The organism is Vibrio sp. 1F253, from assembly GCF_041439295.1.
GTDB classification, from domain to species: Bacteria; Pseudomonadota; Gammaproteobacteria; order Enterobacterales; family Vibrionaceae; genus Vibrio; species Vibrio tasmaniensis_A.
This window is the reverse complement of sequence record NZ_JBGONU010000020.1, coordinates 1-57,671: the sequence shown is the minus strand read 5'-3', so window position 1 is coordinate 57,671 and position 57,671 is coordinate 1. Positions and strand designations below refer to the sequence as shown.

The window sequence follows — 57,671 nt, the reverse complement described above, 5'->3', positions numbered from 1 at the left end:
GAATTATCGAATAGCTCAGGCGTAAAAGCTGAACGTGTCGATCAACTGGTTGCGTTAAGCGGTTTTATTGACGTAACAACGACGGTTGGTATCAGCCACGCACCACTCGTATTGGATCAGTGCGAAAGTGAATACATCCCCGATCCTCAACAAGATTGTGAAGACCAATCATTTACACATGCGCTAGAGCAGATCATAAACACACTGCCACCTAAATTGCAGAAGGTTCTTATTCACCGTTTTGGTTTCTTCGATAACAAGGTGAAAACACTGTCAGAGGTTGGACAAATGTTGGATGTGAATGTGTCTAATGAGCGAGTTAGACAAATGCAGAAAGAAGCGGTCGAGAGAATTCAAAAACGACTGAAATTTGATGGCTGGGTCTAAGTCGCACCTGTATAGAATTAGGTGAAAATAACGGTCAGTAAAAACTGTAACGTTAAGTAAAGAAAGAACCTTAAGGGTGAGCCTCAAAGCTTGCCCTTTTTGTTTGCCTACTTTCTTAGCAAACTTGAGTCATCATAAGTGCTCAAAACAAGCTATCATAGTCAGCGAACCCAGGCTGCGTTTAATCACCTTAACGAAGTGGCTCTTTCGCTGCGTAGAATGAGGTAATTAACATAGGTGGTTTCAAGGCAATCTTGTTCCCACAAAGATAGGATACGCTTAGTGGCAAAGTAATAGTCTTTGTTCCTCAATAACATGCCAACAGTGCGGCTAAGTTTCTCAAATCGAACTTGGTCGCTTGCCGCAATGTAATCGTCATCACTTTGAATAATGGGAGCCAAACCATCGGCAAACCAATTATTTAGAATTTCTCGCATCTCCAATTCAGACTCAGGAACATCGACACTCGACAATTCACGATGTTGAGGTGGTGGCACGATGTATCTCGACGCTTGCGGTGAACTGACATAACGATACATGTCGTCCCTCCTTTTAATTAACTCTTCTAATAATTAAGGACATTTTTATCTGTTCTCAAGTTTATTTAGCGAGACAAAAGCAAATAAAAAAGCCACGCAAAGGCGAGTCTGCATGGCTTTAACGAGGGCAACATTACGCTGCCCTATCTGCTTGTTGGTTTAGACTAAATGTCGGTTCAGACTAAAACTAAGCCCTCTCGATTAAATCGAGCTTTGGTCGAAGTCGTTGCCTTGATCAGTTCCAGTTTGAGAATCTGAATCGAAGCTTCCAGAGTCATCCGTGAAGTCAACACCTTGATCTTGACCACCTGAACTTGTCCAGTCGCTGCCTCCAGATTCCATACCGGCCATGTCCGGTTGCTGCTCTTGAGTAGAACCTTGCATGGTGTATTGATCATCGACCTCAACTTCAACAGAACCGCTCGCACCGTCTATTGAGCCACCCAATTCGTCGTAACCTTGGAATTGGATTTCACTAGTACCTTCGTAGCCCTCCGGAAGTTCAACCGATACAGACTGATCTAAGTTGCCGCTGATTGTGAAGCTACCATCACCGTTATCCAGTGCATTACTCACAGTAGATCCCTCAGGTAAGCCAGACATTTCAGCATAATCAACCGATTCGTTACCACTCACCTCATCTGGAATCGAGATAGAGATGGTATCGCCCGGTGCCGCGGTTACATCGGCTGTACTGTCTTCAGTTTCAGCATCTTGAGCTTGTTCATCAGCTTGTTGAGTCACTTCCACTTGTTGCTCTTCTGTTGCTTGAGCAGCTTGGACTTGTGGTTCATCACTTTGCACTGATTCATCGGCTACTTGGATACTTACACTGTGGCTTGATACTTCACCGCCGTCGTTAACTTCAACATTCATCGCTAAGTTGCCGTCAAAGTCTTCATTTGGCCAGTAAGTCCACTCACCTTCGCCAGATTCAGCAAAGAAGCCTGCATCGTTGGCGTCTGCAACATCAACAACTTGTGCAGAATCACTCACGCCTAACTCATCCACCAGCTGTAACTCGGTGATAGTTAATGAACCATCATCAGCTAAGGCATAACCTTCACTCGCCGCTGCTTCATCACCACCTTGGATATCCACATTGAAGAAGCTTTCGATGCGATTTTCGCCATCGGTCGCTATAAACCCAACTTGAACATCTCCGGTGTAGTCTTCAGCAGGTGTGAATTGATAGTTACCTTGGTTATCGCTCTCTATTACGCCCTGACCTTCCATCAAGCTTACTGACTCAATGCTCAAGCTGTCGCCTTCCGCATCGCTCAGGTTCGCCAGCATGTCTTCATCAGTGAACGACAAGGTAGCATCCGCTGCGATTTCCGTCGTCGTGATGCTGTTAACTTCTGGTGCTGCATTCTCTTGTAAGTCGCCTTCTTTCACGACTACGCCAGTTTGCTCATCATGAAGCACGCCATCTTTATCAACTACGTACGCAATGTCTGCTTCGCCCGTGAAGCCTGGTGCTGGTGTGAACGTCCAAGTGCCATCGCCATTATCGACAATCTCACCTTGGCTGCGGTCTGCTAGATGAACCAGTTTCACTTCATCATCGCTATCAGCATCCACATTCTCAGCTAAACCTATTAGGTCATCAGCGGTTAGGATGATGGAATCACCCGCTACGGTCTCGAAATCACCAGAATCGATGCCATCTTCAAACGCTTCTGGCTCATCTCCGTAATCAACCGTCGTTGCGCTTACTGTTACGAAGAACTCACCATGGAAGTCTTCAGGCGGCGTCATTTGAATGTTTGAGATATCCCAGTCGAACAGGTCGATGTATTGACCCGGCTCAGTGATCATCACGGTATTCACACCATCGGTTACCTCGAATCCAACAGGGAAACCTGTCATCACTAGGTTACTTAGCGTTTCTGAATCATCGACTAGACCAACATTCAATCCTAAGTGACCGGTTTCATCTTCACCGAACACTAATGGACCGTCATGGTCAGTTGAAATAACCGCGCCATCTGCGACAGGACGTACGTACACAGGAACATCGAGAACGGTTTCAAACTCACCGTCACTCACGACAACTTGTAGGTCAGAAACACCCGCAAAGTCGCCTGTTGGTGTGAATGTCCACGTACCATCACCGTTGTCTGTTACTTCTCCGCCATCTTCACCGTCTGCGGTGATAATGCGAGAGATAACAAGGTCAGCGGTATCAATGTCACCGAACAAGTTCATCAAGTCGCCAGCATCGAAGGTGAACGCGCCATCTTCGTCTGTGGTCATCATTGCGTTGCCGACATTGAATGGTGCGTCGTTAACCGGAATGACATCCACATTCAGCGAGCCATCAACCACTTCTTCGCCGTCAGTCGCTTGATAACCCAGTTCTACCAAGCCATTGAAGTCTTGCGTAGTCACTAAGTGATACATGCCGTCTGGTTGCTGAGTTAAGGTCGCATTCGCTGGAGCTCGAACTGTGATGCTTTCAATGCTGATTTCGTCGCCATCAAGGTCTGTTACTTGATCCGCGATGTAAGCTGGGTCAATCACCATGACCACATCTTCTTCGCCTTGCATCTCAATCATTGGTGCTTCAGGTACATCGTTCACTGGCGTGACATCGATGTTACCGTCGACTGAAATTGTCTCTTGGCCATCACTAACGTTAAACGTCATTGGCACATCGCCATTGAAGTTTTCGTTTGGTGTAAATGACCAAGTACCATCTTCGTTGTCTAGCAACTCACCCAAGCTAGGGTCGATTTGTAGACCCGAAGCTGACAGCTCATCTGCGGTGTTATCGATGTCGGTAGCTTGAGCTAACAACATGTCTTGTGTGATTAGAATGGTGCTGTCTTCGGCTGTGGTTAGTTCCACTTCCTCAGACTCTGGTCCATCGTTCACAGCCAGAACTTCGATACCTGCCGTTGTTGTTGCAGTTGCACCGTCATCATCGGTCACGACCACATCTAGGCTGATATCACCGTTAAAGTTCTCGTTTGGCGTGAAGGTCACAGACCCATTATCGTTTTGAACCAAGGTGCCGTCAGAGCCTGAGTAAGTCACGCTTTCAAGCGACACTTCACCATCAACGTCAGAGCTATTAGCAATCAACTGTTCAGGGCTAATGTTAATCGTGCCATCTTCGTTCATTTGGTAAGACGTAGAACCCACTACCGGCGCATCATTAACATCCGTTACCGTTACATCAATATTGGCATCGACTGTCTCAGTGCCATCAGACACTGTGAAGCCAAGGTTTACATCGCCATTGAAGTTCTCGTTTGGAGCAAAGCTGTAAGTGCCATCACCGTTGTCAGTGAACACACCCTCTGCGCCCGTGTAAGACACATCCGTGATAGACAAGTCATCGCCGTCAATATCCGCAGCGCCTGCTAGTAGATCTGCATCCGTGAAGATTAGCGTTCCATCTTCCTCAACAGTGAAGCTTTGGTCAGCGGCTGTTGGTAAGTCATTAACAGGGTTAACCATTAGGTCGACGCCTGCTTGGACTGTCTCGGTACCGTCTGAAACATCGAAGCTTAGGTCTATGTCGCCGTTGAAGTCAGCATCCGGAATGATTGTAAATGAACCATCATCGTTCGCTGTTACGGTCGCATTGTCACCTGCAGATAGGTTGCTTGCGGTCAGTGCATCACCATCAACATCGGATGCGTTAGCCAGCAACTGCTCTTGAGATAGCGTAATTGAACCATCTTCATCAACCGAGTACGCCACGTTTCCGGCCACTGGTGCGTCGTTAACTGCAATAACTTCAATACCAGCGGTGGTTTGAGCCGTTGCACCGTCGTCATCAATAACCGTCACGTCAAGGTTGATGTCGCCGTTAAAGTTTTCGTTTGGTGCGAACGTTACCGAACCATCTTCATTTTGAACCAAGATACCGTCTGCACCTGAGTAGCTCACGCTATCAAGCGACACTTCCCCGTCCACATCAGAGCTATTAGCAATCAACTGCTCAGGGCTCAATGTGATGGTGCCATCTTCGTTCATTTGGTAAGACGTTGCGCCTGCCACTGGTGCATCGTTAACGTCTGTTACCGTTACGTCGATATTTGCATCAACCGTCTCTGTACCGTCAGATACTGAGAAGTCCAAACTTACGTCACCATTGAAGTTCTCGTTCGGTGCAAAGGTGTAAGTGCCATCGCCATTGTCGGTGAACACACCCTCTACGCCAGTGTAAGACACATCGGCAACTGACAGCTCATCACCATCAATATCAGAAGCACCCGCTAGCAGTTGCTCGTCTGTAAAGGTAAGCGAACCATCTTCTTCAATGGTGTAAGCGACATCTTCTACAACCGCGATGTCATTCACTGGATTCACAGTAAGGTCGGCCGTTGCAACAACTGTTTCAGTACCATCAGAAAGGTCGAAGCTTAGATCAATGTCGCCATTAAAGTCGGCATCCGGGGTAATGGTAAATGAACCATCATCGTTTGCCGTAACGGTAGCGTTATCACCTGCGGTTAGGTTGGCAGCGGTAAGATCATCGCCGTCCACATCCGATGCTTGAGCAAGCAGCTGCTCTTGGCTTAGTGTGATTGAACCATCTTCATCCACTGAGTAAGCCAAGTCACCTGACACTGGCGCGTCGTTAACCGCGATAACTTCAATACCCGCAGTGGTTTCAGCCGTTGCACCCTCTTCATCAGCAACGGTGACATCTAGGCTGACATTGCCGTTAAAGTTTTCATTTGGTGCGAAGCTGTAAGTACCATCACCATTGTCAGTAAAGATACCGTCTGCGCCTGAGTAGGAAACGTCGCTAACGGATACATCACCTTCAATGTCTGAGCTGTTCGCAAGAAGCTGTGCTTCAGAGACGGTAATCACGTTATCTTCGTCAACGCTGTAGGTCGTTGAACCTGCAACTGGCAAGTCATTAACAGCAATGACGTCGATACCTGCGGTTGTTTCAGCGGTTGCGCCATCTTCATCCATAACAGAGACATCAAGACTGATGTCACCGTTAAAGTTTTCGTTTGGAGCAAAGGTGTAAGTACCATCACCATTATCAGTGAATACACCATCAGTGCCGCTGTAGCTTACATCGCTGACAAACACTTCCCCTTCAACATCCGAGCTATTCGCCAGAAGTTGTGCATCGCTTAGCGTAATACTGCCGTCTTCTCCAACGCTGTAAGTTGTAGAACCTGCTACCGGTACGTCGTTGATTGGAACCACTTGAACATCAATATTCGCCGATACAACATCTGTACCATCACTCACATCGTAAGTTAGGTCGACATTACCATTGAAGTTCTCGTTTGGAGCAAAGGTATAAGTACCGTCGCCGTTATCCGTAAACACACCTTCGGTGCCTTCGTAGTTAACAGATTCAACAGAAAGGTCGTCGCCATCGATATCCGTTGCACCAGCGAGTAACTGCTCATCAGTGAAGGTCAGTGAGCCATCTTCATTGATGGTATAGTCGTGGTCATAAATAACCGAAAGGTCATTAACTGCTGTTACGGTCACGTCAAGTTCCGCAGGCGTAACCCCACCGTTTCCATCGTCCACGTTATAGCTAATGGAGAATTCACCGTTGAAGTTCTCTTCCGGTGTAATGGTGTAAGTACCATCACCATTGTCAGTGATAAGAGCGTTCTCAATTGAAACATCTCCAACACTTGGTTCGTTACCACCCGTTTCACCAGAATCATCACCTTCCTCGCCGGTTAGCAATTCAGAGATATCAATGCCGTTTTCATTCGCGAGCGCTTCTTCTGCCGTTGGCAAGTCAAATGCATTTTGAGTGCCTACATCTTGGCTTGGAACAATAACGCCGTTCACGATATCGAATACATGCCAGTGGTCACCCGATGGGCTTTCAGATAAATCAGGGCTAAAGGTTTCAACCAATGTATCGCCAACAAATACCTGAACCTGTACATCTTCAACACCATCCACATCCCAACTTCTGCTGGTGTAGTTGTGTACTGAATAGTGCATATCAGCATCTTGATAATTTGGAATAGTGATGGTTTCAGGACCACCACCATTCGTGTCATCTACATCTTGCTGAACGACATTACCTTCACCCAAATCATGGCTCATGTCGCGATAGTAAATATGGTCTAGCTCGTTGCCATTTTCTGTATCGTAGAGCCATAGATGGTTGTCCATATCACGTGGGCTTTCACCCCATGTGACCACGATACGCATATCTGTTTCTTCAAGTACTTCAGATATTGCAGTTACGCCACCGTTGGTATCTTCACCAGCTGGAACTAGGAAACTGCTGGTAATAGAGCCGTCTTGTTCAATAGTAACGGTACCTTGGTCAACAACAGGACCGCTCACAGAGTAGTTACCTGATTGATCGGTCACCGCTGTGTAAGAGTGACCCGCATTGTCGGTTAACGTCACATCCGCACCTGCGATTGGATTACCAGTTTCAGCATCCAACACAGTACCGGTGACGGTCGTTTCATCGCCTTGCTCTCCGATAATTGCGGTCATGTCATCGTCTTCGATGTCAGTCGCGAATTGTAGGAGCTCTTCTTGAGTAATGGTGTATGAACCATCTTCTTCAATGGTTATCGCCACATCAGCAGAAACAATTGGCGCGTCGTTAACTGGGTCAACGGTCAAGCCTAAGTTAGCGGCAATTGGTGTGTCGCCATCGCTGATGCTGTAGGCAACATCGATGTTGCCATTGAAGTTTTCGCTTGGAGTGATTGAGAACGTGCCATCGCCATTGTCGACAATCGTTGCATCGTCACCCACTAAGGTTAAGTCGGAAGCGACAAGGTCATCACCCTCAATATCAGCGGCATTCGCAAGTAGCTGCTCCTGCGTGATAGTGATGACATTATCTTCATCAACGTTCGCGTAAACATCAGATGTCGTTGGCAAGTCATTGACTGGGTTTACCGTCAGATCGGCGTTCGCCACAATCGACTCGGTGCCGTCCGAAATATCAAAGCTTAGGTCGATATCGCCATTGAAGTTCGCATCTGGCGTTACCGTAAAGGTGCCATCGCCATTATCAACAACGGTTGCATTATCGCCTGCGCTTAAGTTGCTTGCGGTCAGATCATCGCCATCCACATCAGATGCTTGAGACAGCAACTGCTCTTGAGTCAGAGTAATGGAACCATCTTCATCAATGCTGTATGCCAAGTCACCCGATACTGGTGGATCGTTAATTGGAAGAACATCAATACTTGCGCTGGTGGCTACTGTCGCACCGTCTTCATCAGTCACCACTACATCGAGGCTAACATCGCCATCGAAGTTTGCATTAGGTGCAAAGCTGAATGTGCCGTTACCGTTGTCAGTAAAGATACCGTCAGCGCCTGTGTAGTTCACGCTATCAATCGCCACTTCACCTTCAATATCCGAAGCGTTCGCCAACAGTTGCTCTGCACTGATGGTGATAACTTCATCTTCGTTGACTGAGTAACTGGTTGAGCCTGCGATTGGCGGATCGTTCACCTCAAGTACAGTGATTCCCGCTGTGGTCGCTTCTGTTGCCCCTTCTTCATCGGTAACAACAACCGCTAAGCTCACATCACCATTGAAGTTCTCGTTTGGCGAGAAGGTGTAAGTGCCGTCACCGTTGTCTTCGAACACACCGTCACTGCCAGTGTAAGTCACGCTATCAATCGCAACCTCACCTTCAATATCTGAAGAGTTGGCTAATAGCTGTTCGTTACTGATCGTGATTGAGTTGTCTTCATGCACAGTGTAAGACGTGCTACCCGCCACTGGTGGATCGTTCTCAGGCGTCACGCTCACATCAATGTTGGCTTGAACCGTATCCGTGCCATCTGACACATCAAAGCTGAAGTTCACATCACCATTGAAGTTCTCGTTTGGCGCAAAGCTGTAGCTTCCGTCACCATTGTCGGTAAGCACACCATCAGCACCAGTGTATGTCACACCTTCGACTGTTAGGTCATCACCTTCAACATCCGTCGCACCCGTTAACAGGTCAGCGTCAGTGAAGTTAAGAACCCCATCTTCACCAATAGTGAATGCTTGGTCTTGTGGCTCTGGCGCATCATTGACAGGTGTTACCGTCAAGTCTAGGCCAGCCGCGACCATGTCTTCTCCATCGGTTACATCGTAACTAAATTCGATATTACCGTTGAAGTTTTCACTCGGTGTAATGGTGAAGCTGCCATCGTCGTTCATTTGAACGGTCGCATTTTCATCATTGGTGGTTAGGTTGATTGCTGATAGGTCATCACCATCAATGTCAACAGCGTGCTCTAGCAACTGCTCTTGAGTTAGCGTGATGCTGTTGTCTTCGGCTGTCACAGCACTGATGTCACCATCAACTTCTGGAGCATCATTCGCTGGCGAGATATGAATCGTCACATCTTGGGTTGCCGTCGCGGTGGTGCCCGTATCAACATCAGTCGATGTCGCATTTACAGTTAGAACCACATCACCATTGAAGTCACCTGAAGGGATAAACTCTAGCCCTTCTAGCTCACCTGGTTGCAATGACCATGTGCCATCACCGTTATCGGCACCTGCAGAAAGCGAGCTGCCTTCCGGCACATCTTCAATCAAAATAGCAAGGTTTTCTGAACCATCGGTATCAGTAAGCGCCGCATCAATATCAAGTGGTACAGGTGTATCTTCGGTACCAATGATTTGGTAATCCGCGTCAGACACTGTGATTTCAATGTTATCGATGCCAAACGACTCATCACTTACACCTTGATTCAAGGTTGAACCGAAGCCTAACTCAAGTTGGCCGTCTTCAACGGGTACCGTTAGGTTGATTTGGTGTGCTTGGTCGTTCCAACCACTGAAGCCTTCACCTTGCGACACGCCGTGAACAACTTCACCGACTTCATTGCCCGCTGAATCGTACAACGTTGTAGTGCCATCTTGAGTTTGGAACGCCGAGTTATCTAACGAAGTAAGCTCTTCGCCGCCGACAAAGATTTGGAATGACTCACCATCCCAAGAATCAATTTCGTAGAAACTGAACGAGATATTAACTTCGCTCACATCACTTGGAATGTCGTAAGTTTTGCTGACAGCTTCATCGCCACCAGTGCCACCAATACGACCTAGCATGTCACCTGATTCGAAGCCTTGTGAGCTTTCAGTACCGGTATTCCAACCGTTTGAGCCAGACTCGAAGTTGTCTGAAGCAATGACCAAGTCAGACGCAATCGACAGCTCTGGCATATCAACCACAGATTGAACATCAATTGTCGCTTCTGCTGGTACTGTCGCGGTACCGTCATTCACATCGAACGTCACATTCACATTACCGTCGAAGTTTTCATTCGGTGCGAATGTGTAAGTGCCGTCGCCGTTATCAACCAAAGTACCGCTATTTGAAGCAACATTTTCAACCGATAGGTTATCGCCATCAATGTCGCCCGCATTTTGCAGCAGTTGCTCTTCTGTAAAGGTAAAGCTGGTGTCTTCTTGAGTCACAAACTGTGGCTCACCGACCGTTGGCAAGTCATTGACAGGGTTAACGGTAAGATCAGCCGTTGCTTGAAGCGTCGCATCACCATCGGTAATGTCGAAGTTCAAATCAATGTCGCCATTGAAGTTCGCATCTGGTGTGATAGTAAAGCTACCGTCATCGTTTGCAGTGACGGTCGCATCACCACCAACGGTCAGGTTAGCCGCTGTTAAGTCATCGCCGTCAACATCACTCGCTTGAGCAAGTAATTGCTCTTGGCTCAAGGTAATTGAGCCATCTTCGTCCACGCTGTACGCCAAGTCGCCCGATACCGGAGCATCGTTCACAGGCAGAACGTCAATGCTTGCGTTGGTTGCTACGGTTGCGCCTTCTTCATCAGTAACGACAACATCAAGGCTAACTTCGCCGTTGAAGTTTTCGTTTGGTGAGAAGGTGTAAGTACCGTCACCATTGTCTTCAAAGACACCGTCAGTGCCAGAGTAAGTCACGCGATCAACGGCAACATCACCTTCAATATCCGAAGAGTTAGCTAGAAGCTGCTCATCGCTGATGGTAATTGAGTTGTCTTCATGAACTGTGTAAGACGTGCTCCCCGCAACAGGCGGATCGTTCTCTGGTGTCACGCTGACATCAATGTTGGCTTGAACCGTATCCGTGCCATCTGACACATCAAAACTGAAGTTCACATCACCATTGAAGTTCTCGTTTGGCGCAAAGCTGTAGCTTCCGTCGCCATTGTCAGTAAGAACACCGTCGGCACCTGTGTAAGTCACGCCTTCAACCGATAGGTCATCCCCATCGATATCGGTAGCACCTGTTAGCAAGTCTTCATCTGTGAAGTTCAAGATGCCGTCTTCGCCAATGCTGAACGTTTGATCTTGTGGTTGTGGAAGGTCATTAACTGGATTAACGGTGAGGTCAGCCGTCGCAACCAGCGTATCTGTACCGTCGCTAATGTCGAACGTTAGGTCAATGTCACCATTGAAGTTCGCATCTGGCGTAATGGTAAAGCTGCCGTCATCGTTAGCAACAACCGTCGCGTCTCCATCAACAATCAAGTTAGAAGCAGTCAGGTCGTCGCCATCTACATCGCTTGCTTGAGAAAGAAGCTGCTCTTGGCTCAAGGTAATCGAACCGTCTTCCTCTACGCTGTATGCCAAGTCTCCTGATACTGGAACATCATTGATTGGTAGGACATCAACCGTAATATGAGTATCAACTTGAGCGCCGTCTTCATCTTGAATGGTCACATCCAATTGCACTTGGCCGTTGAAGTTTTCATTCGGTGCAAAGCTACATGTGCCGTCACCATTGATTGAGAAGATTCCGTCTGGGCCGTCGTAGTTGATCTCAACAAGTTGTACGTCACCTTCAATATCAGAGGCGTTCAGCAGAACTTGAGACTCATTAAAGGTCAGTACCGAGTCTTCATCGATAGTGTAAGACGTTGGGCCAGCAACTGGCGGATCGTTCACTTCTAGAACCGTAATGCCCGCAGTCGTCGATACGGCTGCATCGTCTTCATCTACAACAACCACATCTAGGCTAACTTCGCCATTAAAGTTCTCGTTTGGAGAGAAGGTATATGTGCCGTCACCGTTGATTTCTAGAACACCGTCACTGCCACTATAGGTAACACTATCAATCGCCACTTCCCCTTCAATATCTGAAGAGTTCGCTAGCAATTGTTCGTTACTGATGGTAATGGAGTTGTCTTCATGAACGGTGTAAGACGTGCTGCCCGCCACTGGAGGATCATTCTCTGGCGTCACGCTGACATCAATGTTAGCGGTTACCGTATCGGTACCATCTGATACATTGAACGAGAAGTTTACATCGCCATTGAAGTTTTCGTTTGGCGCGAAACTGTATGTACCATCGCCATTATCAGTTAGAACACCATCTGCGCCAGTGTAAGTCACACCTTCAACGCTTAGGTCGTCCCCTTCAATGTCCGTCGCACCTGTTAATAGGTCTTGGTCTGTGAAGGTTAATACACCATCTTCATTGACTGAAAATGCTTGGTCTTGTGCTTCTGGGCCATCATTCACTGGTGAAACAGTTAGCTCTAGATTAGTAGAGACAACATCATCACCATCAGACACATCAAACGTAAAGCTAACATCGCCATTGAAGTCAGCATCTGGCGTTAATGTGTAAGTACCATCACCGTTATCTGTGATAGTTACGCTGTCGTCATCAGTCGCTAAGTTAAGCGCTGTGAGTTGGTCGCCGTCTAAATCGCGAGCATTAGCTAACAAGTCTTCTTGCGTAATGATGATAGAACCATCTTCTTCCACTGTTGCTGCAACAGGAAGTGCTTCAGGTGCATGCTCAATGTGTGCGCCTGTCGCGTTAATGTAAATGGTTTGGGAAACCGTTTCAGAATCATCATTCGATAACTCTGTCGCGGTTGCGGTTACATGAACTTCAAGCTGCTCATTGAAGTCTTCTGGTAACTGGATCTGTAGCGCATTTTCGATAGCCGTTGTTGGTAAGTTCACCGTACCATCAGGGCCAACCGTCACTTCACCGCTGTAGATTTGGCTGTTCACTTCACCGACATCGATTGTGAAGTTGAAGTCTGAATAGTCAGCATCACCGCCGCCATACAAATCTTCAAATCCGTAAACGAGCTCGCCATCTTCATTAACAGTGGTACGCGTATGTTCGATACCATCTTGGTTTAGTTGAGCGCTTGAACCACCATGGAAGATCGCGTCACCATTCTGCCCTTGAACGACAGTTTCAGTGCCATCGGCAGCAACAAATACAAGTTGAGGATCAACCGTATCCATGTTTGCAGGCGAACCATCCGCTGCGCGGAACTCGTACTGACCTTCCTGCATCGCGTCAAAGTCATTGTGTTGATGTCCGTTTGGAATCAAGAACAGATTGAAACTTTCACCTTCTTCAACTTGGAAGCTGAACTGGTCTTGTCCTGGAACAAGGTCACCACCGCCACCAACTTGTGACGCGTTTTCGTAAACAACTTCAACACCTGTGATGTTACCGTCTTCGTCAACTTTGTAGTAACCCGCTGCGTTTTGGTATCCCGCAGTTTCACCTTCAAACGTTACTGTAATTTCTGTGTCGTTGTAACTGGTGATGCCGTTTTCTTGGTCATTCAGAACGCCTTCATTATCGTATTGAATAACCGAACCTTCTGGCACACCATCTACGGTTACGGTAAGTGTTTCAGACAAGTCTTGGTCGACAAGCGCCGCTGCAATGTTCAGTTCAACAATGCCGCCAGGCTCAACCAAAATAGCTTGGTCATCAACGTTAACGCCGTCGCCATCGGTTATCACAAGATCCGGCGCATCCGCAACTGCTTCAATATGGACGTTGAGGTCTTGTTCAACCTCATCCGTACCGTCCGTCACAGTAAAGCTGAACTGCAGATCACCACTGAAATGCTCTTCAGGAACGAAGCTGAACGTGCCATCGCCGTTATCGGTGACTGTACCTTCATCGCCAGAATAATTGATGCTAGTAACACTGAGGTCATCGCCATCAATATCAATCGCACCACTCAACAGATCTTCTTGAGTGAACAGGATGCTGCCATCCTCTTCGATGTGGTACATGCCTGGGGCAACAATTGGAATGTCATTCACCGGATTAACGGTCAATGTCATATCATTAGACGTGCTCAGCTCACCGTCGCTCACCTCATAGGTGAATGCAATATCACCATTGAAGTTCTCTGAAGGTGTCACGGTGTACGTGCCATCACCATTGTCTACAATGCTGGCGTTCGGATCATTGGTTTCAAGCGAAGAAGCAAATAGCTGATCGCCATCTTGGTCGCTCGCGTTCTCCAACAGCATTTCTTGTGTAACGAGGATTGAGCCATCTTCGTCGACATCAGCCACCATTGGCGTCGCTTCTGGTGCATCGTTGACGAACTCAACTTTTAGGTCGATGTTTGCGGCAACCACATCAGTGCCATCGCTCACATCAAACGCTAAGTCAACGTTACCGAAGAAGCCCTGCTCTGGTGTTAATGTGTATGTTCCATCGCCATTATCTGTGACTTCTACCGTGTCGCTTGCGCTCGTCACATTCACCACAGACAGTTCATCACCTTCAACGTCTGTCGCTTGTGCCAGTAATTCAGCTTCGGTAATAGTAATCGCTTGACCATCTTCCGTAGTGAAAGACATGTCTGGAACGTCTGGCGCATCGTTGATTGGATTTACGGTTAAGTTGAGGTCGGCAGCCACGGTCTCAATCGCGTCAGTGACATCGTAAGTAAATTCAATCTCACCAAAGAAGTCTGCACTTGGTGTAATCGTGAAGCTACCGTCTGGGTTTTCTACAACAACCGCATTTGGATCGTTGGTCGCAAAGTTAACCGCTTCAAGGTTATCGCCATCTACATCGGTTGCATTCGCTAACAGATCCTCTTGAGTGATAGTGATTGAACCATCTTCATCAACAGCGGCTTCAATTGGACCACTAACCTCTGGGCCTTCGTTGACAATTTCAACGTCGACTCTTGCAGTACTTGGTGCGCTTGCTTGACCGTCACTGATATCGAAGGTCAGGTTCACTTCACCGTAGAAGTCCTCTGCAGGTTCGAAGGTAAAGGTATTATCACCATTATCCGTTAACGTACCTTGTGTTTGGTCTGCAAGTAATAGGTTTTCGACATGAAGAATGTCACCATCAACATCGGTCGCGCCAGACAATAGGTCTTTCGCTTCGATGATCATAGAGCCGTTCTCAAGCATTTGGGTGTGCAATGACTCGCCCGGAACCGGCACATCATTAACAGGTACAACGGTCAGATCTAGATGGGTTGCAACTTCATCGGTACCATCGAATACCTTGTAATCAATGTCGATTTCACCATTGAAGTTTTCATTCGGCATGAAGGTAAATGTACCATCACCATTGTCGACTAAATCACCGTCATCACCACCGTAAGTGATGTCAGAAATAGACAGCGCATCACCTTCTACATCTGTGGTGTTCGCCAGTAAATCATCAGCACTGAACGCAATACCTTGGTCTTCGTCTGTCGATAGAACCATTGGACCAGAAACGATTGGCGCATCATTCACTGACTCAAAGTTGATGTTAATTATGTTGTCATCAGTCAGTTCACCATCAGAAACTTGGTAACCCAGCTCAATTTCACCGTAGAAGTTTTCATCTGGTGTCACCGTCCAAGTACCATCACCGTTGTCAATCAGTGTTGCATGCTCTGAGTTTTCACCCACCAGCTCAAGATTTTGAATATCAAGGTCGTCACCATCAATATCTGATGCTTGTGCCAGTAACTGTTCTTCTGTAATCACAACAGAAGCAAATTGAGCAGAACCTTCAGTATCGATAGTGATATTAGGAAGATCAGCCGTTAGCTCAATTTCGTTGTCACCCGCGTGGATGTTCAACTCAACCGTTTCGGTAATTTCTGAACCGTCTACACCAATCGATGTGAACACGGCTTCATCATGACAAGTTTGTGACACGGTCATGTTTTGAACAACATAAGTACCATTTCCTTGAACTGTACCGAGTTCAAAGTAAGACACTGGTTGGTCAACCGTTAACGTGTAGTCTGTCTCGAAAGTACCACGGTCTTCTTTGTGGTAAGTCATCGAGTCAATTAGGTCACCGTCCTCATTGAACGCTTTGATTTCTACTTCCGTAAAGTGACGCGATTCTTCCATGAACCAACCACCTAAACCATCTAGGTGGAAACTGATTTCATTGATGTCTTGACCTTCAACTGAAATAGTCAGTTTTTCATCACCACTCAACCCTTGGCGATCGGTATCACCAAGGCCGTGACCTATGTGGGTGTTACCATTCCAAGCACCAAGCGGATCATCGTTACTTTGAACCGTAACCGTTAAATCACCATCCGAGAACTCACGAGTGTAAGGGTCAACTTCTGTACCCCAATCGTCTACGCTAGCGTTATCGTCGAAGGTACCAATTTGCGTAGTATGTGTGCCTTCAGCAAGAGCCCCCTCACTTGGAACAAAGCGTACTTCTGTATCAGCCGGTACTTCTTGCCCTACTTCCAGCACCACCCACTCATCATTAACATTCGCTTCAATGATGCCGTTTTCTGGCGCTTGGTCTAAACGTAGTGCAGGTTCTTCACGAAGCGTCACACCAACCGTTTGATCTTCTTGCGCTTGGATGAAGATCTCTTCGCCCGCTTCTGGCGCATCATTAACTGGATTAACCGTTAGATCGAGAGTGGTCAGAACTTCATTGTCACCATCATTGATGCTGTATGTGAAGTCCAACTCGCCATTGAAGTTTTCTGTGTGCGTGATGGTGAATGAACCATCGTCATTAGCAACAATTGTCGCGTCAGGGTCGTTGGTTTGCAGGTTAGACGCCGTTAACTCATCACCCTCAACGTCAGTAGCATTTGCAAGCAGCTGCTCTTGAGTAATAGTGATTGAATTATCTTCGTCGACTTCTGCTTCAATACCGGACGTTTCAGGGCCGTCATTGACAGCAATGACATCAATGCCCGCTGTCGTTGTCGCCGTTGCACCGTCTTCGTCAACGACGACAACATCTAGTGAGATGTCTCCGTCGAAGTTTTCATTTGGTGTGAAGGTGTATGTGCCATTACCGTTATCAACGAACGAGCCGTCGTCACCAGCGTAAGTAACGCTCGATAGAGCAACATCACCCTCTACATCTGAAGAGTTCGCTAATAACTGTTCATCACTGATCGTGATTTGGCCATCTTCCTGAACTGTATAAGCTGTCGAGCCCGCGACAGGAGGGTCGTTCTCCGGCGTTACACTTACATCAATATGGGCGGCTGTTGAACCCGTGCCATCAGAAACATCAAATGAGAATTGAACATCACCATTGAAGTTCTCGTTTGGTGCAAAGCTGTAAGTGCCGTCACCATTATCACTAAGAACACCATCAGCGCCCGTGTAGAGCACATTTTCAATCGACAGCTCATCACCATCAATATCTGACGCGCCTGCAAGTAGATCAGCATCGGTGAAGAGTAACGTACCGTCTTCTTCAATCGTGAACTGTTGATCTTGCGCTTGTGGCAAGTCATTCAACGGGTTCACTGTGATATCAAGACCAACTTGAACCTCACCACCATCGTTATCGATGATATCGAAGCTCAGGTCTAGGTCGCCGTTGTAATCAGCGTCTGGTGTAATGGTGTAGCTACCATCCTCGTTTTGTTGGATGGTTGCGTTTTCATCGGTCGAAAGGTTAATAGCTTCTAGATTTTCGCTATCAATATCACCAGCTCGCACCAGTAACTGCTCTTGGCTTAGTGTGATTGAGCTGTCTTCGTTGATGGTGTAAGCCAAATCACCCGATACTGGTGGATCGTTAATTGGCAGTACATCAACATTAATTTGTGTTTCAGCCGTCGCACCATCTTCATCTTGAATGGTCACACCCAGTTGAACCTGACCATTGAAATTTTCGTTTGGCGCAAAGCTACATGTACCATCACCATTTACAGTGAAGATACCGTCTTCCCCATCGTAATTGATACCGACTAGTTCTACATCACCTTCGACATCCGAAGCATTAACAAGAATCTGAGATTCACTGAACGTCAGTACCGAATCTTCGTCAATGGTGTATGACGTTGGACCTGCGACCGGTGGATCATTCACTTCTAGAACGGTAATGCCGGCGGTGGTCTCATCAATCGAACCGTCTTCATCAGCAACAATAACGTCAAGGCTGATATCGCCACTGAAGTTTTCATTAGGAAGGAAGGTATAACTGCCGTCACTATTGTCTTGGAACACACCATCGGTGCCACTGTAGGTCACGCTATCAACCGATACCGCGCCTTCAACGTCAGAAGAGTTTACTAACAATTGCTCATCAGAAATTGTGATGGCGTTGTCTTCATTGACCATGTACGAGGTAGAGCCCGCAACGGGTGGATCGTTCTCTGGTGTCACGCTCACATCAATGTTTGCACTAACCGTTTCTGTGCCATCAGACACATCGAAACTGAAGTTGACATCACCATTGAAGTTTTCGTTTGGTGCAAAGGTATAAGTACCATCACCATGGTCTGTTAATACACCGTCACCGCCTGTGTAGCTGATGCCTTCTACGGTGAGGTCATCGCCATCGATATCGGTGGCACCAGTAAGCAGGTCAGCGTCAGTGAATTGCAGCGTACCGTCTTCTTCAATGCTGAATTGTTGATCTTGAGGAACCGGCAAGTCATTGATTGGGTTAACAGTAAGATCGGCGGTTGCTTGAACCGTGTCAGTACCATCCGTGATGTTGAATTGGATATCAACGTCACCATTGAAGTTCGCTTCTGGAACGATGGTAAAGCTACCATCGTCATTGGCGGTTACTGTTGCGTTGCCATCTACCGTTAAGTCGCTCGCAGTTAGGTCTTGGCCTTCAACATCAGACGCCTGAGACAACAACTGTTCTTGGCTCAATGTGATTGAACCGTCTTCGTTAACGTTGTAAGCCAAATCACCCGAGACTGGTGCATCATTAATTGGCAGAACATCCACGTTGATGACCGTATCAACTTCTGCGCCGTCTTCATCACGAATAGTCACGTCAAGTTGAACTTGGCCATTAAAGTTCTCATTCGGTGCAAAGCTACAAGTCCCATCTCCATTGACTGAGAAGATGCCATCAGGGCCGTCGTAGCTAATGCCGACAAGCTCAACATCCCCTTCTAAATCAGAAGCATTCAGTAGCATTTGTGACTCACTGAAGGTCAGTACTGAGTCTTCATCAATGGTGTAAGACGTTGGGCCTGCGACTGGCGGATCATTCACTTCAAGTACGGTGATACCCGCAGTTGTCGCATCGGTTGCACCTTCTTCATCGGCAACCACTACATCTAGGGCAATTTCACCATTGAAGTTCTCGTTTGGCGAGAAGGTGTAATTACCGTTACCGTTGATTTCAAGGACACCATCACTACCCGAGTAAGTCACGCTGTCTATCGATACATCACCTTCGATGTCTGAAGATGTTGCCAATAGTTGTGCATCAGAAATGGTAATCGAATTGTCTTCATTAACTGTGTAAGACGTAGAGCCAGCAACTGGCGGATCGTTCTCTGGAGTCACGCTAACATCAATGTTTGCAGACACCGTATCGGTGCCGTCTGAAACATCGAAACTAAAGTTTACGTCGCCATTGAAGTTTTCATTTGGCGCAAAGCTGTATGAGCCCCCACCCAGGTCAGTCAGTACGCCATCAGTACCTTCATAACTGATACCTTCAACCGTCAGGTTATCACCTTCAACGTCTGTCGCACCTGTAAGCAGATCCGCGTCTGTGAACAGTAAAGTACCGTCTTCTGCAATACTGAACTGTTGATCTTGAGGCACTGGCAGATCATTAACTGGGTTAACAGTTAGGTCTGCGGAAGCTTGAACGGTATTGGTGCCATCAGAGATATCAAAACTGATATCAATGTCGCCATTGAAGTTCTCATCTGGCGTAATCGTGAAGCTGCCGTCATCGTTAGCTACAACTGTTGCATCACCACCAACCGTTAGGCCGCTAGCCGTAAGGTCATCACCTTCTACATCTGATGCTTGAGACAGCAATTGCTCTTGGCTTAGACGAATCGAACCATCTTCGTCGATTGAGTACGCTAGGTCACCCGATACCGGCGCGTCATCAACTGCAGTTACGCTAACATCAATGTTTGCAGCAACCGTGTCTGTACCGTCTGATACATCGAAGCTGAAGTTTACGTCACCATTGAAGTTTTCGTTTGGAGCGAATGTGTAAGTACCATTACCGTTGTCGGTCAGGATACCGTCGCCACCGTCGTAGGTCACACCTTCAACAGTCAGGTTATCGCCTTCAATGTCTGTCGCGCCTGTTAATAGGTCAGCGTCAGTGAAGATAAGTGTGCCGTCCTCTTCTATTTCAAACGTTTTATCTTCTGGTACAGGTGCGTCATTAATAGGACGAACCGTTAAATCAATTGCACTACTTATGGTTTCTTGGCCGTCACTGATATCAAAAGTAAGGTCTAGCTCGCCATTAAAGTCAGCGGAAGGTACAACTGTGAATGTACCGTCACCATTATCTTGAACCGTTGCATCTGCGCCGACTTGAACATTTGAAGCAACAAGCTCATCACCATCAACATCACTTGCGTATTCGAGTAATTGTTCTTGAGTAAATGTTATGGAGCCATCTTCATCCATGATGTAAGCCAGATCTTGTTCAGCCTCTGGAGCATCATTTTCACTTTCCACTTTGATTTTGAACGTTTCACTTGTTGTCTCAGAATCAAAGTCATCTTCTACTTCACTGATGGTCTCTTCATCTGAAGCTTGAACATCAACGGCAAATGTCTCTTCGACTGTCTGTGAATCGAGGTCATCATCGACTTGTTGGCCATCAGATTCAGAAGATGTAGCACTCGGCGCTGCAGATGTACGTGCTGCTTGGCCTTGTTCTTCATTACCCTCAGCGTCGGCTCCACCTGTCGCAGCCTCTGCGTTATCGCCACCTACGGCTTGAGCGCCAGCACCTGCTCCGCCACCACTGCCAGCAGCATTATCCGAGCCAGCTTCCGAAGCCGCACCACCGACTACATTAGATTGAGCTGCATCTGAATCTCCATCGCTTTCTGGCGTCTCTTCTTGAACAGCCGCACCAGAAGCTGCTGCTTCTTCTGAATTACCAGCACCACTTGGATTGTCTTCCAACGCTTGGTTCACTTCGTCTGCCGCGTCGGTATTTTCAGCACCCGTCGCTACCGTCGACGCAATCGTGTTCTGTTGATTTTGTTGATTCTGCTGTTGGGAGGGCGTACCCGCGTCGTTCGTGTCCGTCTGTTCTACCGCGTCATTGAGATCTTCATTTTGGTTGTTTTGGTTATTTTCGCCTGCCATTACAGCCTCCGTTGCTACTAGCTAACTGATCGTATTTAGAGGCATTAAAGGACACCATTTTGAAAAACCAAGTTTTTATACAACTTTTTTCATATTTTTCTTTTTATGCATAAAGAAGTAAAAAAAATTTGAAAACTGCCTTTAAAGATCCTTAGTTATTGTGATTAAAGCAATTAAGGCAGTGGAATGATGATAGACATGACGAATTTATTGCGTTCAATCGACAACAACCACAAAGGGCTGCAATTGCTGCTAGGCGACTTTTATAAGGACTTTTCGGACGCACCGATGAACATAGAGATGCTTCATAAAGGTAATCGTTTTGATGAACTCAACAACTACTCTAAAAAATTGAAAACCATCTTAACTTTGTTATGCGACCAAGACCTGCCGCCCAAAATGGCCAAGTTGGAACATTTGAGTAAACACGAATTCCCTGCGCCGGAAGCGCTTTTAGAGGATGTAAAAACTGAACTACAAAACGTCAATAGACAAATCCATCACTTGTTGGATATTAAGGAAGTTGTAGATGACGAGTCATCGAGGTAGGTCATGAGCAATAACCAAATAGAGCATCACCTAAGAAAAGCGCTTGTTTCTAACAACGAGGCTTCCAAGGTCACAGCAGATGACACCATCGTGCTTGCAAGTGCGATGACTAGCGTTCACAAGACGTTACTCATCATTTTTCTACTTGCTTTGGTGGCTATCGCCGTAGCGTCACAAGCACGCATCGACATTGTCGTTTCTGTGCGTGGCGAGCTGTTACTAGAGTCTGATGTTGAGAAAGTTCAACATCTAGAAGGCGGTATTTTAGAAGAGCTGTTAGTGAGAAAAGGGGAAGTTGTGTATGAAGGCCAACCTATTGCTCGAATCCGCTCACTCGACCGTAACACCCAACTCGATACAGTGAACACCGAAATCATTCAGCTGGAACTCGATAAAATCCGTTATGAAAGCTTGCGTGACATGGTCGAACCAAACTTTGCTTCTTACATCGAAAAGTACCCAGAACAAGTTCAAGTCAACATGAATACGTGGCAGCAAGAGTTCTCGAAGAACCGCTCTAACGAAGAGCTGATCACTCACGATATTAAACACAAAAACTCTCTAATTGGATCAATGCTAAAGCGTCGCAAAAGCTCAGAGAACCAACTCTCACTCATTCGCAAACAACTCAACATCAAAAACACGCTTTATAAAGAAGAGATGGCGTCATATGTCGACGTTCTAAATATGAAAGTACAAGAATCCAATATGGTTCGTGAGATTGAAAACCTTGATGAGTCCGTCATGAATGAACGTTTCCAGCTCGACAAACTCGAGAAACAACATCGAGACTTGGTTGAGAACCGAAACTCTGAGTACCAAGCACAAATCATCCAGGCCAATAAAGACCTCAAACTAAAACGGATCTTACAACCACAGCACTCCGATAAGGTAGACCGACTCATAGTCTACTCACCAGTGGATGGTGTGGTCGACAAATTACACTTCAACTTCCGTTCTGCGGTAATACCACCCGGCGAGAGTATCGCTGATATTGCTCCAATCAATAACTCCCTACACGGTGAAGCGAAAATTCCGCGTAAAGACATGGGGTTTGTTGAAATTGGCCAGGCGGTAAAAGTAAAAATGGATACTTATAACTTCGCAAAATATGGATTTGTTGAGGGAACCATCGCCTCAATTAGCCGTTCATCATACGAAGAAGAAGATGCCGAATTCTATTTGGCAGAGATTGAGATTGATCGAAACTTTCTTGAACGAGGAGGCACTCAATACAAATTATCACCTTATATGGAATTTACCGCCGACGTAAAAACAGGCTCGCGTCGCGTGATCGAATACGCTGCAAAACCTGTGATGTCAGCCATCGAAGATGCATTCGATGAGAGGTAATCAATGAGCGGAAAACCTTCTTATAACATTTCCGTACCAGCTCTACGTCTGAGCATATTGTTCAGCGTAGTACTAGCGGCGCTCGCTTTCTATTTATACTTTTCTTGGTCAAAAGTAGATTCGGTTGCTCAAGTGCAAAGTGCCCCACTGCTCATACAAGCTCAGAAGCTTAATCAGACCATCGAACAAGATATTCAAACTCTACAGCAGTGCTTAAGTACCGACACTTGTGGTACTAACGAATTCAATCTAGTTAACTTGAAGCGTGAAATAGATGAATTTAGATCGCTAGCCTCTTTGAACAAAACTGAGTTCAGCTTGGTTGGCGCGACTGAATACACCCAACTTGAATTAGCTATCAATCGCTTTTCCGACAGCACTAAAACACGCAACGACGTACTCGACTTATACCTGTCACTGACCAACAACTACCTACAGATGGACGACAACTACCGCACCATGTTCAACAACCATGCGAGCGACTTGATGTCAGAGAAAAATGAGTTCTTTATCTGGTTGTTTATGGTGGTCGTGATACTGGCAGTAATCACGGTCCTATCGAACTCAGTTGCTATGTTGAAGCTGAAGAAATCCAGCTCTAATGAACGAGAAATCGACTATGAGTTCGATGCTCTCTATCAAGAGCTGAAACAACTCGACTTACAAAGACTCGAAGAGCTTCTGAATGAAGTGAGCATCAATCCGAAACAACGCCAGATCTACTCTCACCTCAAACTGATTTTCAATAAATTGGAAGACCAAAAGCGCAATAACGATCTCTACAAACAGCTGTATGCGCTAATCGGCTATGAGATTCGCGGAATCACCAACACCATCAACGGTGGTGTCCAATATCTGGTTCAAGAAACCGATGAAAACGGCGTATTGATGGCGAAGGATATTACCTCAGCATGTAGTACGTTATCTGAGTTAGCAGAAAACTATAACCGTTTGATTTCACAGGGTACGGAAAGTAAGTCGAAGGAATTCTCTTTACTGAGCGTGTTGTCTGAATTGATGATTCATATCAGCGCCAAAGTTCAGAGGAACGAAGGTCAACTCGACTGCTTTATCTCTGATAATTTGCCGAACCGTGTGGAAGGCCAATCCACCAGCTTGTTCTGGATCTTGTTCCTGCAGCTTTCTAACGCCATCCAACTTAAATCAAACAAGAAGTTGTTCGTGACAATAGAGTCTGGCGCAGCTTCGGATATGGAAAATACACGTGTCACCATCAATCTGAATTTCCTTTCAACACTGGATGTCTCTGTCGCCAAGCTCAATAAGCTCCATTGGAGCGATCATAAACACCATACTGCTAACACAGACGACTTAGCGAAAAGCGTATTAAAAGATTACGGGTATTACGAAAGTCACTGGTTCCAATCGGGTACACAGGAACGTTTTCAGATCGAGCTTGATCTCAAGGCGAAGAATTTCCATACAGAGAAAACTCGCTTCGACGGCAAGCGTTTACTGCTTTGCGCCAATACACAAGTTCGTATAGATGTAATGAAGAAAATGCTCAGTAACTTGGGGCTTGATATCACTGAAATCCGCACTGCAAATGAGTTGTTTTCAGCGGCGAAGACCTTTGGTGAGTACGATGCCATCATGCTGACCGATACCTTTGAACCTAACAAGCTGCCATCACTGAGCAAAACGGTGAAATCTCAACTTAAGAATCATCCAAATACCAAGCTGTTGCTGTCAGTAACCAATACTCAGCATGCACAAGAGTGTCACAGCTTCGTCGATAAGATCATCAACTCCCCTGCGATTCCTTATGAGTTTATTCCGAACTTACTCACCATTATGGAAGCAGAAGCATCAGAAGAGCAGATGGAAAACAGTTCATTCCTTATCGTAGAGGATGACCGAGTTCAACAGATCTTACTTAAACGAATTTTAACCAAACAAGAGTATGAACCAGACACGGTTGGCGATGGTGCCGACGCAGTAGAGCACTTCATGAATAAACGTTCTGACATCATTTTCATGGACTGCATCATGCCAGGTATGGGCGGCATTGAAGCGACCAAACGCATTCGCCAGTTTGAACAAGAGAACGAGAAAAACCCTTGTACCATCATAGGGGCAACCGCATTGACCAGCAGTAACGAACACCAGGCTTGTATTGAAGCCGGAATGGATTACGTGATCAGCAAACCTTACAAAAGCGACCAAATCATCAAGGTGATCAACAAGTATGTGGCGGTACAGAAACTTAACTAGCAGCATTATGGCTGCGCTTGCATTCAGCACAACACCTTCAGTATCGGCGACGACCCTGCTTGAGGCGGTAGAACTCGGCCTGCAAAACAGCCTATCCCTTCGCGCCAGTGATAAAGGTGTGGAAGAGAACGAATACAACATTGGGATCAGCCGCTCTAAGTTTCTTCCTTCACTCAATGGTGCAGCTGATACTACATGGAATGAGAATGAAACCTTGTTATCGAGCGTGCCCGATGAAACCTCCAGCTATAACTCAAACAGCTACAGCCTTTCCCTTACCCAATCGATATTCAATCTTGGTGATATTTTTAAATATGGAACGGCAAAACTCGACTTCAATATTGAAGAAATTAAACACGAGAACAAAATCCAGAGCACTATCTCTGAAATCGGCTCTCAATACTTCGAGTATTTGAAAAACAATGCGCAAATAAAAGCGACCAAGGTAGAGCTTAAGTCGTCTGAGACTCGTGAACATCAGATGCGACGCAACGTAGAGTTGGGGAACACAGCCGCCAGCGAGCTGTACGAAGTTATCGCTCAGAAAGAAGGTGTGTCGAATCGATTAAGAACCTTGCAGAAAGATCGCCGTGTCATTCTCAACGGGCTATCCATTCAGATTCAGTACCCTATCACTCCATCACAGGATATATACGAAAGTGTGCCATTAAAAGAGATAAACGAAAGCGAACAACACTCAATCATGGATCAAGCGTTAAAGCTCAACAACGACTTACTAGTAGCCAAGAAAAACGTCGAGAGAAGCCGTAGAAGCTTAAAAGAGAGCGGTACAAACTTCTTACCTACCGTGTCACTCTCAGCCAGCTATCGTCACGATGACGCCAATAACTACGATAAAACCGACATCACAGCGACAGGCGAAAGCAACTCAACTAGCGTTGGCTTGAACCTAGCCTTGCCTATTTTGTCTGGTGGTTCTGATTACTATGGATATCAAAAATCATCGACGGCAATTGAACGTACTGAACTGCTTTATCAAGACTCGCTTTACACCACGCGCAACAGCGTGAACACCTCTGTACTCAACATCAACGATTTTTCGCAATCTATAAGCAGTTACGAGAACATCATTCGCGCCAACTATGCCTCTTATAAAGGGATCCAAAGAGCCTACCAATTAGGCACGCGTACCATCACCGACTTGCTGGCGGCGGAAAGTAAACTGTTCAGCGCTTTGAGAGACTATGAAAGCGCACGATACGACTACATCATCGAGACCATCAAGCTTGAGCAAATTAAAGGCATACTCTCAATTCAATCGATAGAGAGCATCATGCAATTGATGAGCGATATTGAGGGACGAGACAATCAAGATTTGGTGCCGAAACACCTTCTCTCAACGGAGTCATTGAGAAAAGGAGGTCGTAATGCAAACTGAGCAATTTTCGCAAAAGATCAATATGGCAGATAAGTGTTATCTGACTTTCTCAACGATAATATCGACCCTGTTTGGCTTGGTACTGCCCTTCTCTATTCTGATCATTTTTGACCGAGTGTTACCCAACCAAGCACAAGATACTCTGTTCTTACTGTTTACGATTATCTTGATTTCCATCTTCCTTGACTACCACCTGAAAAATCAGGAAGAGAAGATTTCCTCTGTCATCATGAGGCAGTTTGAGACCAACTTAACCAATAAGGTATTTCAATCCATCTGTTTGGCTGAGATCTCTAAATTCCGCCGTTTAGAGCCCGGTGAATATTTGGAGCGTATTTCGACCATTCCAGAACTGAAAACCTTTTTTGGTGGAGAATCGGTTCGAGCACTGATCAACCTTGCTGTCAGTTTGATTACCATCCTTATCATAGGACTCATCAACATATGGGCTGGTATTACACTTCTGATTGCCTCTGTCATCTTGGCTATTTTCGCGTGGAGCCTTTCCAAACAAAAGATTGGTAGTTTGCAGAATAAGTCAGACATCGAAGGGTTAACCACCTCCAAAATCATCGAGATCATCTCTAGCCCGCTTGATATCAAAGCTCGAAATATGGAATACCGCGTTGAAAGCCTGATGACACAAATGGTCGAGGAACGTGAAGTTGAAAACATCAAATACGAACAGATTGAATCGAATTTTGGCTTAATCTTAGCGCTCATCCAACAACTCTCGATTGCTTGTGTTGTTGTGGTATTGGCAACAGCCGTGATCAATATGGAGTCAAGCCAAGGCATTATGGCCGCGATAATCATGCTTACCAATCGTTACTTCGCGCCCTACCAACAAGTGATGCGTACCGCGAGCCGCTGGGAACTAAACAAGCTCCATATACAACGTATCGCCGAACTTCTTGAACTGGCCGCGTCGGTTGAACATCAACATGAGACGACCGAAGTAGAACGTATTTCTGTTAAATATTCTGAAAAGCAGCGTATCGAATTCGAACTCGGACAAACTTATTTGCTTACCGGGAAAAGTGGCTCCGGCAAGACCCACCTTGCTAACTGTATTACACGTCAGAACAATGATAACAAACTGGACATCATGATTAATGACACGCCTCTGAGTGACGTAAACTACAACGTTTGGCGTAACAGCGTGCTGATGGTCGATAAAACAAGTTCATTCGTGGAAGGGACCATTATTGATAACCTAACCTGTTTCCGTCCAAGCCTGAACAATACGGCTTTCGCCTTATGTGAAACCATGAACATCAAGGCTCAAATTGATGGGCTGCCTGCAGGTTTCTATACCGAGCTCAAAGGTCACATGCGTAACCCATTCTCACGCCAAGTTGGCTATGCTCTGTTATTAGTCCGTGCCCTGCTCGCCAGTAAGCGTGTGTTGATATTCGACGATATAGACTGCGTCTTTGATGAAGAATTTGCGCGCGTCGTGCTGACCAGTACCGCCTATCGTGCCAATGACAAAATCTTAATCATCGCCAGCAATAAGATGGATAAACTTAACCACCGCCTCAAACGCGTAAAACTTATCGGAGGTGACCAATGAGTATCCTAGTAGACTTCAATAATGTGCCGCAACGTGTTTTGGATTTTGAATCTAGTGGATACGACGAACGTTACAGTCAATCGCCACTTATTCGTGGTTTGGCCTACACCTTGATAGCGCTCGAATGGGAAGGCACGCCCGCTATACTCAGCGATGCTTTTATTCCAAAACCCAAAGACGGCGATAGCTTTACAGCAACCATAGAGCGCCTTGGATACCGCTGTGATGTGACCAAACTAAAGACACTCGAGAATATCGATAAATATCCTCACCCGTGCTTTATTGAGATAGAAAACCTCAGTGCCATCTTCTTAGGGACAAAAGATGGGAAGTTGCTGCTGTTTGATTACACGAACAACAACACCATTGAATACCCAATGTGTAAAAAGCCCTGCTTGCTGATTTCTATTAGCGAGTACTCTCGTCTGTTCCGCGAACCACCTCCGGAATCGCAAGACAGAAGCAATTGGATAAAATACGCTTTCTATCGTTACAACAATGAACTTAAAAGCCTGATCATTCTGAGCTTCGTCATCAGTATTCTCGGTGCGTTACAGCCATTCTTCATCATGAGTGTCTATAACTTCGCACTGACTTCGAGTTCTCAAGCCACGCTCTATTGGTTGACCCTATTTGCCGTGATCGTCGGCTTCTCGGAATACTTCTTCAAAAAGATGCGAGTCAACATCATTGCGACCTCCGGTAAAGATCTCGCGGTTCACATATCCCAAGCCGTAATATCGAAACTGCTTTGGCTGCCCTACGCAATGACTTCAACCGCAGGGGTTTCGTCTCAGTTGGCTCGTTTGAAAGATATCGATACCTTCCGCCGCTTAGTGACCGCAGAATCGACCCTTAGTTACTTTGATATGCCGTTTGTGATTGTATTCATCATTGCGATTGCTCTGATGTCTGGCACCGCTGCACTTGTGGTGATGGGCGGCTTAATATTGATGTTGGTGTTCTGTGTTTACTCTCGTTACATCTACTCACAAGCCACATCTAAAAGCTCTCGCGCCAATGCGATGGTCTCTTATCAATGGAATGAAATCCTTCGTGGTATCAAGACCATTCAGGGTTTGCCTTTGTTGCGCGTGGTTCAATCTCGTTTTAGTGCCTCCCATATGCAAAGCACCAATGATGCGGAGAATGTCGCTGTAACCAACAGTAAAATTCAGGCTGCAGGTGGTAGTTTGATTCAGGTGATTGGTACTGCAAGTATCGTGACCGCAGTAATCGGAGTCATGGAAGGCACTTCTGATGCGGGTGCGATGCTTGCAACCGTTATTCTCGTTTGGAAAGCACTAGGCCCGATCATGGGTATCTATAACTCAATTTCTAAGTTTCAATCCATCAAGGCGTCATCGGCACAGATAAACAATTTAATGTCGATGAATGACGACAAGCTAACGCTAGAAAAAAGCCCGCCTATTCGGCTGTTCCAAGGAAATATTGTGGGCAGTGGTGTCAGCCACCGTTACACAGGGGCAGCAACAGGGTTAACCAACCTTGGTTTCAAGATACCTCCCAGTGCAAAAGTCGTCATATGTGGCCCGACTGGCTGTGGAAAAACCACGCTCATTTCAATCATGGCTGGTTTAGAAGATCGTTATCAGGGCGCGGTGTCTGTCGATGGCTATAACATTAAGCAATTCAACAGTTATCGCTATCGCACGTCGATTAACTACATCCCTTTCAATTTGCACATTTTCGAAGGTTCTTTGGAGACCAATTTCATTTTACACAATGGATTGATTCCGACAGAGAAAATGCAGGAGATGGTGAGCTTCTTCGAGCTAGACGAATGGCTGCCAGAAGGCTTGGCGACTCAATTGAGTGTCGATAAGTGCAAAGGTCTTCCCAATGGCATTCAACAAAAGCTGCGTTTGGCACTTGGTTTAGGCAACTGTGAGCAATCTCTGATAATCATTGATGAACCGTTCAACGGGGCTGAAAATGAAAACGCCCAGTATTTTAACCGCCTGTTCAGCGATAAGTTGCTGAATAAAACCGTCATTTTTTCGACCAATGATCCCGGTTTGATCGCTACTTCCAATATGAGTTTGGTTCTAGAACCTGATGGCAACTTGAAATATTTTGGCTTAACAGACAAATACTTAAACAGCTTGAGTTAAACACGACGATGCTTATTCACAAATTACCCGTTAGATAAATGGATGTAATTGACAAAAACATAAGTGAGAGAGATGATTCGCTCTAAAATCACCGATACAAAGGAAGCAAATGTACACATTCGTTGCAGACAAGCTTGATGTAGCTTACTTATCCGCAATTCCTGAAAACCATCAACTTCAGGGCTGCGATGTGCCTGAAGAGGAAATCGAACTTCGAGAGATCATAGAAGTTTGGTATGAGTGTGCCTTTCTACCCGCTTTCAATCTTCAGAAAATCGATATCGAGAACAAAGCTGAGTTAACCGTCGTACAATCAAATGTTCTGAGCAACGATACGCGTACGCTCGCTTTCCTACTCAAAAACAGAGTGTACCGCGCTGCACTGAACAGAATGCTCGGTGTTTGGGCGCTAGAACCTTCTGCAAAAACGGTGTTAGAGCAACTTCTATTTGAACTAAGTCTCGATAAAAATCACCCTAATTAACTCGCTTTTTAAGATACTCATCAATAAGCATCAAAATCAAACCGACCGCCAAACGCTATAAATTGCTAGCAAGACAAGCTATTTCAAAATAAGCTGTGGAATCACAAGAACTTATACCCCTCCCACACTTCCATTAAATTTACAGTTTCAAAGTTTCCATATCGGCATTTTTATTCTACTGTTTTTATATAAAACCAGTTGGATGGATCCTTAATATGTCGACACTTACGGTCTGGAATAACCTTTCAGTTAAACATAAACTCTTTGGCTTAGTTCTACTACCGATCTCATTGCTCCTTTTCTTAGCCGGTAGACAAGCTTACTTTCTGACTACGCAGTTAAACGATTTTGAGCGAACCAATCAGTTAGCAATTTACCTTGAAGATATCTCTGTCTTGTATCGAAGTACTTTGGCCCCAAACACTGAAGAGTTCGTTAATCGAAGTGCTAAGGTAAATGCCGAGCTCAAAGCACTTTCACCCAGCATATTTCTAAACAGTTCCGAAGAAGTGAACCAACTGCTGGCCGACTTCAGTGAGGCAACCTTGTCGACTATGAAAACGACCGACAGTTTCGATAAGCTGGATGCGATTGAGTGGCAAAGTGACTTGTACCAACAATTGTTGTTGGCCATTGAGAAAGTCCCTTTTGATATCACCAAGCGTGAGATTCAACAGCACCTCACCGCCTTGCATCAACTAGAGTGGTTGATGTTTTGGTCAAATGAAGAATTTAAGCTCAGCGCTTCGCTCTTCGATATTTACCAAAATCATCAAGAGTATGATTCTGAACTAGCCGAGTTGGTTGAAAGCCTCAATGCTAGGCAAGTTTTGTTCTTAGAAAGATTTGTATCCTTGAATGCCAATACACATCAAGTTTCACTCATGATTGAAGTGTTTAAAGATGAGGCTTTTATGAAAAGCCAAGAGATACGTCACGCACTTCATAGTTCATCCACAATAAGCGCATTGACTCCACAAGAGATCACTACCGGACTCAATGCGATGAGTGCTCGCCTAAGCCTGTTGCAGAATTTAGGTGACGTGATCAAACAAGAGTTCCAAGCCGAAGTAGCTCAAGCGATCTCAGATGCTCAAACAGAAAGAACGCTATTTATTTCCATCGTCACGTTGCTTGCAGCAACTGTTATGGGATTAACCCTCAGTTTAGCGAAACAAGTCACCAACAATCTTGGGCTAGTTCTTAGGTTCTTAAAAAGTGAAAACGATGATACCCGCCCTTCTTTGGCCAAACTGATTCAAGGCCAAGACGAACTCAGCCTATTTGCTCAGCAAGTAGAGCGACTCACCATCGAACGAGAACATGCAAAAGAGAAGTTAACGATAGCTAAAGAAGACGCAGAGCGAGCTAAAGAAGACGCCGAAGAAGCCAAAGACCACGCGATACAAGCTAGCAAAGCGAAAAGTAGCTTCTTGGCCAATATGTCTCATGAAATTCGAACCCCACTGAATGGCGTTATCGGAATTTCGGAGATCCTGTCAGACACACCACTTACACCAACACAACGTGATTATGTAGATACGATCGAGACCTCATCCCAACTACTGCTAAGCCTGATCAACGACATCTTAGACTTCTCTAAGATTGAATCTGGCATGCTATTAATCAGCCCGCATTCGGCATCGATTAGAGAATCCATTTACGACATCGCATCTATTGTCGCGCCAAAAGCTAAAGAGCAAAAAATATCAGTGAACGTTGATATCAGCCCAGACACACCTGCACGCGTGATGATCGATGATCACCGATTAAGACAGATCTTGATGAACTTTATGTCGAACGCGGTGAAGTTCACAGCAGAAGGTGGCGTTACCCTGTCAATCCAAACGCTAAACAAAGCAGAAAACAATGTCACCCTAAGGTTTTCTGTGCGAGACACGGGGATTGGTATCGATAAACAGCAACAGAAACAGATATTCGAACCGTTCGCTCAAGAAGATGATTCAACGACCAGACAATTCGGTGGTACTGGTCTTGGCCTTGCGATCAGTACTCAGCTTGTTGAACTTATGGGTGGTCAGATCCAACTCGACTCCGTCAAAGGTAAAGGCAGTTGTTTCTACTTCGATCTAGAATTACCCATTGATTTAATGTTGCCAAAACCAAGCACAGCAACCGCCGACATTTATGTTCTAGGTAACGCGAACATGCTCTCTAAACGAATAGAATGGGACCTTAACCTCTATGGTTTAGAAATAACCCAACAAACGAGAGATACAGCTGAGCTTACACAACAACTCACGATTCAAAAGCACGCTAACCCAATCACAGTTGTCTTTGCTGAAGATGACACATTCCAAGCCAGTGACTATACCAGTGACTTAGATAAGCTCCACCAAAACGGCATCACTATCTGCTTGATTCGATCATTTTTGAGCGAGCCGGCTGACATCGGCAATTGTGTTACGGCTCAAGTATCACAGCCCCTACTCGGTTTACGTTTGATTAAAGCGGTTGAGCTCTGTGATACACAGGGTCGGGTTGAGCTTTCAGAGGCGAGCCAACCTTCTCTAGAGATACAACACAAAATTCTGATCGTCGAAGACAACAAGGTCAACCAAAAAATTGCCGGGCTTCATGTTGGTAAAAGTGGTTTTGAATTCGAGTTTGCGAATAATGGCCAGGAAGCCGTGGACATGTTCAGATCGAACCCTCACTACGCAGCAATACTCATGGACTGCATGATGCCGGTTATGGATGGCTTTGAAGCGACAAGTAATATTCGCCGCGTTGAAAAAGAGACCAATACCACGCGTCGTATCCCTATCATTGCCCTGACCGCCAGTGTTATTGATGACGATATTCAAAGGTGTTTCGACGTGGGCATGGATGACTATGTGCCAAAGCCATTCAAATTTGAAATGTTAAAAGAAAAAGTACTTGCCGCCGTTGAAGCAATGCCACTTCCTGTTGCCTACAAAACTAAATCTACGAAAAAACCCGCGACCGTAACGCCGATTCTTAATGCTGCAGCTAAACGGACTGTGCCAGAGGAAAGAGAACAAAACCCGGTTCCGAGCAAATCTGAAAGAATACTGCTCGTCGAAGACAATCGAGTTAACCAAAAAGTCGCTTCGGTCATGCTAACAAGGGCTGGTTACGCTTTTGAAATTGCAGAGAATGGTCAAATTGCCGTTGATATGTACCAAAACGACAGTAGTTTCGACATTATACTAATGGATTGCATGATGCCCGTTATGGACGGTTTCACAGCAACTAAGGAGATTCGGGAGCATGAGAAAAACCTAGGCTTAAGCAAAACTCCTATCATCGCGCTAACCGCCAGTGTTATCGATGATGACATTCAAAAGTGCTTTGATTCAGGCATGGATGGATACGTAGCGAAGCCCGTAAGAAAAGAAAAGCTATTCCATCAAATAGAAAGTGCGACTTGTTAGGAGAAACCCATGGATTGGATTAAAACAATAAAAACACTTCCACGCAGAGTCATATTGCCCGTCGCGGTAGGGCTATTAGGAAACTTGCTTCTTCTCAGCCCAGCTCATGCCGCAGAAGATTACGCCATATTCTCTTTAGATTCAGGATTTGAAGAAATATCGATAAACAAAGCAAGGAAGCTGTATAGAGGAAAAACAAAACGACTCGATGGTAAACGTGTAGAACTCTCTGATTGGCCTGAAAACAGCAGCGAACGTGAAGTTTTTTACCAACAACTGCTTGGAAAAAACGCAGCTCAAATGAATGCCCATTGGGCGAGCTTATCCTTCTCAGGTAAAGCTCGTTATCCAAGAGAGATTAAATCGGCGTCCACCGAAACCTTGGTTGACTGGCTTGATGACAAGCCCAATCGAATTGGGTACGCCCCGCTCTCGACGCTCCCTGAAAATGCCAATGTTCTATACGTTATAAGCTCGGAGAAATAATATGAAAAAAATAATTACGTCAGTGCTATGTGCTTCAATTGCCTCTCCGGCTTTCGCTATTATTGAACTTACCGATAATTTTTCGTTAAGCGGATTTGGTTCTACTTCTTGGGCAACATCAGATAACGACTCCCCTTTAATCATCAACAATGGTTTTACCGATGAAAATTGTTATGACTGTGATACCACACTTGGAGTTCAACTCGATTACTTTTACAACTCATTTAAAGCTTCCGTACAAGTTGTCAAACCACCCCAATATGATTGGAGTGATCCTCAACTCGAGTGGGCTTACTTGGGCTATGAATTTAACGACTTCGATGTGAGTATTGGTCGATTACGACTGCCACTATTCCTTGCCTCTGAATACTATTATGTTGGCCAAGCCTATATGACGGCAAGACCACCGACAGAGGTGTATAACAGCGTTCTTGGTATTACCGCTTTCAACGGTGTCAAAGTGAGTTGGACTCATGATGTAACCGATGAAGCTACCCTACAACTCTCTCCATTTGTCGGAATCAAAGATAAGAATGAAGTAGAGTTCAATTCGACAACCGAGCTGGAATTCGAAACAAATCGAATGTTTGGTGCAAACCTTCAATTAAGTGGTGATAACTATCGTTGGAACTTATCTTTCCTTGATTCAAATTTCGATCAAACGACAAAAATTAAAAACGTTGGCACGCTTCCAACAGCAGACAACCAACACATCCAACTTTGGTCGCTAGGCGCTGAATATGAATTTGGCCAAGCGGTATTGGCGAGCGAAGGTCAAATCAGTGACGTTTCTTCATCCATGTACGCCAGCCTAGGTTACCATTTAGGAGCATTTACACCTTACGTAGTATACGGCGCGCAATTTAACGCCAATGAGCACTTAGAAGGGAATAGCTACTTAGTTGGTGTAGATTACGACTTGATGTCAAATATATCTATCAATGGTGAAATGCAATTCTTCGAAGCTCGTAGGTCAAACGGTGCCTTTATTGACGCCCCTAAAACCGATAAAGATGCATTGCTCTACACCATCATGTTGAGTTTTGTTTTTTAGCTCGAATTCAAATCGATGGTCACTTGCAGCAATTAAGATCCAAAAAAGCCAGTCGAATATTCGACTGGCTTTCTCAATAACGGTTTGTCAGCTTACCATTAACCCATCTAAAGATTATGAGCTTGGCGCGACTCGTTTCTCTTTCAACTGTTCAATAACATAATCAGGAGCCACTTTACCTAGCTCACCCAAGCAATCATCTGTTTTTTCATTGCCATAGCGTACATAAATATCGCATACCGCGTATAACTGTTCTGGAGAGCCAGAGATCAAATACGCTTTCTCGAACGATTTAGTCGATTTGTCGATATCCAGCTCTTCTTGTAGTACCCCATTCAAGTACCAGTAGTAGCTGTTATCTTTTGCAAGTTCTGCTGCTACTTCAATCTCTTTGGCTGCTGCTGCCTTGTCTTCAAGGCGAACCAAAGTTAATGATTTAGAATAGTGCATCGCTGCATTGTCCGGCACGTTCTTCAAACCACGATCCAACACCTCGACCGCTTGTTGATCTTTATTCTGAGATCGGAAGTTATCCGCGTAGCTCAGCCAAACTTGAGGGTCTTTCTGGTGAGTATTAATCAACTCAAGATAAATCGTTTCCGCTTTATCCCATTCATTGTGCCAACGGAGCACGTCAGCGAACAACAATTGAAACTTTTCAGATTCTTGTGATTCCAAGAATGTTATTAACTCAGCGACAGGTTGTTCGATTTGTGCTTTCTGTTCTTTATCTAACGTATTGTAATCACGAACTAAGTTCGATGTTGCTGAATGACGAACCATAGAGTCTGTATCGCTCAGCAAAGGCGAAACTAACGCCCAACGATGCTCAAGTTGATATGGCGAAGAACCGATAATCGAAGCCTCACGAACTTCAGGGTTTTGATCTTTCAAACCTCTTGCCACCGCCACCAGCGCATTCTGGCTTGGGTATGAAGCAAGTTCTTGCAGTGCACCAGTACGATTTTCAACGGATTGATTCTGATCTTGAGCCATGTAAGACAACTGTTGAATTCGGGTTTGTGTGTCCGTCATTTCAAGCACTTGATTGATATTTTTTGCCGGTGCGTCAACGGTTTGTTGAACGCTATTGGCAGCCATTGCTGACGTTGAAATCAATGCAGACGTTGATATCAATGCGGACGTTGAAACCAATAAAGCAACAGCCGTCGCTAAACTCTTCTTCATCATAGTATTACCTTAAACTGGAGAACTTAGCCTGTCCTTAGACTCGTATCTGATTAAATTTATCTTGGGCCGTTGACCCAAAAAACGAGTTAAAACTTGGTCTCGAACGTAGCTTGTTGCGCCTGTTTTGCACGATGCGCCATCAATACCGAGTCACTGAATTTGCCATGAGCCACTGAGTGCCCCATCGCACGAGCAATATAAGCCATCGACTTGTCGACATGAGAAAAGAACTTGTGCCAACCAGCACATAAGTAGTTCAAGCCCGGTTCACCTGCGCGAGTTTTGATAAAGCGGTTTTTCGGACATTCACCATGACAAGCAAACTTGTACTCACACTGCTGACATTGACTGGTCATTGTGCGTGATTTAGCAAAACCAAACTTTTGCTGTGGTGCGCTGTACGCCAAATCATCAAGCTTCTCGTGGTGGATATTGCCAATTTTGTATTCAGGGTAAACGTAGTGGTCACAAGAGAACACATCACCGTTTGGCTCCATCGCTAGGCCTTTACCGCAGATCTCATTCAGAGTGCAAAGCGGATTCGGACGACCAATCCACGTTTCTAAGCTCGCTTCAAAATACTGAACGAACACTTTACCGATGTCGTTCTTCGCCCACTCATCAAACACAGAGATCAGGAAGTTACCCCAAGCCAAGTCCGACACACACCACGATTCCATGATCGAATCTTTATGGCCGGGGATCAGGCGTTTGTCGCCTTGTTTTAGCTGCTCACTCACTTGGGATGTTTGTGGCGCAACCGTTCTAAAGGTTTTCTGTTCAACGATAGGAATAAACTGCATTTGTGGAGACTTCACCACATCACGTAGGAAGCGATACACCTCAAGTGCATTTTGACTGGTGAGGTTATTCACACAAGTCAACGTTGCAAATTTAACTTGATGTTTGTGCAGCAACTCAACCGCCGCCATCACTTGTTTGAATGTGCCACGGCCTGCTCTATTAACACGATACGCATTGTGCAGCATTTCAGGGCCATCAATACTCAAGCCAATCAGGAAGTTATTCTTTGCTAAGAATCGGCCCCAATCGTCATTCAGCAGTGTGCCATTGGTTTGTAGATCATTTGAAATCAACACACCTTCAGGCTGGTACTTTTTTTGTAGCTCAACCACTCTTTCAAAGTACGCTAAACCCAGCATAGTTGGCTCGCCGCCCTGCCATGAGAAGATAATTTCAGGCGTGTTTTGACCTTCGATATATTGTCGGATGTAGGTTTCTAGCGTCTCATCATCCATTCTTGGAGAACTGCCTTTCTTGTACTCCAACAAATCTTGCTTACTTAGGTAATAACAATATTTACAGTCAATGTTGCATGCTGCGCCAATTGGCTTAGCCATAACATGCAAGCGTTTAGACGCTTTACCATTGTATTGTGGACCTTGAGTAATGTGCATGATTTATCTACCTATCTTAGTGTCTGTAGCCATCATAATGCCTATTTCAGTCAGTGGCATGTTATACCCTTTATAACCAATAGGAATGACCTTAAACGTTAAAATTGCCCTCTATTTCGAACATTCGAGGCACGTGATGAAATTTTTCAATTACAAACAATTAGCGGCGATCAGCAGCGTCACCATGACTATTTTCCTAAGCGGCTGTGCGAGCGTGCCTACACACCCTATCGCCCAACAAATCGACCAAGAGATGGTGCTAGTTGAAGGTGGTACATTCACCATGGGTTCGAACGATCCTGAAGCGACCAAAGCAGAACAACCAGCGCGAGATATAACTGTAGATAGTTTCTACATTGCGAAGTTTGAGGTGACTCAAGAATTGTTCGAATCGGTGATGGGTTCATCTCTCAGTTATTTCCAAAACCCACAAGTTCCGGTCAATAACTTAAGTTGGCAACAGGCGAACTACTTCGTTGAACAATTGAACGAACTTACAGGTGAAGAATACCGTCTGCCGACTGAAGCTGAATGGGAATTTGCAGCGAAAGGTGGCAACAAGAGCAAAGGCTATACTTACAGTGGTTCCAATAACTTAGATGATGTTGCGTGGTACTCAGCAAATTCTAAAAATAGCGCACATCCAGTCGGGCTAAAGAAGCCAAATGAACTAGGCTTATATGACATGACCGGAAACGTGGGTGAGTTTGTGATTGATACCTTCGATGACACCTTCTACCGATTCGGTCCAACAGACAATCCTAACAACGCAAAACACAGCGACGTTGGTTTATCACATAAATCGGTTCGCGGTGGCAGCTTTGCTTATGACGAAAACGAATCTGAAAGTTACCGTCGCGACTTCGCAAGCCAATCGATCACTATGTCAGATATGGGCCTGCGTTTAGTTAAGGATACGAACTAGCTAAAGCTGTGAGCTAGTTAAAGAATGAACTAACTAAAGGTGCCAACGGTTATGAATCAACAATCTTCACAAGCGATACTAAAATACGACTTGCACTATACACACATTAGAAATTTGACACACGTTAGAAATCTGACCAAACGTTAGAACTCTGCGGCAACGCTGAATAAGGAACTTCTATGCAATACACCAAGCTTTCAGGACTTACACTCGCGTTACTCTGTGCCTTCCCTGTCTCAGCAGCAGAGAAGCCAAATCTAGTCCTTCAAATCACGGTAGATGGCCTGCGCGCAGATCTTATCGAACGATATAAGCACAACTTCGGTGAAGGTGGTTTCCGGTACTTAATGGATGACGGTACTTACTACACCAACGCGAACTATCAACATGGCAACACGGAAACGATCGTGGGCCATGTGTCGCTTGCAACCGGCGCTCCACCGAGCGTACACGGCATGGTAGGTAACGTTTGGTATGACCGTAGCGAAGAACGTTTGGTGTATAACGTAGAAGACGGTAACTACAAAATGTTGACCTCTGGTGCGGGTGTCGATAAAGCAACTGAGATCGACCCAACTCAGAAGACAGCACAAGGTGATGGGCGATCTCCAGAGCCTATACTTGCCACCACGTTTGGTGACGAGCTGACAATTTCCAATAGTGGCAAATCAAAAGTGTTCGGTGTATCCGTGAAAGACCGCGGCGCAATCTCATTGGCGGGACACAGTGGTAAAGCCTTCTGGTTCTCCAAAGCGCAATCTGAGTTTGTCACCAGCAACTATTACTACGACGAGTATCCAGATTGGGTATCACGTTGGAACGAGAAAGCGATTGCTGCAGAGTACTCGAAACAGAAATGGGAGCTCTCATTACCACGTGAAAACTACACGCTGCAAGAGCACGATACCGAACACAAAGTGAAACTCGGTGATTTCCAACGCACCTTCCCTCACCCTTATGGCCCCGCGAGTTACAAGTACTACAGCACAACGCTAACCGTTAGCCCGGCTGGCGATGAAATCACAGAAAACTTTGCAAGCACACTGTTGATGCAAGAGAAGCTAGGTCAAGGTGACGTGACCGATTACCTGTCTGTAAGTTTTTCATCAAACGACTACGTGGTGCACTTATACGGCCCTGAAAGCCTAGAGACAGAAGACAACCTCATTCGACTCGATAAGACGATCGCCAAGCTTCTTAAAACCGTTGATCACCAAGTCGGACTAAAGAATACACTAATTGTGTTGTCTGCCGACCACGGTGTACCTGAATCTTCACCTGCGGCAAATGCGCTTGGCTTCAATCAAGCTCAATACTTCAATAAAGACACACTGCTCTCGAGTGGCGTAGAGCAAAGGTTGAAGGATGAGTTTGGTTTATCCAAAGACGCAATACGCTTGTACGCACAGCCTTATATTTATCTGAATCACGATTTAATCGCAGAGAAGAAACTTGACCTAGCTAAAGTACAGGAAGCGATCGCCGATGAAATAGCGAAAGTGAAGGGAGTGGCGTTTGCCGTATCAAGCAGTGATATCGCGGCAAACCGAGTACCTGATACTCATGTAATGCAGCTCATTAAGAACAACTACCACCCAGCTCGTTCTGGCGATGTGTATGTGGTATTTGCTCCACGTAGCTACATTAACGACATGGAAGGCCTTCAAATAGCCTCGACTCATGGCTCGCCATGGAAGTACGATACACATGTCCCTGTCATCTTCGCAGGCTACGACGTTGAAGCTCAGAAAATCTCGCGTCCAGTCACGCCATACGACATTGCACCAACGCTTTCGAACAAACTGGGTATCACTCAACCAAGTGGTTCAATTGGAGAAGTTCTGCAAGAAATTACCGAATAATAGATGTCATTGAGGTTTATTAGTTTTAATGTCGAAACCCACACCAAGTAAAAGAGCCACTTATCAATTCAGACTGACTCAGTCAAAACAGATAAGCGGCTCTTTTTGATTGCCTGTAGTTAGGTCGAAATCCAATCAACGTATGTCAGTGCTGGGAATAACGGCTATTCGCACAAACATTTTCCATTAATCGCCCTTTAGAGGCTAACTTGATATGTCTTTTGCTGCCGCTTTGATCTTAGCGCGCAACCACTTGTGGCTAGGTTCATTAGTGCGACTCGGGTGCCAAATCATACACATATCGAGGTCTTCCAATTCGAATGGTAGTGGTAGTGTTTTAACCGAGTACTTTTCAGAAAAACAACGCACCGATGACATAGGTAACACTCCGATGTAATCAGAGCCCTCAATAACTGGCAGCATCTCAACAACACCCGCAGCGCGATAGACTATTCTGCGCTTTTCAAGGTCACTGTAGTGTTCAGAACTCAATAAGCTTTTACGTGCATGCCAACGAGATACAACCACATGCTCAACTGATAGGAACTGCTCCATATCAATCGTATCACCAATCGTAGGATGGTCTTTGCGGCACACCACCACCAGTTCCTCTTTAGAGATCACCTCATGCTTGAGCATGGTTCTTCCTTTAGGTGTCATATCGATAATAACATCGTGTCTTTGAAGCCTTAAATCAGACTCGTAATCTTCCGTAAATAGAGGGTGAACTTCTAACGCGATACCAGGTGCAACTTGGCTGATTAACTGCATCACTCTTGGCATCATTTCGTAGCTCGCCGCCGAGACGCAGGCAATTGAATACACGCGCCCTGAAGTTTTGGGGTCGAAATCTCTTGATGCGGATAAGGTAGAAGTGAAATTTTTAAGCGCAGCGGCCATTGCCGGATAGATATCAATAGCGAATGTGGTTGGCTCTACGCCTGATGTGGTACGGTGAAACAGTGGCTCGTCATAGATATCTCGCAACCGTGCAAGCGCTTTGCTCACAGCAGGTTGGCTTATATCCATGCGATTAGCAGCCCTAGATAAGTTCTGCTCTTCATAGATAGCAACAAATATAGGAATTAAATTGAGTTCGGTGCTTTTCATACAGTTCCATATTAAAGAAGCAGGTCCCCTATAGTAGAGAGCCTGCCGATTTTGTTCGATGCGAATAACTAAAGTTTGCTACTTAGTTCTATCTTTTAAGTTTGGCAAGGCTTTAGGGATTTTCAAGCGGTCGAAAATTGAACGAGAATTGCTTGAGTTTGATGTGTCATTGGGTAAGTTACGTAACCCTCTCCACAAACGAGTAAATACGTTTTTGTCTTCTCGCCCTTGTTGGAGGGATTCACTGTCTTCCACCCAACGTTTTTGTCCATTCAAATTACCAAGTTGCGCTTTACCCAGTTTCGCTTTATTCAGTTCTAGCTGAGAAGTTTGGTTTCGTAATTGACGATAGATAAAGGTTCTCAATGCGGGCCAATTATTTTGCTTAAGCAAACGACGCAATACCAACCAACTTGGTGTTGGTCGATTTTTGTAATAGCGCTTCGCCGTAACGAATAACATGCCACATAACACCACTGCCAAACCAACGCTTATAAAGATCGACATGTAAGCCTTGATGAAAGATCGGAGCGTATGTTTTGCTTCAAACACCTCGCCTTTTATCACCACGCTCTCAAGACGCTGATTTTTGCTGTCCCACCACTGGAATGTGAACTCCGGTAAGGTAAATTCACCACCTTGCTGAATCACATAAACCGTCTCTTCAATTCTACTGGACCGATAGTCACCACGTTCTTGTGTGTCATCTAAACGATTAGGCTGAGGGTAAGCTTGATATTGCTGAGTCGATTCATTGGTCAACACATTGGGAAGTAACACCGACAAACTGTCTTTCGCTTTGATCGTCACGGTTCGCGTAACCGCATCACCCACTTTTAAGTCTTCGCTCGAACGTTGCCATTGCTGCTCAACATCCACGTCTGTCGCTGAAAACCAAGGCGATTCATCGCTTAACAAACCAGACGGTAATGAGGCTTCAAACTTAATCGGCTGCGTGTAAAGCGTGCCGCCAACGTTTGAGCCATCAGGTGCTGACACTTGAATACGAACAGGCACTGTAGGAATCACAAACTCGCCAGAAGTCATCGGATAAAGCGTCACTTCCCAACGTTGACGTGACCATGTTGTGCCACCCACTCGCTCTGTGTAGTTCGTCGCGAGTTGGTTGCGCTGCTTAGCAATAACATTGGGGATTTCGATGCTGCCAATTCGCGTACCACCCGTTAGCCAGCGAGGGGTCGCCACCTCAATATTCAGAATCACTTGCTCATTAACGCTGACTTTCGCTGGCGTTATCTTATCGCCTGACTTCGGTTTGTCTCCAACCCAAGCGATCAGTTCAACATCACCACTCTTCTGCAGATCATAGATATCCGTCGCAGAAGCAAGTGTAGGGAAAACAGTGCTAATCAATAGAACCATCGACACAAGCAAGGTCTTGGTTAGTTTAAAGGATTCTGAGCGCCCTACCTTTACTTGAATCAATTCAAGAGCTAAATCATGTCGACTCATTGGGTTTGCTCCTGTTTTGGCGTCTGTTCTTGTTTTCGCATCTGCTCGATCGAAGGCGCAGGATCTCTTAACTGAATTTGGAATTTGGATTTCAAGAAGAACTTAGGATCGGCTTCTACTCGCTTCAACCACTTGTCGGCAAGCTCTTGGCTACCCAAAATCTCATTCGCGTTAAGTGTTTCCTTAAGCATCAATTCCGCTACCGTTTCCTCTTCTGCACCATCACCCGTGCGCGGCTGGTCGTCATCTAATTCTAAAGATTCTTCAGGGCCATCAGTTGTGCCTGATTGGCTTTCACTGGTGCGATTAACCTCTTCGACAATGCCACTAAGCACAGCAAGATTGTTCTCCACATCCGTTCTTAGTTCTGGTGACAGACCCTCTTTCTCGCTTAATGACTTCAAAAGGTCTCGCGCGGCAAGGTATTCTCGCTGTCGAGCTAAAGCACTCGCGGCGTTATACAAACCATAATCGGTTTTGGTTTGTAAAAAGGCACTGTGAGCTAACTTAAAATCACGAGCATAGTAGTAAGCCGCGCCCTTTCGCATTGGGTCAGTAAAATGTTTTGCCGCTTCAAGGTATTCCTTCTGGTTCAACAGGCGTTGACCTTGCTGGTCGGGCGTTAACCATAAATCCCACCACCATTGGGCTGTTTTATCCCAAACCGTAACCGACTCCACCACAACGGGTTTCTCAGCGGTTAAGTTGACTGTTTTCGCCAAAGTGTCTGGTGAATACATGCTACCTGTAATCAGCACGCCAACAACACACCACTGAACCAACCACCCTTTTCTGAACCACAACAACATAATGATAGCCATTGGAATAAGCAGCCCGTATCCCATGTCTTTCCAAGGCATTGAAGACTCACCGTTGAGTTGCATGTTTCTTTCAACCGCGTTGTTGAGCTGTTGGATATCCGAATCATCAACGGTCACTTCGATCAGTCGTCCACCTGTCTTACTCGCCAAATTGCGTAATGAATCGAGGTCGACAGGATTATCGCTCACCACATTACTGTTTCCTGCGGCTAGAATAAGCAACTGATACGGGTTGTCGTTAAAGAAACTCTCGAACGCTCTGATGGTACTTGGATTTACACCATCCGATACCAACAACACTGACGAACCTAGCTCACCAGACAATTGCTGATTTATGAGTGGCAGTGCTTCTTCTGCTGACTTACCTGATACCGGCATGATGTCGGGTGTGATAGCCGCTAGAAACGGTTCGAATACCTTGCTGTCTTGAGTCACAGGCATCGCGACGTGTGCGCTGCCTGCGTAAACCACTAAGCCCGTATTACCGCCCTTGCGCGCTGCTAATAAGTCTCTAATTTTCTGTTTAGAGCGTTCCAAGCGACTCGGTGGTAAGTCTTTCGCCAGCATGGATTCGCTGTTATCAAGCACCACTAACATCGACGCTTTGTCTTCCCCAAAAGGTGAAGCCTCACGCTGCCATGTTGGGCCCGAACAAATAATGATGGCGATAGTTACAATCACCACCAATAGCTTCAATGGCAGCTGCTTACGCCAGCCTGTTTCGCCAATCGTCAAGGCATCACGTAAATGCACGGGAAGAATATCTTTCCACGTCGGCTTAGTTTCTTCTCTCCAACGAACCCATAACAAGAAGAACATCGGAATAAAAGCCAATAACCACAATGGTCGAATAAAGTGAAACTGAGTAAAGAACTGTTGCAACATGAGAGAATCAGGCATCGTTCTCTCCTTTCAAATTTTTATTTGAAGAAACCAAAAGTGCTCTTCTACGAATTGTCGCCAAGCTAAAAGCAGTCAAATACATCACAATAACAATGGCCATCAAGTAATGATGTAACCCCTGTTTAGGACGATAAGTCGTACTCTCATACAGCTGAGGCTCTAGCTCACCGATTTGAGCGTAGGCTTTAGTCAGCTCATCGCGGTTGAGCGCTTCAAATGCTTCGCCACCAGACTCTTGAGCCACTCGTTTGATGATTCCCATATCCAAAGCCACTTCACCAACGGTTTGTGGGTCACCCAGGGCGATCACGTGAATACGAACGCCTTTCGCCTTCGCAACTTTGGCTGCATCAATCGGTTCAACAAAGCTTCCCGTATCATTACCGTCGGTTAGTACGATCACGACCTTCTCTTTTTCGTTGGCATCAACACTTGAATCTTGAACGGCAGCACTTTGCTTTTCGCTTTGTTCAAACACCTTAATCGCCAAGCCAATTGCATCACCTAAGTGCGTGCTTTGCCCTGCCATAGCGACATCGGTTTGATTAAGCAGTTCAAGCCACACATCTTGGTCAGCTGTAAACGGTGTTTGTACAAACGCTGCATCACCAAAAAGAATCAAACCGAGTCGATCCCCTTTTCGGGTAGTCGCAAAATCAGCCAGCACTTCTTTGGTCGCATCTAAACGAGAGATTTTATCGCCTTGCTGAGAGGTAAAATCTTGCTCCGCCATTGAGCCGGATAAATCGACCACCACCATCACATCACGACCCAATTGTTCACGAATTTGTGGCTCACCAAGAATGGTTGGTTTCGCTAACGCACACACGACCAATACCCAAGTAATAATGAGCGTGGTCCGTTGCCACCAGCTTGGTGTTAACTGGCTGGCACCTTGTGACGGTGCTTCGCCAATCGCTTCAACCAATTCTCGAAAAAATGGCACCTTAATAGCCATTTGCTTAGTTCGGTAAGCTGGCACGGCAAAGTAGACTAACAACGGCAAAGGCAGCGCGATAAACCATAGCGGGTGCGCAAATTCAAAGCTGGCAGATAAAACATCAAACATTGTCTTGCCCCTCAGCCATTACCTGTACATTCGGTTTTGTTTGTACATCGGGTTTATGAAGCTTTAGCCACATCATCGCAGTTTGAATCACCTCTAAACGCTGTTCAAAGCTCAAACGTACTTTAGGGTCAATTAGGCTCTGCATCCATAACCCCGAAACTTCATCGGCAAAGAACGCATTGCTGTTTTCACTGGTGTTAGCGCTAACAGACAGGTAAGCGTTCAAGCGATTGACATAAGCTTGGCCAAACAGCTTGGCATTGCTGCTGTCTAGGTAACGGAGTACCACTTTCAGTACCTTGAAGGTTCGTTCGGTTGAGTTTTTGTCTCTCGCATCCAATACCATGAGCTCTTTAAGCGCTTCTTTACGATAACGGTTATTCCACCATCTCTGCGCCAAGCGATAAGCCAGATAGATAGCGACCAATAACAGAATGACGCCAAGGATCTTCCAGCCAATAGTTTGCGGCATCCAGCTCACGCTCTCGGGAATGGCGACATCGTGCAGATCGCGAAGGATATAAGTACTTGGAGGCGTATGTTCAACGGCCATCTAACGCCCTCCCACCAGCTTTTGAAGCTGAGAAATATGAGTTCCAGACGTATCTAATTCGATATAAGGGAGGTTTTTCATCGCCATTAATTTAGCAAGGGACTGTTTCTGGAGTGCCGCCTTTTGAGCAAGGCTTTCACTTGCGAGGTTAACCTTAGATTGGCTATCCAGATTAAGTTGAAAGCGACCATCACCCACCACCCAATTTGCGCTTGCGAGATCTTGAGGTAATGATTGTTCCAATGGGTCTGTGACCATTATGGCCAAGATATCGTTGTGTTGCTGTAACTGCTTTAGTCGGTCTAGATGTTGTTCTTGGCAGTCGCGCCAATCGCTAATAAAGATTAAGGTCGACTGCTTTAATCTCATTCGTTTTATCAGTTCAATCCATTGACTGAACCCGACTCCTTCGCTGTCACTCACACTCACGTCTAAGCTTTGATTTGCTTTAGTAAGGTGCTTTAACTGAGCCAGTAAATCAGACTGTGAACGCTGTGCTTTGGTGTGGAAGAGTTTTTGATGAGAAGCTAAAACAAAGCCAACACGGTCACCATCTTTCAGGACTCGCCATCCACACAATGCCGCGACTTCGGCCGCAACAACTGATTTCATGGTGTTTTGAGAAGCAAAGAACATCGAACTGCGCTGATCGACACAGATGATTACATTTCGGTCTTTCTCTTCGGTATAGCTACGAACATGAGGCTTACCCGTTCGCATCGTGACTTTCCAATCGAGATTACGAATATCATCACCAAGTTGGTAGTGACGTAATTCCTCAAAATTCAAACCACGACCACGAAACAGGGAATTATGTCGACCCGACAGCACACTGCCCGCCTTTAGATGAGGCAACAGAGAAAACGACTCAGCTTGAGCCTGAATTCGCACTAACCTTGAATAATCACAGTACAATCGTGGATCAAGACCTTGCGATTTGGGAGCTTGTGTTGGCTTCGCCATGACGCCCCCTAGTTATCCGATCTCAACATTATCAAGCAGTTCTTCAACCACTCTTTGATGGTCAATACCATCGGCCAATGCATCGTAAGACAACGAGAATCGGTGGCCTAATACGGTCGGCAACATGGCACGCACATCGTCCAACGTGACGTGGTCACGCCCTTGCAACCACGCATAAGCGCGAGCGCATTTATCCAATGAAATAGAAGCACGCGGGCTTGAGCCAATCTCAATCCACTTTGATAGGTTTGATTCTGGGTAACGCTCTGGCTTACGAGTCGCCATCACCAAAGCCACAATGTAGTTCTCAACTAAATCGGAAACGGCAATATCTGGAAGTTGGCGGCGAGCTTCAAGTACCAACTCAGGTTCAATATGCTGTGGGGTGACTAATTCTGAACTCGTCTCGCTACCGAGTTCCTCACTGCGCACAAGTCGAATGATGTCGCGTTCAGCTTCATCTTCTGGATAGTCGACCGTCACTTTCATAATGAAACGGTCCATTTGTGCTTCAGGGAGTGGATACGTACCTTCTTGCTCTACTGGGTTTTGAGTGGCTAGCACCATGAATAGATCTGGCAGAATATGAGTTTGACCACCAACCGTAATCGTCCCTTCCGCCATGGCTTCAAGCAGAGCCGCTTGTACCTTTGCGGGCGCACGGTTCACTTCATCGGCCAGAACGATGCTATTAAAAATAGGACCCGGTTGGAAATGCAGCTGAGGCTTGCCATCAAGCTCTTGATACACTTCTGTACCGGTTACATCTGATGGCAGCAGGTCAGGCGTAAACTGAATTCGACCAAAACTGGTGTTCAGTAGGTTCGCCAGCGATTTCACTGAACGAGTTTTCGCTGTACCGGGAAGTCCCTCTAAAAGCACATGCCCATTAGTCAATAACCCTATCACCAGAGCCCGAACGACGTGGCTCTGACCGATAACACTTTTCTCTGTTTGTTCAATCAGTTGGTTTATTGCTTGTTGTGCATGGTTCATAGGTCTTCCCTTAATTCAATCTGGCTGCGTACATCCTACTCACAAGCCCCATAACTATTAGTTATACACGTGATAATTGTTCATCAGCGCGATAAATTATAAACGTGATAATTGCTCATAAGCGCGATAATTGGTTACAAGCGGAATAAGCAGCAAGCACAATAGCCAAACTCACCTCATCGCTTTATTCAAACTTAGCTTTCAATTGGTTAATGGCCTCCGGCGGTGCCACTTTGCTCAGTGATGAAATACATTGCTCAAACGCCTTTGGTACGCCCGGTATATGGCTGTTTCGCGCCAACACTTCACACTGGGCATACAAGTGCTGTGGGTTGCGGCTAAATTGGTAAGCCTTGTGCAGTGATTGACTTGCCGCAAGCACATCCGATTTCTCCAAAGCCAATCCGTACACATACCAATATTGTGGGTCGGTTTGTGCAGTTTCAGCAGCTTGTTTAAGGTACTCCGTTGCTTGTTCGTAATCTTTTACACGAAGCAGAGATAACCCTGTGCTGTATGGCAAAACACTCGATTTAGGCTGAGCTTCAATACCTTGCTTCAAGGTCGACAACGCTTTTGCTTCGTTACCTTGCGCTCGATACAAATCCGCCAAGTTGGCGTAGCTGTTTTCGAAGTAAGGCTCAATCTCGATAGCACCTTGATAGAACTCAATCGCTTTATCGTGCTGACCTAAATCTCGGTAAACGTTGCCTAGGTTAGTACGTCCAAATCCTCTATCGGCATTAAATTGCTGTATCTCAATGTACTCTTCCAATGCAGGCTTGATTTGGTCTTTCTGCAGAGGATTCATTTCTCCCCAATAACGTACCAATGCACCTGCGGTTTCTGAACGAATCGATAATACAGGGTCTTTCAGTAGCGGCTCTAGAATCTGCCAACGGTCAGTGAATGGGAAACCAGACGAGCCTTGCACAACGCCTAAACGGATCATCTCATCATCATGTTTCACCGCTCTTGCTAGCGAGATAAGCGTATTCTTACCCGTATTGCCGCCCAAACGTTCTAAGCTCGATGCACGAATGATATTGCTTAAGCTGGAGTCCTGAGCCGAGTATGCCAACGCATCCTCTGCACCTCGGTGCCCTATTGAGTCAGCATAAAAGGCAACGGCAAAATGCTGCTGATTACGATACTTAGAATCTGGGAACCACTCACCGATTTGCTTATCTGCCCACTGGTCGGTTTGATCTTCATGACAGCTAGTACACACGTTCGGCGTTTTAATGTGTTGGCTAATATCAGGACGCGGGATATGCCAACTGTGGTCGCGTCTTGGGTCGACCTCCATGTAAGTCGTCTCAGGCATGTGACAAGTGGTACATTGTGAAGCTTCGGTATTCGCCTCGTGGAAGGTGTGCTTTTCAGGCGTGTACTCTGATGCAATGTGACATTGGCTACACACAGCTTCTTCGGCAATTTTTAGTTCAGCGGTATGGGGATCGTGGCAGTTAGTACATGTGACGCCTTTTTCAGCCATCACGGATTGAAGGAAAGATCCGTAAACGTAATCTTCATCGTAGATTTGACCATCGTTGTGGTAAAGCTCAGGGGTAATCAAGCTCAAGCGATACTTATCGAAGAAAGACCCGTTCACGTGGTCACCCGTTTCATTTAACTGAGTACGTCGGCTGTGGCATTGAGCACAGGTTTGAACTTGGTTGGTATGGATGATGTCTTTTGGTTGCAGGGTTGAGTTGCCCTCTTGGTAGACCCATTCTTTAACCGACTTCGACAAGTCGCGATCAAAGCCATAATGCGCGGAGGCTTGAACATCCTTTTCGCCATTCGCTTTGGCTAACTGGGCCTGCTCAACGTGCTCACTCGCAGGGCCATGACACGCCTCACAACCAACATTAATCTCCGACCATGTGGTGTTGTAGGTATTACTCGCGCTGTCGTAGTTTTTCTCTAGGTTTGTTGAATGGCAGTCTGCACACATGAAGTTCCAGTTCTGGCCACTGTTGGTCCAGTAAAACTCATCGGTGTTGGTCGTATCAGGGTAAAGATGAAACCAGCGTTGGCCGCCTTCGCCCTCGGTGCGAGAGTCCCAAGCGAAAGGAATCAACTGTACGCGTCCGTCTTCAAACTCAACCATGTACTGTTGCAGAGGTTCAAAGGCGAAGGTATAGCTGATTTTGTAATCTTTGAATTGGCCATCCGGCCCTTCGATGTTGACCCAAAACTCTTCTCCCTTGCGAAAAAAACGGTTGGGCTTTCCTTTATGAGTCACGGTTTGATCGTTGAAATCACCCAAAACGGACTCATCAGTCGCGTGTTTCATCGCCATATCATGATGAGAGCCTTGCCACGCTTCCACTTCTTCGCTGTGACAGTCAACGCATGCTTCAGAACCGACATAAGTAGCCTTGGGAGAGCTGGCATCTAAAGTTCCTGAACCAATAAGCGTAGCTTCAGTGGTCGTTGGAGCTTGTTCATTCGCATACACATTGACACTGAGTGTCGACAACATAGGTAAAGACAACATTGCGGATAATACTGCAACTCGCTGGTGTTTCAATCCGTTCACTAGTGAGCACAACCATGCAGACATAACATTCCTTGTTTTTATACATCCTTATGCTTAATAAGGTAGACGTAAAAACAATGAAATTACAATTATTTAGTGGCAGTGAGCTTGATTGTTGTGACTCATATTCACGACTGGTATTTACTCATCGATATGCGCATAAAAAAAGAGCTCCTAAGAGCTCTTTCGTGTTATCAGTTTTATCAAACTATCAGTTTCAATAAACCAAAGCTTACTTATTATGGTTCTCTTGAAGTTTCTCCATAACCTGATCCAAACTAAAGCTCGCTGCTTTTTGACGTGGTGGATATTCAGCAAAGGTTTCTAAGAACTTGCCAACATACGCTTGTGCAGGAACGAACATATAGGCATGGTCTAACAACCAGTCATAGTAAGTATTCGATGTGATATCTGCGTTTTCGTATGGGTCCATACGGAGGTTAAACAGCTTAGGAAGACGTAACGTTACAAACGGTTCTGCCCAAATTTGCATGGTACCCGTCGCACGCTGCTCCATGAACACCGCTTTCCATTGGTTGTAACGAAGTGCCGCAAGGTCACCGTCATCGGTAAAGTAGAAGATCTCCGAACGACGACCTTTCTCTTCTTCACCGGTTAGGTAAGGAAGGAAGTTGTAGCCATCTAGATGAACTTTAAACGTTTTATCACCCGCAGTATGACCTTTCAGTAGTTTCTCTTTGATCTGATCATCACCAGCAGCTGCAACGAAGGTTGGCATCCAGTCCATGTGGTGCATGATTTCATTTGAAACACTGCCCGGTTCAATCTTTCCTGGCCAACGAACCATTGCTGGTACACGGTATGCGCCTTCCCAGTTGGTGTTTTTCTCACCACGGAACGGCGTTGTACCGGCATCAGGCCAAGAGTTCATGTGTGGACCGTTATCCGTTGAGTAGAAAACGATGGTGTTGTCTTTGATGCCCAACTCATCCACTTGCTTCAATAGTTGTCCAACGTGTCGATCGTGCTCAACCATACCATCAGCGTAATTACTGATGCCGGTTACACCTTTGCTATCTGGCTGCACGTGCGTTCTAAAGTGCATTCTTGTTGCGTTCCACCAAACGAAGAATGGTTTGTCCGCTTTCACTGCGCGATCCATGAAATCAAGTGCCGCGTCTAGTGTTTCTTCATCGACCGTTTCCATACGCTTACGCGTTAGTGGGCCTGTATCTTCAATCTTGCCATCTGCGAATGATTTGATCACACCACGAGGGCCAAATTTCTTACGGAACTCTGGGTCAGTTGGGTAATCTTCATTCTCCGGTTCTTCTTCAGCATTCAGGTGGTAAAGGTTGCCAAAAAATTCGTCAAACCCGTGTGCTGTTGGAAGGAATTCATCTTTATCGCCAAGGTGGTTTTTACCAAATTGACCTGTCATGTACCCCATAGGTTTAAGCATTTCTGCAATCGTTGCATCCTCCGCTTGCAAACCAATGTCTGCTCCTGGAAGGCCTACTTTACTTAAACCCGTTCTAAGAACACTTTGACCCGTGATGAACGTTGAGCGACCTGCGGTACAAGACTGCTCCGCATAATAATCGGTAAACATCATGCCTTCTTTGGCGATGCTATCAATATTTGGAGTGCGGTAACCCATTAAGCCAAATGTGTACGCACTCACATTGGATTGACCAATGTCGTCCCCCCAAATGACCAATATATTTGGCTTTTCTGCTGCAAAAGTGGCGCTAGACGCGGCCATCATTGCTGTACCCAAAATCGCTAATCGACGTTTAGCGCCATACTTCGCTGTCATAGAAACCTCTTCGTAAGTTATTTGCATCCTGCCCTACAACGTATAGTTCATTTTTTACGCATACGCGAGATTACCTAAGCTATTAATATTTTTGTCATTTTCATCGAGATATGGATACAGAAGTCATCGATAAGGTTTACGGCAACAAACATGATAAGGATCACACATACAAACTAAGGGGTTGTTCTGGCAACACACTAGAACTGATATGAATCAATAAGTTAACTAAACATCATAACGATTGGTTATAAGCACTATAAAAGGACGGAACGGAATTTTGAGAATAACATTTGCTCATCGATGTGTTGTTCTAACGCATTAATCTTAAAAGTGAATTGGAGTCCTTATGGGTACTAAAATTAATAAACTAGCATTAGGTGTTGGCTTATTAGCAGCTTCTTCAGCGGCAACAGCAGCAGAAAAACCAAACATTCTTGCTATCTGGGGTGATGACATTGGTGTATTCAACATCAGTGCATACAACAACGGCATGATGGGTTATCAAACACCTAACATCGACCGTATTGCTAACGAAGGCGCACTATTTACTGACCATTACGGTCAACAATCGTGTACTGCTGGCCGTGCTGCATTCCTAACCGGTCAAGAACCTTTCCGTACAGGTCTACTGACTATCGGTATGCCGGGCTCTGACCACGGTATCCCTGATTGGGCTCCAACTATCGCAGACCTTCTTAAAGAACAGGGCTACATGACAGCTCAGTTCGGTAAAAACCACATGGGTGACCAAGATAAGCATCTTCCAACGAACCACGGTTTCGACCAGTTCTTTGGTAACCTTTATCACCTAAATGCGGAAGAAGAGCCGGAAACATACTACTACCCTAAAGACCCAGAGTTCCGTAAGAACTTTGGCCCTCGTGGTGTAATCAAGTCGACTTCTGACGGTAAGATTGAAGATACAGGCCCTATGACGCGTAAGCGAATGGAGCACGCGGATGAAGAGTTCCTAGAAGAATCTTTAGCATTCATGGAAAAAGCAGTGAAAGCTGACAAACCATTCTTCATCTGGCACAACACGACTCGTATGCACGTGTGGACTCGTCTACAAGAGAAGTATCAAGGTAAATCTGGTATCAGCATCTACGCAGACGGCATGCTAGAGCACGATGACCAAGTGGGTATCCTTCTAGACAAACTTGATGAGCTTAAAATCGCAGACAACACGATCGTAATCTACTCTACCGATAACGGTGCAGAGACAGTTTCTTGGCCTGATGGTGGTGCTACTTACTTCCACGGTGAAAAAGGTACAACTTACGAAGGCGGTATGCGTGTTCCTCAGCTAGTTCGCTGGCCTGGTACTATCAAACCGGGAACGAAGATCAACGACATCATGGGCCACCAAGACTGGATCCCGACTCTTCTAGCAGCCGCTGGTGATGATAAAGTGGTTGAGAAACTAGCGTCTGATAAAGGGGCGACTTACAACGGTAAAAACTGGCGTGTACACCTAGATGGTTACAACTTCCTACCTTACTTCCAAGGTAAAGAAGAGCAAGGCCCTCGTGACAGCATGCTTTACTTCTCTGCTAACGCTGAACTAAATGCGGTACGTTGGAATGACTTCAAGATTTCATTCGCTGTTATGGACGGTAACATTGTTGATGCAGTTCGTTTCCAACCAAACTGGCCTCAAGTCGTTCACCTACGTGCTGACCCATTCGAAAAAGCACCACACGAATCAGGCATGTACCTACGCTGGATGGCAGACAATATGTGGCTATTCGTACCAGTAGGCGGCAAAGTACAAGAATTCATGAACACACTACCTGACTACCCAATGCAGCAAAGCCAAGTGTTGAACCCTGGTAACTTCAACCAGAATGCGTACATGCTTCAAGGTAAACTTAAGCAACTAGAAGCGGCAGCAGCGCAAGCTAAATAATTAGCTAAAGCTTAACCAACCCTAGGAAAGCGAAACAAAGCCGTGATAGCTCAAGTGCTATCACGGCTTTTCAGTATATCAACAATGAAAACTGTCCTACATAAGCCTTTAACAAACGAGTGACGAACAAGGTTATCCGCATACATTTACTCGCATAGCCTTGTAGCTCGCCTCGTTTATGACCGTTACGTTAAGATTACGCAAATTTTTTCAAATCCCACGGACATCACTTGAAATACAGAGATATGCGTGCGATTGTATTTTAACTCACCCTAACAACTGTATGATTATGAAGACAATCCAAAGCATTGCCCTACTCTCAGCTATCGTTGCTGCACCTTCAGTATTAGCTGACGTTGAAATCCAAGTTCCATCCAGTGTTGATATTCTAGCGGTTAACGAAGCTAAGCCTGACTTAGACGGCGGCTTATTCTCTTCTCATAAAACACTGACGTTACCAGATGGCCAAAACCAAATCGTATTCCAATATCAACTTGCATTTGATAAAGGTAACGATCGTGAATTCGTAGACAGCGACGCTGTTATCGCAACATTCGATGCGACTGATACCACACTGACTTTCGATCTGCCAAAATACCGCAACACAGCAGAAGCAAAATCTGGGTTTAAAAACTTAGAGTGGAGCCTTGTTGACGAGAACCAGAATGAAATCAGCGTTAAGCAAGACAAGCTAGTTAAAGACGGTATGCAAATTGGACGTAAATACCCTCAAGAAGCAAAAGAATACAACCAGCAAGGCGGCATTGCTGCGCTAGCTATAGGTACAACAGCAGGCGCAACAGCAGCGGTTGTTCAACCTGTAACACTTCCAGCAAAAATTGATGGAAATGCGGCTAACACAGCTGAAGAAATGTTGTATTTTTGGTACGAAAAAGCCGATGCTGAAACGAAGCAGAAATTCAAAGATTACGTGAACAAGTAGATTCGATTACAAACAAGTCTATAAAGTATCTTGTTCAAACCAAAGAAGCTGGCACACTGCCAGCTTCTTTGATTTTATCTAAATAGGACGTTATAGGTGTAAAAATCAACGATAATCAGGTCTAATCCTCGACATCAATAACATATCAATGTATTTCCCGCCTTTGAATGTACTCAGCCTTTTAGTGCCTTCTAACTGAAAACCCACTCGTTTATACAAAGCAATGGCAGCGTTGTTATCGGCATGAACCTCTAGCTCCAGACGAACAAGATTAAGCCAATTATCAGCCTGATTAATCGCTTCTTTCATTAATGCCTTCCCAACCCCTTTGCCGTGTGCATCAGGGTGAATCGCAATCCCTAAGCCAGCACTATGTCGGTCTCTCACCTTAGTCGTCATGAATAAGGTAATGTGCCCAACGACTTTACCTGACACTTCTGCGACTAAAGTGAAATGGTCTGAATGACCAAACAATCGCTCCACTTGATCAGAGCTAAGGAAAGGTTTTTGTGAGGTATTTTCTGATACTGATGAATGACGATAAATATCAAAAATGTCTTGGTTGTCTGTGGTTTCAAGATGTCTAATTTGTATTTCCAAAGTGATTCCTTACTGTCTATTTCTATCCTTAAGCTAATTTTCATATTACGGATAGCAACGAGTAGCTACAACCGTAAGTGACAGAAATAATTGAATAATCGTCATAGCCCATAAAACAGTCGCCACAGCCCATAAATAACAAACTCAAATACTAAAAATGCACCATTGAAGGCCCTCACTCGCCTGTTCATAGAGTAAAGTTCGCTCTCGAAGCAAATAGCTCAAAGGTATAATAATACCAATCGTAGTAAATAACTGTTCACCCTAGCTTGTTAAAAATCTCGATAACGTCGTTAGGTTTTTTGATTGTAGAATAACTACTTATCGAAACTATTTATTGAAAAGAGCAGCCTTGTTCTCAAGCTTTTATCCTGCGCTATTTTTGATCACTTACTTACTGTGATTGGTATAAATTGATCCATCGCTTTGAGCCTTTCGTAATACCTGACGAAAATAACGGACAAACTCAAAGGATTCCAACATGATTAATAAAATTAGCAAGTCTCTATCTCTTCTTGTCGCTGCACTTTTTTTTAGTGCATTCGCTAACGCCAATCATCATGAGATGAAAAAAGATATCGTCGATGTCGCAGTAGGAAATGGCTCTTTCAATACACTTGTAGCTGCTGTTAAAGCGGGTGGACTTGTAGATACTGATCCGCACCAGCAGTTTTGGACACTGAGTTAAGTGAGTACAATCACTAA

General features: G+C 45.5%; 29 protein-coding genes and 1 pseudogene (1 of these 30 running past the window's edge). 16 read left to right on the top strand and 14 right to left on the bottom strand.

Annotated features, from left to right (window positions below; translation table 11 throughout):
- Positions 1 to 387: the 3' end of an RNA polymerase sigma factor RpoD/SigA gene (locus tag ACED28_RS12040; protein WP_012600730.1), read on the top strand. Its footprint begins 510 nt before the window's first position; 387 of the gene's 897 nt are visible here — the last part of the coding sequence; its start codon lies beyond the left edge, outside the window; the stop codon is at positions 385 to 387.
- Positions 388 to 572: 185 nt separating this feature from the next.
- Here the strand turns inward: ACED28_RS12040 and ACED28_RS12035 are convergent, their stop codons facing one another.
- Together ACED28_RS12035 and ACED28_RS12030 are read right to left on the bottom strand one after the other, a co-directional pair.
- The gene (locus tag ACED28_RS12035) at positions 573 to 926 is read right to left on the bottom strand and encodes a hypothetical protein (RefSeq protein ID WP_371709931.1); all 354 of its coding nucleotides are present in this window, start codon (positions 924 to 926) and stop codon (positions 573 to 575) included.
- 201 nt (positions 927 to 1,127) lie between these two features.
- Positions 1,128 to 21,212, bottom strand: a complete 20,085-nt coding sequence (locus tag ACED28_RS12030; protein ID WP_371709930.1) for a tandem-95 repeat protein — start codon at positions 21,210 to 21,212, stop codon at positions 1,128 to 1,130.
- A 186-nt stretch (positions 21,213 to 21,398) separates the two neighbouring features.
- Here ACED28_RS12030 and ACED28_RS12025 point away from each other — a divergent pair, with 186 nt between their 5' ends.
- The 10 genes from ACED28_RS12025 (at position 21,399) to ACED28_RS11980 (ending at position 35,902) form a co-directional block, all read left to right on the top strand.
- Entirely contained in the window at positions 21,399 to 21,761 is a 363-nt protein-coding gene (locus ACED28_RS12025) for a hypothetical protein (protein WP_017102613.1), read from the top strand.
- Between the two features lie 3 nt (positions 21,762 to 21,764).
- Positions 21,765 to 23,114 carry an HlyD family type I secretion periplasmic adaptor subunit gene (locus ACED28_RS12020; protein WP_009844977.1) on the top strand — a complete coding sequence of 450 codons (1,350 nt, stop codon included), beginning with the start codon at positions 21,765 to 21,767 and terminating at the stop codon, positions 23,112 to 23,114.
- Positions 23,115 to 23,117: 3 nt separating this feature from the next.
- Positions 23,118 to 25,349 carry a response regulator gene (locus ACED28_RS12015; RefSeq protein ID WP_371709929.1) on the top strand — a complete coding sequence of 744 codons (2,232 nt, stop codon included), beginning with the start codon at positions 23,118 to 23,120 and terminating at the stop codon, positions 25,347 to 25,349.
- Positions 25,324 to 26,748: a TolC family protein gene (locus tag ACED28_RS12010; protein ID WP_017102611.1), complete on the top strand. Its 1,425-nt coding sequence runs from the start codon at positions 25,324 to 25,326 to the stop codon at positions 26,746 to 26,748. Before ACED28_RS12015 ends, ACED28_RS12010 begins: the two co-directional genes overlap by 26 nt.
- On the top strand, positions 26,738 to 28,324 hold the full coding sequence (locus tag ACED28_RS12005) for an ABC transporter transmembrane domain-containing protein (RefSeq protein ID WP_017102610.1): 1,587 nt from the start codon (positions 26,738 to 26,740) through the stop codon (positions 28,322 to 28,324). The genes ACED28_RS12010 and ACED28_RS12005 overlap by 11 nt, the downstream gene beginning before the upstream one ends.
- Positions 28,321 to 30,459, top strand: coding sequence for an ATP-binding cassette domain-containing protein (locus ACED28_RS12000; RefSeq protein WP_371709928.1), 2,139 nt, complete (start codon positions 28,321 to 28,323; stop codon positions 30,457 to 30,459). The genes ACED28_RS12005 and ACED28_RS12000 overlap by 4 nt, the downstream gene beginning before the upstream one ends.
- Before the next feature lie 109 nt (positions 30,460 to 30,568).
- Positions 30,569 to 30,943 carry a hypothetical protein gene (locus ACED28_RS11995; protein ID WP_009844972.1) on the top strand — a complete coding sequence of 125 codons (375 nt, stop codon included), beginning with the start codon at positions 30,569 to 30,571 and terminating at the stop codon, positions 30,941 to 30,943.
- Positions 30,944 to 31,158: 215 nt separating this feature from the next.
- On the top strand, positions 31,159 to 34,362 hold the full coding sequence (locus ACED28_RS11990; protein ID WP_371709927.1) for a response regulator: 3,204 nt from the start codon (positions 31,159 to 31,161) through the stop codon (positions 34,360 to 34,362).
- A 9-nt stretch (positions 34,363 to 34,371) separates the two neighbouring features.
- A complete protein-coding gene (locus tag ACED28_RS11985; protein ID WP_009844970.1) occupies positions 34,372 to 34,848 on the top strand; it encodes a hypothetical protein in 477 nt (158 codons plus the stop codon).
- 1 nt (position 34,849) lies between these two features.
- Positions 34,850 to 35,902: an ABC sulfate transporter permease gene (locus ACED28_RS11980; protein ID WP_017099377.1), complete on the top strand. Its 1,053-nt coding sequence runs from the start codon at positions 34,850 to 34,852 to the stop codon at positions 35,900 to 35,902.
- A 114-nt stretch (positions 35,903 to 36,016) separates the two neighbouring features.
- Here ACED28_RS11980 and ACED28_RS11975 read toward each other — a convergent pair whose 3' ends face one another.
- Both ACED28_RS11975 and ACED28_RS11970 read right to left on the bottom strand, forming a co-directional pair.
- Positions 36,017 to 37,093 carry a hypothetical protein gene (locus ACED28_RS11975; protein WP_371709926.1) on the bottom strand — a complete coding sequence of 359 codons (1,077 nt, stop codon included), beginning with the start codon at positions 37,091 to 37,093 and terminating at the stop codon, positions 36,017 to 36,019.
- An 86-nt stretch (positions 37,094 to 37,179) separates the two neighbouring features.
- The gene (locus tag ACED28_RS11970) at positions 37,180 to 38,511 is read right to left on the bottom strand and encodes an anaerobic sulfatase maturase (RefSeq protein WP_371694486.1); all 1,332 of its coding nucleotides are present in this window, start codon (positions 38,509 to 38,511) and stop codon (positions 37,180 to 37,182) included.
- Between the two features lie 136 nt (positions 38,512 to 38,647).
- Between ACED28_RS11970 and ACED28_RS11965 the strand changes: the two genes are divergently transcribed.
- Positions 38,648 to 39,436, top strand: coding sequence for a formylglycine-generating enzyme family protein (locus tag ACED28_RS11965; RefSeq protein WP_371709925.1), 789 nt, complete (start codon positions 38,648 to 38,650; stop codon positions 39,434 to 39,436).
- Positions 39,437 to 39,615: 179 nt separating this feature from the next.
- Positions 39,616 to 41,298 carry an alkaline phosphatase family protein gene (locus tag ACED28_RS11960; RefSeq protein ID WP_371701110.1) on the top strand — a complete coding sequence of 561 codons (1,683 nt, stop codon included), beginning with the start codon at positions 39,616 to 39,618 and terminating at the stop codon, positions 41,296 to 41,298.
- Between the two features lie 204 nt (positions 41,299 to 41,502).
- Here the strand turns inward: ACED28_RS11960 and ACED28_RS11955 are convergent, their stop codons facing one another.
- The 9 genes from ACED28_RS11955 to ACED28_RS11915 all read right to left on the bottom strand — a co-directional run bounded on the left by ACED28_RS11955 (position 41,503) and on the right by ACED28_RS11915 (position 53,514).
- Positions 41,503 to 42,408 carry a LysR family transcriptional regulator gene (locus ACED28_RS11955; protein WP_009844964.1) on the bottom strand — a complete coding sequence of 302 codons (906 nt, stop codon included), beginning with the start codon at positions 42,406 to 42,408 and terminating at the stop codon, positions 41,503 to 41,505.
- Between the two features lie 78 nt (positions 42,409 to 42,486).
- Positions 42,487 to 43,881, bottom strand: a complete 1,395-nt coding sequence (locus ACED28_RS11950) for a BatD family protein (RefSeq protein WP_371701109.1) — start codon at positions 43,879 to 43,881, stop codon at positions 42,487 to 42,489.
- The gene (locus ACED28_RS11945) at positions 43,878 to 45,602 is read right to left on the bottom strand and encodes a VWA domain-containing protein (RefSeq protein ID WP_371709924.1); all 1,725 of its coding nucleotides are present in this window, start codon (positions 45,600 to 45,602) and stop codon (positions 43,878 to 43,880) included. Before ACED28_RS11945 ends, ACED28_RS11950 begins: the two co-directional genes overlap by 4 nt.
- Positions 45,595 to 46,674 carry a VWA domain-containing protein gene (locus ACED28_RS11940; RefSeq protein WP_371709923.1) on the bottom strand — a complete coding sequence of 360 codons (1,080 nt, stop codon included), beginning with the start codon at positions 46,672 to 46,674 and terminating at the stop codon, positions 45,595 to 45,597. The genes ACED28_RS11945 and ACED28_RS11940 overlap by 8 nt, the downstream gene beginning before the upstream one ends.
- Positions 46,667 to 47,227, bottom strand: coding sequence for a DUF4381 domain-containing protein (locus ACED28_RS11935; RefSeq protein WP_371709922.1), 561 nt, complete (start codon positions 47,225 to 47,227; stop codon positions 46,667 to 46,669). Before ACED28_RS11935 ends, ACED28_RS11940 begins: the two co-directional genes overlap by 8 nt.
- On the bottom strand, positions 47,228 to 48,190 hold the full coding sequence (locus tag ACED28_RS11930) for a DUF58 domain-containing protein (protein WP_017099368.1): 963 nt from the start codon (positions 48,188 to 48,190) through the stop codon (positions 47,228 to 47,230).
- A gap of 12 nt (positions 48,191 to 48,202) precedes the next feature.
- On the bottom strand, positions 48,203 to 49,186 hold the full coding sequence (locus ACED28_RS11925; protein WP_017099367.1) for a MoxR family ATPase: 984 nt from the start codon (positions 49,184 to 49,186) through the stop codon (positions 48,203 to 48,205).
- A 184-nt stretch (positions 49,187 to 49,370) separates the two neighbouring features.
- Positions 49,371 to 51,758: a tetratricopeptide repeat protein gene (locus ACED28_RS11920; protein WP_371709921.1), complete on the bottom strand. Its 2,388-nt coding sequence runs from the start codon at positions 51,756 to 51,758 to the stop codon at positions 49,371 to 49,373.
- A 208-nt stretch (positions 51,759 to 51,966) separates the two neighbouring features.
- The gene (locus ACED28_RS11915; RefSeq protein ID WP_029222847.1) at positions 51,967 to 53,514 is read right to left on the bottom strand and encodes an arylsulfatase; all 1,548 of its coding nucleotides are present in this window, start codon (positions 53,512 to 53,514) and stop codon (positions 51,967 to 51,969) included.
- A 346-nt stretch (positions 53,515 to 53,860) separates the two neighbouring features.
- On the opposite strand from ACED28_RS11915, the gene ACED28_RS11910 reads away from it, so the two are divergent.
- Positions 53,861 to 55,423, top strand: a complete 1,563-nt coding sequence (locus ACED28_RS11910; RefSeq protein WP_371709920.1) for an arylsulfatase — start codon at positions 53,861 to 53,863, stop codon at positions 55,421 to 55,423.
- Between the two features lie 289 nt (positions 55,424 to 55,712).
- On the top strand, positions 55,713 to 56,366 hold the full coding sequence (locus ACED28_RS11905; RefSeq protein WP_012600757.1) for a DUF2057 family protein: 654 nt from the start codon (positions 55,713 to 55,715) through the stop codon (positions 56,364 to 56,366).
- Positions 56,367 to 56,471: 105 nt separating this feature from the next.
- Here the strand turns inward: ACED28_RS11905 and ACED28_RS11900 are convergent, their stop codons facing one another.
- Positions 56,472 to 56,966, bottom strand: coding sequence for a GNAT family N-acetyltransferase (locus tag ACED28_RS11900; protein ID WP_135443728.1), 495 nt, complete (start codon positions 56,964 to 56,966; stop codon positions 56,472 to 56,474).
- Between the two features lie 481 nt (positions 56,967 to 57,447).
- Here ACED28_RS11900 and ACED28_RS11895 point away from each other — a divergent pair.
- A pseudogene (locus ACED28_RS11895) lies at positions 57,448 to 57,621 on the top strand (fasciclin domain-containing protein); the annotation flags it as partial.
- Between the last annotated feature and the right edge of the window lie 50 nt (positions 57,622 to 57,671).

Coding starts and splice junctions, on each gene's coding strand:
- ACED28_RS12035 (WP_371709931.1), bottom strand. CDS start 926: ATGTATCGTTATGTCAGTTCACCGCAAGCGTCGAGATACATCGTGCCA.
- ACED28_RS12030 (WP_371709930.1), bottom strand. CDS start 21,212: ATGGCAGGCGAAAATAACCAAAACAACCAAAATGAAGATCTCAATGAC.
- ACED28_RS12025 (WP_017102613.1), top strand. CDS start 21,399: ATGATGATAGACATGACGAATTTATTGCGTTCAATCGACAACAACCAC.
- ACED28_RS12020 (WP_009844977.1), top strand. CDS start 21,765: ATGAGCAATAACCAAATAGAGCATCACCTAAGAAAAGCGCTTGTTTCT.
- ACED28_RS12015 (WP_371709929.1), top strand. CDS start 23,118: ATGAGCGGAAAACCTTCTTATAACATTTCCGTACCAGCTCTACGTCTG.
- ACED28_RS12010 (WP_017102611.1), top strand. CDS start 25,324: ATGTGGCGGTACAGAAACTTAACTAGCAGCATTATGGCTGCGCTTGCA.
- ACED28_RS12005 (WP_017102610.1), top strand. CDS start 26,738: ATGCAAACTGAGCAATTTTCGCAAAAGATCAATATGGCAGATAAGTGT.
- ACED28_RS12000 (WP_371709928.1), top strand. CDS start 28,321: ATGAGTATCCTAGTAGACTTCAATAATGTGCCGCAACGTGTTTTGGAT.
- ACED28_RS11995 (WP_009844972.1), top strand. CDS start 30,569: ATGTACACATTCGTTGCAGACAAGCTTGATGTAGCTTACTTATCCGCA.
- ACED28_RS11990 (WP_371709927.1), top strand. CDS start 31,159: ATGTCGACACTTACGGTCTGGAATAACCTTTCAGTTAAACATAAACTC.
- ACED28_RS11985 (WP_009844970.1), top strand. CDS start 34,372: ATGGATTGGATTAAAACAATAAAAACACTTCCACGCAGAGTCATATTG.
- ACED28_RS11980 (WP_017099377.1), top strand. CDS start 34,850: ATGAAAAAAATAATTACGTCAGTGCTATGTGCTTCAATTGCCTCTCCG.
- ACED28_RS11975 (WP_371709926.1), bottom strand. CDS start 37,093: ATGATGAAGAAGAGTTTAGCGACGGCTGTTGCTTTATTGGTTTCAACG.
- ACED28_RS11970 (WP_371694486.1), bottom strand. CDS start 38,511: ATGCACATTACTCAAGGTCCACAATACAATGGTAAAGCGTCTAAACGC.
- ACED28_RS11965 (WP_371709925.1), top strand. CDS start 38,648: ATGAAATTTTTCAATTACAAACAATTAGCGGCGATCAGCAGCGTCACC.
- ACED28_RS11960 (WP_371701110.1), top strand. CDS start 39,616: ATGCAATACACCAAGCTTTCAGGACTTACACTCGCGTTACTCTGTGCC.
- ACED28_RS11955 (WP_009844964.1), bottom strand. CDS start 42,408: ATGAAAAGCACCGAACTCAATTTAATTCCTATATTTGTTGCTATCTAT.
- ACED28_RS11950 (WP_371701109.1), bottom strand. CDS start 43,881: ATGAGTCGACATGATTTAGCTCTTGAATTGATTCAAGTAAAGGTAGGG.
- ACED28_RS11945 (WP_371709924.1), bottom strand. CDS start 45,602: ATGCCTGATTCTCTCATGTTGCAACAGTTCTTTACTCAGTTTCACTTT.
- ACED28_RS11940 (WP_371709923.1), bottom strand. CDS start 46,674: ATGTTTGATGTTTTATCTGCCAGCTTTGAATTTGCGCACCCGCTATGG.
- ACED28_RS11935 (WP_371709922.1), bottom strand. CDS start 47,227: ATGGCCGTTGAACATACGCCTCCAAGTACTTATATCCTTCGCGATCTG.
- ACED28_RS11930 (WP_017099368.1), bottom strand. CDS start 48,190: ATGGCGAAGCCAACACAAGCTCCCAAATCGCAAGGTCTTGATCCACGA.
- ACED28_RS11925 (WP_017099367.1), bottom strand. CDS start 49,186: ATGAACCATGCACAACAAGCAATAAACCAACTGATTGAACAAACAGAG.
- ACED28_RS11920 (WP_371709921.1), bottom strand. CDS start 51,758: ATGTCTGCATGGTTGTGCTCACTAGTGAACGGATTGAAACACCAGCGA.
- ACED28_RS11915 (WP_029222847.1), bottom strand. CDS start 53,514: ATGACAGCGAAGTATGGCGCTAAACGTCGATTAGCGATTTTGGGTACA.
- ACED28_RS11910 (WP_371709920.1), top strand. CDS start 53,861: ATGGGTACTAAAATTAATAAACTAGCATTAGGTGTTGGCTTATTAGCA.
- ACED28_RS11905 (WP_012600757.1), top strand. CDS start 55,713: ATGAAGACAATCCAAAGCATTGCCCTACTCTCAGCTATCGTTGCTGCA.